56 protein-coding genes and 1 tRNA gene (2 of these 57 only partly in view) are annotated in these 54,972 nt (G+C 68.5%); 30 read left to right on the plus strand and 27 right to left on the minus strand.

Features of this window, described 5'->3' with window-relative positions; translation table 11 throughout:
• Window positions 1-927 carry the final stretch of a glutamate synthase large subunit gene (gene gltB / locus GVN21_RS00470; protein WP_166572732.1) on the plus strand. It extends 3,612 nt beyond the left edge of the window, so the window shows 927 of its 4,539 coding nt (coding positions 3,613-4,539); its start codon lies beyond the left edge, outside the window; its stop codon occupies window positions 925-927.
• A gap of 151 nt (window positions 928-1,078) precedes the next feature.
• Window positions 1,079-2,239 (plus strand): aspartyl/asparaginyl beta-hydroxylase domain-containing protein, encoded by a 1,161-nt coding sequence (locus GVN21_RS00475; RefSeq protein ID WP_166572733.1) that lies wholly within the window; start codon window positions 1,079-1,081, stop codon window positions 2,237-2,239.
• On the opposite strand, the gene GVN21_RS00480 is transcribed toward GVN21_RS00475, so the two are convergent.
• Window positions 2,236-3,384 (minus strand): citrate synthase, encoded by a 1,149-nt coding sequence (locus GVN21_RS00480; RefSeq protein ID WP_166572734.1) that lies wholly within the window; start codon window positions 3,382-3,384, stop codon window positions 2,236-2,238. The two genes, GVN21_RS00475 and GVN21_RS00480, sit on opposite strands and share 4 nt — an antisense overlap.
• Before the next feature lie 96 nt (window positions 3,385-3,480).
• Between GVN21_RS00480 and GVN21_RS00485 the strand changes: the two genes are divergently transcribed.
• The 4 genes from GVN21_RS00485 (at window position 3,481) to queG (ending at window position 7,560) form a co-directional block, all read left to right on the plus strand.
• Window positions 3,481-4,566, plus strand: coding sequence for a citrate synthase/methylcitrate synthase (locus GVN21_RS00485; protein WP_166572735.1), 1,086 nt, complete (start codon window positions 3,481-3,483; stop codon window positions 4,564-4,566).
• 62 nt (window positions 4,567-4,628) lie between these two features.
• Window positions 4,629-5,315: a glutathione S-transferase family protein gene (locus tag GVN21_RS00490; protein ID WP_166572736.1), complete on the plus strand. Its 687-nt coding sequence runs from the start codon at window positions 4,629-4,631 to the stop codon at window positions 5,313-5,315.
• A gap of 33 nt (window positions 5,316-5,348) precedes the next feature.
• Entirely contained in the window at window positions 5,349-6,398 is a 1,050-nt protein-coding gene (locus GVN21_RS00495) for a hypothetical protein (RefSeq protein WP_166572737.1), read from the plus strand.
• Window positions 6,399-6,456: 58 nt separating this feature from the next.
• A complete protein-coding gene (queG, locus tag GVN21_RS00500; RefSeq protein WP_346764197.1) occupies window positions 6,457-7,560 on the plus strand; it encodes a tRNA epoxyqueuosine(34) reductase QueG in 1,104 nt (367 codons plus the stop codon).
• Here the strand turns inward: queG and GVN21_RS00505 are convergent.
• Window positions 7,557-8,519, minus strand: a complete 963-nt coding sequence (locus GVN21_RS00505; RefSeq protein WP_166572738.1) for a complex I NDUFA9 subunit family protein — start codon at window positions 8,517-8,519, stop codon at window positions 7,557-7,559. The two genes, queG and GVN21_RS00505, sit on opposite strands and share 4 nt — an antisense overlap.
• A 139-nt stretch (window positions 8,520-8,658) precedes the next feature.
• Here GVN21_RS00505 and GVN21_RS00510 point away from each other — a divergent pair.
• From GVN21_RS00510 to lptB, 5 genes are all read left to right on the plus strand, one after another.
• A tRNA-Leu gene (locus GVN21_RS00510) sits at window positions 8,659-8,745 on the plus strand.
• Window positions 8,746-8,810: 65 nt separating this feature from the next.
• Window positions 8,811-9,428, plus strand: a complete 618-nt coding sequence (locus tag GVN21_RS00515; RefSeq protein ID WP_166572739.1) for a ribonuclease D — start codon at window positions 8,811-8,813, stop codon at window positions 9,426-9,428.
• Entirely contained in the window at window positions 9,425-10,027 is a 603-nt protein-coding gene (gene lptC / locus GVN21_RS00520; RefSeq protein WP_166572740.1) for an LPS export ABC transporter periplasmic protein LptC, read from the plus strand. Before GVN21_RS00515 ends, lptC begins: the two co-directional genes overlap by 4 nt.
• 12 nt (window positions 10,028-10,039) lie before the next feature.
• The gene (locus GVN21_RS00525) at window positions 10,040-10,558 is read left to right on the plus strand and encodes an LptA/OstA family protein (RefSeq protein ID WP_166572741.1); all 519 of its coding nucleotides are present in this window, start codon (window positions 10,040-10,042) and stop codon (window positions 10,556-10,558) included.
• Between the two features lie 2 nt (window positions 10,559-10,560).
• Window positions 10,561-11,391, plus strand: coding sequence for an LPS export ABC transporter ATP-binding protein (lptB, locus tag GVN21_RS00530; RefSeq protein ID WP_166572742.1), 831 nt, complete (start codon window positions 10,561-10,563; stop codon window positions 11,389-11,391).
• A 62-nt stretch (window positions 11,392-11,453) separates the two neighbouring features.
• Here the strand turns inward: lptB and GVN21_RS00535 are convergent, their stop codons facing one another.
• From GVN21_RS00535 to phnC, 4 genes are all read right to left on the minus strand, one after another.
• Window positions 11,454-12,488 carry a substrate-binding domain-containing protein gene (locus GVN21_RS00535; RefSeq protein ID WP_166572743.1) on the minus strand — a complete coding sequence of 345 codons (1,035 nt, stop codon included), beginning with the start codon at window positions 12,486-12,488 and terminating at the stop codon, window positions 11,454-11,456.
• Between the two features lie 73 nt (window positions 12,489-12,561).
• Window positions 12,562-13,386 carry a phosphonate ABC transporter, permease protein PhnE gene (gene phnE / locus GVN21_RS00540; protein WP_166572744.1) on the minus strand — a complete coding sequence of 275 codons (825 nt, stop codon included), beginning with the start codon at window positions 13,384-13,386 and terminating at the stop codon, window positions 12,562-12,564.
• Window positions 13,387-13,403: 17 nt separating this feature from the next.
• A complete protein-coding gene (gene phnD, locus GVN21_RS00545) occupies window positions 13,404-14,399 on the minus strand; it encodes a phosphate/phosphite/phosphonate ABC transporter substrate-binding protein (RefSeq protein WP_166572745.1) in 996 nt (331 codons plus the stop codon).
• Window positions 14,396-15,190 (minus strand): phosphonate ABC transporter ATP-binding protein, encoded by a 795-nt coding sequence (gene phnC / locus GVN21_RS00550; RefSeq protein ID WP_166572746.1) that lies wholly within the window; start codon window positions 15,188-15,190, stop codon window positions 14,396-14,398. The genes phnD and phnC overlap by 4 nt, the downstream gene beginning before the upstream one ends.
• 256 nt (window positions 15,191-15,446) lie before the next feature.
• On the opposite strand from phnC, the gene GVN21_RS00555 reads away from it, so the two are divergent.
• From GVN21_RS00555 to GVN21_RS00575, 5 genes are all read left to right on the plus strand, one after another.
• Window positions 15,447-16,697 carry a type III PLP-dependent enzyme gene (locus GVN21_RS00555; RefSeq protein WP_166572747.1) on the plus strand — a complete coding sequence of 417 codons (1,251 nt, stop codon included), beginning with the start codon at window positions 15,447-15,449 and terminating at the stop codon, window positions 16,695-16,697.
• A gap of 103 nt (window positions 16,698-16,800) precedes the next feature.
• Window positions 16,801-17,853: a deoxyhypusine synthase gene (locus GVN21_RS00560; RefSeq protein ID WP_166572748.1), complete on the plus strand. Its 1,053-nt coding sequence runs from the start codon at window positions 16,801-16,803 to the stop codon at window positions 17,851-17,853.
• 115 nt (window positions 17,854-17,968) lie between these two features.
• Window positions 17,969-18,496, plus strand: coding sequence for a hypothetical protein (locus GVN21_RS00565; RefSeq protein WP_166572749.1), 528 nt, complete (start codon window positions 17,969-17,971; stop codon window positions 18,494-18,496).
• 37 nt (window positions 18,497-18,533) lie between these two features.
• Window positions 18,534-19,016, plus strand: coding sequence for a Fur family transcriptional regulator (locus GVN21_RS00570; protein WP_166572750.1), 483 nt, complete (start codon window positions 18,534-18,536; stop codon window positions 19,014-19,016).
• Window positions 19,017-19,961 (plus strand): thioesterase family protein, encoded by a 945-nt coding sequence (locus GVN21_RS00575; protein ID WP_166572751.1) that lies wholly within the window; start codon window positions 19,017-19,019, stop codon window positions 19,959-19,961.
• On the opposite strand, the gene GVN21_RS00580 is transcribed toward GVN21_RS00575, so the two are convergent.
• Complete coding sequence (locus tag GVN21_RS00580; protein WP_240902687.1) at window positions 19,950-20,882, minus strand: alpha/beta hydrolase; 933 nt, start codon at window positions 20,880-20,882, stop codon at window positions 19,950-19,952. The genes GVN21_RS00575 and GVN21_RS00580 overlap by 12 nt on opposite strands.
• A gap of 81 nt (window positions 20,883-20,963) precedes the next feature.
• Between GVN21_RS00580 and GVN21_RS00585 the strand changes: the two genes are divergently transcribed.
• The gene (locus GVN21_RS00585; protein WP_166572752.1) at window positions 20,964-21,839 is read left to right on the plus strand and encodes a crotonase/enoyl-CoA hydratase family protein; all 876 of its coding nucleotides are present in this window, start codon (window positions 20,964-20,966) and stop codon (window positions 21,837-21,839) included.
• A 3-nt stretch (window positions 21,840-21,842) separates the two neighbouring features.
• Here the strand turns inward: GVN21_RS00585 and GVN21_RS00590 are convergent, their stop codons facing one another.
• From GVN21_RS00590 to GVN21_RS00605, 4 genes are all read right to left on the minus strand, one after another.
• Window positions 21,843-23,051: a pentapeptide repeat-containing protein gene (locus GVN21_RS00590; RefSeq protein ID WP_166572753.1), complete on the minus strand. Its 1,209-nt coding sequence runs from the start codon at window positions 23,049-23,051 to the stop codon at window positions 21,843-21,845.
• A 53-nt stretch (window positions 23,052-23,104) separates the two neighbouring features.
• Entirely contained in the window at window positions 23,105-24,067 is a 963-nt protein-coding gene (locus GVN21_RS00595) for a magnesium transporter CorA family protein (RefSeq protein ID WP_166572754.1), read from the minus strand.
• A gap of 266 nt (window positions 24,068-24,333) precedes the next feature.
• Complete coding sequence (locus GVN21_RS00600) at window positions 24,334-25,014, minus strand: CHAP domain-containing protein (protein WP_166572755.1); 681 nt, start codon at window positions 25,012-25,014, stop codon at window positions 24,334-24,336.
• Between the two features lie 70 nt (window positions 25,015-25,084).
• Complete coding sequence (locus GVN21_RS00605; RefSeq protein ID WP_166572756.1) at window positions 25,085-26,182, minus strand: acyltransferase; 1,098 nt, start codon at window positions 26,180-26,182, stop codon at window positions 25,085-25,087.
• Between the two features lie 105 nt (window positions 26,183-26,287).
• Between GVN21_RS00605 and GVN21_RS00610 the strand changes: the two genes are divergently transcribed.
• Complete coding sequence (locus GVN21_RS00610) at window positions 26,288-27,061, plus strand: TerC family protein (protein ID WP_346764194.1); 774 nt, start codon at window positions 26,288-26,290, stop codon at window positions 27,059-27,061.
• 4 nt (window positions 27,062-27,065) lie between these two features.
• On the opposite strand, the gene GVN21_RS00615 is transcribed toward GVN21_RS00610, so the two are convergent.
• Together GVN21_RS00615 and GVN21_RS00620 are read right to left on the minus strand one after the other, a co-directional pair.
• Window positions 27,066-28,433 carry a serine hydrolase domain-containing protein gene (locus GVN21_RS00615; RefSeq protein WP_166572758.1) on the minus strand — a complete coding sequence of 456 codons (1,368 nt, stop codon included), beginning with the start codon at window positions 28,431-28,433 and terminating at the stop codon, window positions 27,066-27,068.
• Window positions 28,434-28,533: 100 nt separating this feature from the next.
• Window positions 28,534-30,696 carry a primosomal protein N' gene (locus tag GVN21_RS00620; protein ID WP_166572759.1) on the minus strand — a complete coding sequence of 721 codons (2,163 nt, stop codon included), beginning with the start codon at window positions 30,694-30,696 and terminating at the stop codon, window positions 28,534-28,536.
• 57 nt (window positions 30,697-30,753) lie between these two features.
• Here GVN21_RS00620 and fsa point away from each other — a divergent pair, with 57 nt between their 5' ends.
• Genes fsa through GVN21_RS00635 form a run of 3 tightly spaced genes read left to right on the plus strand, consistent with a single transcriptional unit; the run spans window position 30,754 to window position 33,022 of the window.
• On the plus strand, window positions 30,754-31,407 hold the full coding sequence (fsa, locus tag GVN21_RS00625) for a fructose-6-phosphate aldolase (protein ID WP_166572760.1): 654 nt from the start codon (window positions 30,754-30,756) through the stop codon (window positions 31,405-31,407).
• Between the two features lie 14 nt (window positions 31,408-31,421).
• Window positions 31,422-32,105, plus strand: coding sequence for a DUF484 family protein (locus GVN21_RS00630; protein WP_166572761.1), 684 nt, complete (start codon window positions 31,422-31,424; stop codon window positions 32,103-32,105).
• Window positions 32,102-33,022 (plus strand): tyrosine recombinase XerC, encoded by a 921-nt coding sequence (locus GVN21_RS00635; RefSeq protein ID WP_346764195.1) that lies wholly within the window; start codon window positions 32,102-32,104, stop codon window positions 33,020-33,022. Before GVN21_RS00630 ends, GVN21_RS00635 begins: the two co-directional genes overlap by 4 nt.
• Window positions 33,023-33,111: 89 nt before the next feature.
• On the opposite strand, the gene GVN21_RS00640 is transcribed toward GVN21_RS00635, so the two are convergent.
• Window positions 33,112-33,585, minus strand: coding sequence for a GFA family protein (locus GVN21_RS00640; protein WP_166572762.1), 474 nt, complete (start codon window positions 33,583-33,585; stop codon window positions 33,112-33,114).
• Window positions 33,586-33,660: 75 nt separating this feature from the next.
• Here GVN21_RS00640 and GVN21_RS00645 point away from each other — a divergent pair, with 75 nt between their 5' ends.
• Entirely contained in the window at window positions 33,661-35,280 is a 1,620-nt protein-coding gene (locus GVN21_RS00645; RefSeq protein ID WP_166572763.1) for a cisplatin damage response ATP-dependent DNA ligase, read from the plus strand.
• Window positions 35,281-35,519: 239 nt separating this feature from the next.
• Entirely contained in the window at window positions 35,520-36,176 is a 657-nt protein-coding gene (locus tag GVN21_RS00650) for a glutathione S-transferase family protein (RefSeq protein ID WP_166572764.1), read from the plus strand.
• 61 nt (window positions 36,177-36,237) lie between these two features.
• On the opposite strand, the gene GVN21_RS00655 is transcribed toward GVN21_RS00650, so the two are convergent.
• The 3 genes from GVN21_RS00655 to GVN21_RS00665 are packed head-to-tail and all read right to left on the minus strand — an operon-like array spanning window position 36,238 to window position 37,880.
• Window positions 36,238-37,017: a sulfite exporter TauE/SafE family protein gene (locus GVN21_RS00655; RefSeq protein ID WP_166572765.1), complete on the minus strand. Its 780-nt coding sequence runs from the start codon at window positions 37,015-37,017 to the stop codon at window positions 36,238-36,240.
• A 4-nt stretch (window positions 37,018-37,021) separates the two neighbouring features.
• A complete protein-coding gene (locus GVN21_RS00660; protein ID WP_166572766.1) occupies window positions 37,022-37,552 on the minus strand; it encodes a rhodanese family protein in 531 nt (176 codons plus the stop codon).
• A complete protein-coding gene (locus GVN21_RS00665) occupies window positions 37,518-37,880 on the minus strand; it encodes a metalloregulator ArsR/SmtB family transcription factor (RefSeq protein ID WP_166572767.1) in 363 nt (120 codons plus the stop codon). The genes GVN21_RS00660 and GVN21_RS00665 overlap by 35 nt, the downstream gene beginning before the upstream one ends.
• Window positions 37,881-37,958: 78 nt before the next feature.
• Here GVN21_RS00665 and GVN21_RS00670 point away from each other — a divergent pair, with 78 nt between their 5' ends.
• Window positions 37,959-38,822: an MBL fold metallo-hydrolase gene (locus GVN21_RS00670; protein WP_166572768.1), complete on the plus strand. Its 864-nt coding sequence runs from the start codon at window positions 37,959-37,961 to the stop codon at window positions 38,820-38,822.
• A gap of 82 nt (window positions 38,823-38,904) precedes the next feature.
• On the plus strand, window positions 38,905-39,288 hold the full coding sequence (locus GVN21_RS00675; RefSeq protein ID WP_166572769.1) for a DUF302 domain-containing protein: 384 nt from the start codon (window positions 38,905-38,907) through the stop codon (window positions 39,286-39,288).
• A gap of 3 nt (window positions 39,289-39,291) precedes the next feature.
• On the opposite strand, the gene GVN21_RS00680 is transcribed toward GVN21_RS00675, so the two are convergent.
• Window positions 39,292-40,452 (minus strand): DegT/DnrJ/EryC1/StrS aminotransferase family protein, encoded by a 1,161-nt coding sequence (locus tag GVN21_RS00680; RefSeq protein WP_166572770.1) that lies wholly within the window; start codon window positions 40,450-40,452, stop codon window positions 39,292-39,294.
• 135 nt (window positions 40,453-40,587) lie between these two features.
• Here GVN21_RS00680 and GVN21_RS00685 point away from each other — a divergent pair, with 135 nt between their 5' ends.
• Together GVN21_RS00685 and GVN21_RS00690 are read left to right on the plus strand one after the other, a co-directional pair.
• Window positions 40,588-41,559 (plus strand): mechanosensitive ion channel domain-containing protein, encoded by a 972-nt coding sequence (locus GVN21_RS00685; protein WP_205689858.1) that lies wholly within the window; start codon window positions 40,588-40,590, stop codon window positions 41,557-41,559.
• Between the two features lie 23 nt (window positions 41,560-41,582).
• On the plus strand, window positions 41,583-42,527 hold the full coding sequence (locus GVN21_RS00690; protein WP_166572771.1) for a mechanosensitive ion channel family protein: 945 nt from the start codon (window positions 41,583-41,585) through the stop codon (window positions 42,525-42,527).
• Here GVN21_RS00690 and GVN21_RS00695 read toward each other — a convergent pair.
• From GVN21_RS00695 to GVN21_RS00725, 7 genes are all read right to left on the minus strand, one after another.
• Window positions 42,442-43,620 (minus strand): PLP-dependent aspartate aminotransferase family protein, encoded by a 1,179-nt coding sequence (locus GVN21_RS00695; RefSeq protein WP_166572772.1) that lies wholly within the window; start codon window positions 43,618-43,620, stop codon window positions 42,442-42,444. The two genes, GVN21_RS00690 and GVN21_RS00695, sit on opposite strands and share 86 nt — an antisense overlap.
• 127 nt (window positions 43,621-43,747) lie before the next feature.
• Window positions 43,748-45,130, minus strand: a complete 1,383-nt coding sequence (locus GVN21_RS00700) for a cystathionine beta-synthase (protein WP_166572773.1) — start codon at window positions 45,128-45,130, stop codon at window positions 43,748-43,750.
• A 91-nt stretch (window positions 45,131-45,221) separates the two neighbouring features.
• Window positions 45,222-45,746, minus strand: coding sequence for an HAD family hydrolase (locus GVN21_RS00705; RefSeq protein ID WP_166572774.1), 525 nt, complete (start codon window positions 45,744-45,746; stop codon window positions 45,222-45,224).
• Between the two features lie 41 nt (window positions 45,747-45,787).
• Complete coding sequence (locus GVN21_RS00710; RefSeq protein WP_166572775.1) at window positions 45,788-46,297, minus strand: DUF1993 domain-containing protein; 510 nt, start codon at window positions 46,295-46,297, stop codon at window positions 45,788-45,790.
• A 62-nt stretch (window positions 46,298-46,359) separates the two neighbouring features.
• Window positions 46,360-47,511: an acyl-CoA dehydrogenase family protein gene (locus tag GVN21_RS00715; RefSeq protein WP_166572776.1), complete on the minus strand. Its 1,152-nt coding sequence runs from the start codon at window positions 47,509-47,511 to the stop codon at window positions 46,360-46,362.
• Window positions 47,511-47,684 (minus strand): rubredoxin, encoded by a 174-nt coding sequence (locus GVN21_RS00720; protein ID WP_166572777.1) that lies wholly within the window; start codon window positions 47,682-47,684, stop codon window positions 47,511-47,513. Before GVN21_RS00720 ends, GVN21_RS00715 begins: the two co-directional genes overlap by 1 nt.
• 1 nt (window position 47,685) lies before the next feature.
• The gene (locus GVN21_RS00725; protein ID WP_166572778.1) at window positions 47,686-48,963 is read right to left on the minus strand and encodes a cytochrome P450; all 1,278 of its coding nucleotides are present in this window, start codon (window positions 48,961-48,963) and stop codon (window positions 47,686-47,688) included.
• A gap of 152 nt (window positions 48,964-49,115) precedes the next feature.
• On the opposite strand from GVN21_RS00725, the gene GVN21_RS00730 reads away from it, so the two are divergent.
• From GVN21_RS00730 to cysN, 3 genes are all read left to right on the plus strand, one after another.
• A complete protein-coding gene (locus tag GVN21_RS00730; RefSeq protein WP_166572779.1) occupies window positions 49,116-50,237 on the plus strand; it encodes an AGE family epimerase/isomerase in 1,122 nt (373 codons plus the stop codon).
• A 67-nt stretch (window positions 50,238-50,304) separates the two neighbouring features.
• On the plus strand, window positions 50,305-51,216 hold the full coding sequence (gene cysD / locus GVN21_RS00735; RefSeq protein WP_166572780.1) for a sulfate adenylyltransferase subunit CysD: 912 nt from the start codon (window positions 50,305-50,307) through the stop codon (window positions 51,214-51,216).
• Between the two features lies 1 nt (window position 51,217).
• Window positions 51,218-53,107: a sulfate adenylyltransferase subunit CysN gene (cysN, locus tag GVN21_RS00740; protein ID WP_166572781.1), complete on the plus strand. Its 1,890-nt coding sequence runs from the start codon at window positions 51,218-51,220 to the stop codon at window positions 53,105-53,107.
• Window positions 53,108-53,201: 94 nt separating this feature from the next.
• On the opposite strand, the gene GVN21_RS00745 is transcribed toward cysN, so the two are convergent.
• Both GVN21_RS00745 and GVN21_RS00750 read right to left on the minus strand, forming a co-directional pair.
• Window positions 53,202-54,212: an NAD-dependent epimerase gene (locus GVN21_RS00745; RefSeq protein ID WP_166572782.1), complete on the minus strand. Its 1,011-nt coding sequence runs from the start codon at window positions 54,210-54,212 to the stop codon at window positions 53,202-53,204.
• 70 nt (window positions 54,213-54,282) lie between these two features.
• Window positions 54,283-54,972: the 3' portion of a nucleotide sugar dehydrogenase gene (locus tag GVN21_RS00750; protein ID WP_166572783.1), read on the minus strand. 588 nt of this gene lie beyond the right edge of the window; only the last 690 of its 1,278 coding nucleotides appear in the window; the start codon falls outside the window, past its right edge — the gene reads right to left on this strand; the stop codon is at window positions 54,283-54,285.

Below are 54,972 nucleotides of genomic sequence, written 5' to 3' on the forward strand. Positions count from 1 at the left end.
AGCCGGGGCGGCGAGCACCTCGACGACCTCGACCTCAACCCGCTGCTGGTTCGCGCCGATCCGGGCTCCAACCCGCCCTATTCGACCGTGGTGGGCCGCAACGCGGTGCCCGACACCCTCGACGCCCAGATCGTCCGCGACGCCGCCCCCCTGCTGCAGCGGGGCGAGAAGATGCAGCTGACCTACACGGTGCGAAACACCGCCCGCGCCATCGGCGCCCGCATCTCCAGCCACATCGTCCGCAAGTTCGGGATGAGCGCCCTGCCCGCCGGACACCTGACCCTGGAGCTGAAGGGCTCGGCCGGTCAGAGCCTGGGCGCCTTCGCGGTGCGGGGCCTGCGCATCCTGTTGACCGGCGAGGCCAACGACTATGTCGGCAAGGGACTGTCGGGAGCGACCATCGTCATCCGACCCTCCCGCCACCTGGTGGCGCCGGAGACCAACGTCATTCTCGGCAACACGGTCCTCTATGGGGCAACCAGCGGCAAGCTGTTCGCCGCCGGCCAGGCGGGCGAGCGGTTCGCGGTGCGCAACAGCGGCGCGACGGCGGTGGTCGAGGGCGTCGGCGCCAACGGCTGCGAGTACATGACCGGCGGCACGGCGGTGATCCTGGGACCGGTGGGCGACAACTTCGCGGCCGGGATGACCGGCGGCATGGCCTTCGTCCTGGATCTGGCCGACCGCTTCAAGAACTGCGTCAACCCCGACAGCGTGGTGGTCCAGCGGCTGGCCTCGGCCCACTGGGAGGAGGTGCTGCTGCGGCTGGTCCGGGAGCACGCCCATGAAACGGGGTCTGCCTTCGCCGAAGGTCTGCTGCGCGACTGGGACCGGGTTCGTAACCACGTCTGGCAGGTCTGTCCCAAGGAGATGCTCGGCCGGATCGACCATCCGTTGGTGGCGGAGGAGACCGTTCACGAACGTGCCTAGAAAACGGGCCTTTCGCTGAGCATGTTCAGCTGAACGAACCGCGTTCCGCGACATGCTGTCGCAGCATTACCGTTTTGTCATCTTGCCGGTCGCCCAGGCCCCATCCCCCCGCTAACCCTTACGGCAACGCGAGGGCTGCGCGGGGAGTGGAATGGCGTCGGATACGTCGGTGTTGGTCGGTGAGGCTATGGCGGCATTGCAGCGGCGGGATGGCCGCGCGGCGATGGCCATGCTGGAGCAGGCCCGCGCCCAGGCGCCGGAAGACCTCAACATCCTGATGAACATCGCCCTGGCCCAACGGGTCGCGGGCGATATGCCGGGCGCCATCGCCACCCTGGACCGGGTGCTGATGGCCGATCCCTACCACTTCATGGCCATGCTCTCGAAAGGCGCCCTGGTCGAGCAGGTGGCCGGCCCACGCCAGGCCGCGCCCGTCTACGAGATCGTGCTGAAGATCGCCCCGCCGACCGACCGGCTGCCCCCCGGTGTCGCCGGACCGCTGGCCCGCGCCCGGCAGGTGGTGAGCGAAAACGCCGACAGGCTGGCCGAGCACATCCAGGCCCAGATCGCGGCGGTGAAGGACCGCCACGGGAATTGCAGCCTCGAGCGGTTCGACGAGTCCCTGGAGATTCTCGCCGGCCGTCGGAAGGCCTATGTGTCCGACCCCGTCGATTTTCACTATCCGCGCCTGCCGGCCATCCCCTTCTTCGACCGCGAACACTTCCCCTGGCTGCCGGAACTGGAAGCGGCCACCGACATGATCCGCGGCGAACTGGAAGCCGCCCTGGCCGCCGCCGACGCCGACTTCGCGCCCTATATCGACTATCCGGCCGGCGCCCCGGTCAATCAGTGGGCGGAACTCAACAAATCTCGCCGCTGGCGCTCGCTCTGGCTCTGGAAGGATGGTCGCAAGCAGGAGGCCGCCTGCGCCCAGTGCCCGGGAACGGCGGACCTGCTCTCCCGCCTGCCCCTGGCCGACCAGCCGGAGTTCGCCCCCACCGCCCTGTTCTCGGCCCTGGAGGCCCACACCCATATCCCGCCGCACACCGGCTCGACCAACGCCCGCCTGCTCGTCCACCTGCCGCTGATCCTGCCCGGCCCGGCCCGCTTCCGGGTCGGCAACGACATCCGCGACTGGAAAATGGGCCAGGCCTGGGCCTTCGACGACACCATCGAACACGAGGCCTGGAACGACGCCGACAGCCTGCGGGTGATCCTGATCTTCGACGTCTGGAACCCGCTGCTCAGCGAGGCCGAACGCGAGCTGATCGGCGAGATGATGCTGGCAAAGAAGAGCTTCTACGCGGGCTAACCGCCGACCGCCGGGCCCACATATCTCGCCCTTGGCCGGATCAGCCGGCCGCCCGAGCCCTCCTCCACCGCATGGGCGATCCAGCCGGCCGAGCGGGCGACCGCGAACAGCAGGAACGGGGCGTCGTCGGGCAGGCCCAGGGCCTCCGCCATGGCCACGAGCGCAAAGTCGATGTTGGCCCGCTCGCCGGTGCCGCTCTCGACCGCCTCCAACAGGGCGGCAAGGTCCTCGGTCGGCGGACAGGCGGCCAGCAGGGCATCGGCGCGGGGGTCGCCCTCGGGATAGAGGGGATGGCCAAAGCCCGGCGTGGGCGCGGCGCGGGCCAGGCGGCCCTCCACGGTGGCCCGGGGGCCGATGCGCCGGGACTCCTCGACCAGGTTCAGCACTCGCGCCGCCATCCCGCCATGCAGCGGCCCCGACAGGGCGCAGAGGCCGGCCAAGGCCGCCGCCGCGAGGCCAGCGCCGGTCGAGGCGGCCACCCTGGCCGCGAAGGTCGAGGCGTTCAGCTCATGGTCGGCCAGCAGCACCAGGGCCCGACGGATGACGTCGGCGGCGTCCGGTCGGCCCCAGGCGACCGCCAATCGATCATGGATCGGCCCGGTTCCCGGCGCGCCGCAGACCGCGTCGGCGACCACGTCCAGCAGCGCCGAGCCCTCCATGGCCAGGGCCAGGGGCGCCCGGCCCCGCGCCGGCGGCTCCTCGGCGGCCCGCGCTGCCAGGGCGGCGAACAGCCGGGCTCGGCCGTCGGCCAGGGTCGGAGGATCGGGTCGCGCCATCGCCTTCAGCACCGCCCCATGGCCGCCGCGCAGCAGTCGGGCCACCGCCTCGAGCGTCTCTGTCTCCGACAGGCGGGAGGCGTCGCGGCCCCGGTACCAGAGCCGGCCGTCCGAGATGGTGGTGATCGCGCTGGCCAGCACCGGCTCGCCCCAGGCGATCGCGCTCTGGGCCACGGCCGAGGCCTTGCGGCCCCGCGCCCGCCGGTCGGTCAGGGCGCCGATGTCGGCGGCGCGATAAAGGCTGCGACGAGGGTCGTCCGGGTCCGGCCGGGCATCGACCCGTCCCCGGCTGACATAGGCGTAGAGGGTCTGGGGTCGCACCCCCAGGCGCTGCAGGGCCGCTTCCCGGCTGATCCAGTCCTGAGACATTGCCAAGACCCATGTTGATTATATTGATCAAGATTGACGACGATCAATATCAGCCCGAATTCTCCCGCCATACAAGTGAGAAATGGGGAATTGAACATGTCCGAAGGTCTCGACGACGTTGTCGCCGCCCGCACCGTCCTCTCTGAAGTCGATGGCCATGCCGGCCGCCTGGTGATCCGGGGCTGGACGCTGGACCAACTTGTCGGGCGAACGCGCTTCGAGGAGATCGCCCGTCTGCTGTTCGACGGCTTCTTCGACGACCTGCCGCAAGACCTGACATCGGCGCTAGGGGCCGCCCGCGCCAAGGTTTTCGAGGAGGTCCAGGCGGTCGACGACGGCCTGCTGGCCCTCGGTCCGGTCGAGGCCATGCGCGCCCTGACCGCCCGCCTGCCGGACGGTGACGACCTGGACACCGCATTGGCCCTGCTGGCCGCGCCGGCGGTGTTCACCCCGGCCATCGTGCGGCTGCAGGCCGGCGAGGCGCCCATCGCCCCAGACGCCGCCCTGGGCCACGCCGCCGACATCCTGCGCATGCTGCATGGCCGCCCGGCGGCCGCAGGCCAGGCCGAGGCGCTGGACGCCTATCTGGTCACCGTCTGCGACCACGGCCTCAACGCCTCCACCTTCGCCGCCAGGGTGGTGGCCTCGACCCGCGCAGGGCTGACCAGCGCGGTCCTGGCCGGCATCTCGGCCCTCAAGGGCCCGCTGCACGGCGGCGCGCCCGGCCCCGTGATCGAGATGCTCGATGCGATCGGCCGGCCGGAGAACGCCCGGCCCTGGATCGAGGCCGATCTGGACCGGGGCGAGCGGCTGATGGGCTTTGGCCACCGCATCTACCGGGTGCGTGACCCCCGCGCCGACGCCCTGAAAGGGGCCGTCCGCCGCCTGGCCGGACAGTCCGACCGCCTGCCCGGGCGGCTGGCCTTCGCCGAGGCGGTGGAGGCCGCCGCCCTGGCGATCCTCAAGGAGCATCGGCCGGGCCGCCCGCTCGACGTGAACGTGGAATTCTTCACCGCCCTGCTGCTGGAAGCGCTGGCCTTCCCCCCGGCGGCCTTCACCGGCGTGTTCGCCATGGGCCGCACGGCTGGCTGGCTGGCCCACGCCCGCGAGCAACTTGCCGGCGGGCGGTTGATCCGGCCGCAGTCGGTCTATGTGGGACCCACCCCGCTGAAGGCTGCGTAGTAAACGCCGTCTTAATCCGACCCAGTGCATGAGCGGGACGATTCGCCAGAGTTGTCCCGGCCATGAGCGTCGACCGCACCCTTCACCACTTCCCCCTCGACCCGGCCTCGCGCCAGGTGCGACTGGCCCTGGGCGAGAAACGGCTGGCCTTCACCGACCAGGTCGTCCGCTACTGGGAGGAGCCGGACAACCTGTTGGCCCTCAACCCCGCCGGGGTTCTCCCCGTGCTGGTCGAGACCGGGCCGAACGGCCGGCTGGTCATATGCGAGACCCGCGCCATCCTCGAGCACCTCGAGGAGGCCTATCCCGAGCCGCCCCTGCTCGGACGCGACGCCGCCGACCGGGCCGAGGCGCGACGCCTGCTGCAATGGTTCGACCGCAAGTTCGACTTCGAAGCCGCCGGCCCGCTGCTGCACGAAAAGATGGAAAAGCGGCTGTTGCGCCTGGGCGCGCCGGCGCTTGCGAACCTGCGGGCCGGCCGCGAGGGTCTGCGCCATCACCTGAAATACCTCGAAAGCCTGCTGCGGGCGCGGGACTGGCTGGCCGGACGGCGGCTGTCGCTCGCCGACTTCGCCGCCGCCGCCTACATCTCGGTGATCGACTATTTCGGCGATGTGCCCTGGAACGACTTCCCGGCCGCCAAGACCTGGTACATGAAGGTCAAGTCCAGGCCGTGCTTCCGGCCGCTGTTGGCCGACCGCTGGCCGGGCCTCGCCCCCGCCGGGCACTACGACGACCTGGACTTCTAGCGGCGTCCCCCGGGGCGCCTGGGGGAGTTCGATATGCGTATCCTGAACCTGATCCTGGCTGCGGCCGTCGCCTTGGGGCCGATGCTGCCGTCACCGGCAATGGCCCAGCCCCGCGCGGGCGGCAAGGTCGATACCGAGCGGGAAGTGATGACCCTGCTGTCGGACCTGGTCAAATGGGCCGAGCCGGTGACCCAGGTGCAGATCGACGCCCAGAACGTAGCCCTCTATCTGATCGACGGCGTCATCAAGGCTAGCGCCGAGGATACCACCGGCCCCGCCGGGCGGGCCTGGGCCGAAGCCTGGCTGAAGGAGGCCGACGGCAAGGTCGCCGAGGTGAAGGGGCGCGGCGCCGCCCTGGCGCCGCCACCCATGGAGCTGGCGCGCCGGTATCGGAGCCTGGGCCCCGAAGCCGCTCGGCAGCTGGCCGCCTTCGAGAAACTGCCGGGAATCGTTCGCGAATCCGCCGCAGACAACGAGCGCTTCCTCTCCAGCCTTCGCGTCGACCTCGTCCAGGCCGCCGGTGGTAGTGTGACGGCCAAACAGTCGCTCTATCGCAAGACATTGGCGGGCACCCGCCTGAGCCTGCGCAGCGAGAATGCGATGCTGAACCTGGCGATCACCGCCGCGACCCGTCCCGACCACCCTGAAATCCCATTGGCGCGGTCGATCCAGGCCAGCAACGACGCGCTCGGCTTGGCGTTGGGTGTCATGGAGGAGGCCTTCGACCCCAACGGGGGCTCGTCAGACACGGCCGCCACCGGCAAGGCGATGAAGGCGAAGGTGGCGGAGGCCCGGGCCCAGGCCAAGCGGGTCTGGCCGAACGCCCAGACGACCATCCGCCAGTTGACGGCGGACGTTCCGGCCGGGCCTCTAAGGAACATGATCGTGCGGGCCATGAACAGCTACGAGCAGACCGCCGCCATCGAACTGCAGATCGCCGACATCCTGGACACGGTCGCCGACAATATTCTGTCGCCAGGCGGACCGGATTTTCTGACCTGGAACCTCGACCCGCTCGAACCGCTGGTCAATCGTCGCGTGGAACTGCGGTTGATGCGGATGGACATGCTGAAGACCATCTGATCACCCGCCGGGAGATCCCTTGCCCCGCCCCGCCAAACGCCTGCTGACCCCGCCCCAGATCACCGAGGCGGTCGAGGCGCGCGCCCGCTCCCTCGGCTTCGACGCCGTTGGGTTCGCCTCGGCCGCCGATCCCTGGCCGGCCGGCGCGCGGCTGGAGCGGTTCGTGGCCGAGGGGCTGCACGGAACCATGGACTGGCTGGAAGAGACCCTGCCGCGCCGGGCCCACCCCACCGCCATGTGGCCCCAGGCGCGGACGGCCGTAATGCTGGGCGTCAACTACGGCCCCGAGCGCGATCCCATGGAGGGGCTGGCCCGGAGGGACCGGGGTTTGATCAGCGCCTATGCGCGGGGCGATGACTATCACGGCCTGATCAAGGGGCGGCTGAAGAACCTGGCCGGCTGGCTGAAGGCCAGGTTCGGCGGCGAAGTGAAGGTGTTCATCGACACCGCCCCCCTGATGGAAAAGCCCCTGGCCGAGCGGGCGGGCCTGGGTTGGCAGGGCAAGCACACCAACCTGGTCTCTCGCGATTTGGGCAGCTGGCTGTTCCTGGGCTCGGTGCTCAGCAGCCTCGATCTGCCCCTGGACGAGGCGGAGACGGACCGGTGCGGTCGTTGCCAGGCCTGTCTGGACGTCTGCCCGACGAACGCCTTCCCCGCCCCCTACCGGCTCGATGCCCGCCGATGCATCTCCTACCTGACCATCGAGCATGAGGGGCCGGTCGATCCGGCCCTGCGCCCGGCGCTGGGCAACCGGATCTACGGCTGCGACGACTGCCTGGCCGTCTGCCCCTGGAACAAGTTCGCGCAGGAGGCTCGGGAGATGGGGCTGCGGGCCCGGCCGGAGCTGGAGGCGCCGGCCCTGGCCGATCTGGCGCGGCTGGACGAGGCGGGCTTCCGCGCCCTGTTCCGCAAGAGCGCCGTCACCCGCATCGGCCGAGACCGGATGGTGCGCAACGTCCTCTACGCCATCGGCAACAGCGGCGACCCGGCGCTTGCGGGCGAGGCCGAACGGCTGCTGGGCGATCCCTCACCCGTGGTGCGCGGGGCTGCGGTCTGGGCGCTGGGTCGCCTGGCGCTGGAGCGAGCCCGGGCGCTGGCGGCAAGCGCGCGTGACGAGGATCCGGACGTGCAGGCCGAATGGGCCGCCCTGGCGGCGGGCTAGTACGCCCCTTCCGGCGTGGCGGCGTACTGGCCGCCCTTGCGGTAGCGGTAGAGGTAGGAGGGGACCACCGCCTCGATCGGCTTGGGCGTGATGCCGAAAGCTTCCACGCCCTCGGCCCCGGCCGAGACCACGGTGTCGGTCCGCAGCATCTCGACCTGGTCGCTGGTGATCGGCGGGGGAATGACCAGGCCGGCGATGTCGCCCGCCATGCCCATCAGCCCGGCGATCGGAAAGGGCACGGGCGCCAGGATCGGCTTTCGGCCGGTCTCGGCGCTGATGAAGCTCATGAGCTCCTTGAAGCTGTAGACGGTCGGCCCGCCCAGTTCGAAGGTGCGGCCGGCGAAGTCCTCGCTGGAGGCGGCCTGGGCGATGGCGGCCGCCAGGTCGGCGACATGGATCGGCTGGAACTTCGTCGTCCCGCCGCCGATCAGCGGCAGCACCGGGCTGAGCGAGGCCATCTGGGCGAACCGGTTGAAGAAGCCATCGTCGGCCCCGAACACGATGGCCGAGCGGACCACCGTGGCGGTGGGGAACACCTCGCGCACCGCCGCCTCGCCCTCGGCCTTGGTGGCGAAATACTTCGAGGTCGAGCCGGCGTCGGCGCCGATGGCCGAGATCTGCACGAAGCGGCTGACGCCCGCCGCCTTGGCGGCCTCGGCGATGTTGCGGGCGCCCATGCCGTGGACGCTGAGGAACCGCTGGCGGCCGGTCTCGCGCAGAAGGCCCACCAGGTTGACGCAGGCCTCGGCACCTTCGAGCGCCCGAGCTGTGGAAGCGCGATCGCGGATGTTGGCCTGAACCACCTCGATCTGGCCGACGTCGCCCAGCAGCCGCAGTCGGTAGCCACGCCCCGGCTGGCGCACCGCGACCCGGACCCGCAGCCCCTTCTTGGCCAGGGCACGGACGACCTGACGCCCCACGAAGCCGGTGCCGCCGAAAACCGTGACCAGACCCTGCATGGCGCTCGCTGTCCCAAAACCATAAGAATGGGGCGGGCTTAGAACACCCGGCGCACATTCGCAATCACGGCCATTGACCAACCCCAACAGACGCCGTAAGAGGCGCGCCTTCGCGGCGATCCCTTGCGGATCAAGGCGGGCCCAGGTGGCGGAATTGGTAGACGCGCTGGCTTCAGGTGCCAGTGGCTTAACGGCCGTGGAGGTTCGAGTCCTCTCCTGGGCACCACCCCCCTCTCTTTAGGTGGGGCAACGCTCTCCCTATGTTACAGAAGTCCGAGGAGAGTCGGTTCATTGGCTAATCATCTGCACGAAGGCGACCTGCCGCCCGGCCTGTTCGCGGGCGCGACCAGTGTCGCCATCGATTCCGAGACGCTCGGCCTGCGGTTCCGGCGCGATCCCCTCTGCCTGGTGCAGATCTCGGCCGGGGACGGCGACGCCCATATGGTGCGGCTGAATCGCCAGACCTATGACGCCCCCAACCTCAAGGCGCTGCTGACCGACCCGGCGGTGACCAAGATCTTCCACTTCGGCCGCTTCGACATCGCCATGTTCGAGCTGCATCTGGGCGTGGTCACCACCCCGGTCTGGTGCACCAAGATCGGCTCCAAGCTGGCCCGCACCTATACCGACCGCCATGGCCTCAAGGACGTGGTCAAGGAGTTGGTCGGGGTCGACCTCTCCAAGGCCCAGCAGTCCAGCGACTGGGGCGCCGCCACGCTCTCGCCCGAACAGCTGGCCTATGCCGCCTCCGACGTGCTGTACCTGCATGCCGCCAAGGCCAAGCTGGAGATGATGCTGGAGCGGGAGGGCCGCGCCGAGCTGGCCAAGGCCTGTTTCGAATTCCTGCCCCATCGCGCCAGCCTCGACCTGGCCGGCTGGGAGGAGATGGACATCTTCGCCCACACATGACCGACCTCGCCGCCCAGCCCGATCGCATGAACGCCTGGCGCCGGCGCTCAGGGCTGATCCGCGTGCTGCGCTGGCTGCTGCCGGCGCTGATGGGCGCGCTGGTCCTGGCCCTCGCGGGCTATTTCACCTTCAGCTCCATCCAGGCGGGCAAGGCCCAGCCCCGCGAGACCCAGACCGAAATCAAGCTGGTCGGCGCCCGCTTCATGGGCAGGATGGAAGACGGCCGCAGCTTCCTGATCGGGGCCGGCCAGGCGATGCGCAGCGACACCATCATGCAGGAGGTGGTGCTGGTCGATCCGGTGCTGACCCTCGGCGGCGAGACAGGCGCCCCGTCGCGGATGACCGCCAAGCGCGGAATCTACGACGAAAAGACCCGTATCCTTCGGCTCTCGGGAGACGTGCGGATCGACGACGGAGACGGCCAACGTGTGGCCACGAACGACGCTATAGTGGACACCCGGTCGGGAAAGATCAGCGGTCAGGAAGGCCTCGCCGGCGACGGCCCGCTTGGCCAGGTGTCGGCGAAGTCCTATGAGGTTGACCGCGACACCGGCAAGGTGACCATGAAGGGCCGGGTCCGGGCCCGCATCGAGAAGTAAGGCGAAGAGAGAATGCGCAAGGCGAGATACATGGCGGCGGCCGGCGCCCTGGTGGGCGTGATGGTTGTGGCTGGGGCCGCTCAAGCCCAGATCGCGCCGCGCTCCAAGGCGCCGCTCGACATCGCCGCCGACGAGTCGGAAATCCTGACCAATGAGTGCAAGTCGATCTGGCGCGGGGATGTGGAAGCGCTTCAGGCCCGCACACGGCTGCGCGCCCAGACCCTCAATGTCTTCGCGGCCAAGAAGGGCGGCGAGTGCGGCGAGACCGAGCGGCTGGTGGCTGAAGGTCAGGTCTATTACGTCGAAGGCGAGCGGAAGGTGCGGGCCGACAACGCCGTCTACACCTCTCGCGCCGAGACCATCACCCTGACCGGCGATGTGGTGGTGACCGAGGGCCAGAACGTCGCCCGCGCCGACCGGGTGGTGATCAACCTGCAGACCGGCCAGTCGCAGATGTTCAGCAATTCGAAGGGCCGCGGCGGCAAGAACCGGGTCCGCGCCGTCCTCTACCCGAGCGGCAAGCCGCAATAGGCATGGCGGCCAAGGACACATCGACCAAGGCCAAGCCGAAGGCCGCCGCGGCCTCCACCGCCGAAGCCGCGCCCCCGGTCGCAGCAAAGGCGGACGCCGGCGCCGGCCTGGTGGTCGAGAGCATCGGCAAGCGGTTCGGCGACCGCCAGGTGGTCAAGAACGTCTCCCTGCGTCTGGCGCGGGGCGAGGTGGCCGGGCTGCTGGGTCCCAACGGGGCCGGCAAGACGACCTGCTTCTACATGGTCACCGGCCTGATCCCGGTCGACCACGGCCGCATCCTGCTGGACGGGGCGGACATCACCGCCCTGCCGATGTACCAGCGCGCCCGCCTGGGCGTCGGCTACCTGCCGCAGGAGGCCTCGATCTTCCGCGGCCTGACGGTCGAGCAGAACGTCATGGCGGTGGTCGAGATGCGGGTCCACGATCAGGCCAAGGCAGCCAAGGTGACCACCGACCTCCTCGAAGAGCTGCGCATCGAACATCTGCGCGCCGCCCCCGCCATCAGCCTGTCGGGCGGGGAGCGCCGCCGGGTGGAAATCGCCCGCGCCCTGGCCAGCGAGCCGGCCTTCATGCTGCTGGACGAGCCCTTCGCCGGCATCGATCCCCTGGCCATTGCCGACATCCGCGATGTGATCGGCTATCTGAAGGGTCGCGGCATCGGCATTCTGATCACCGACCACAACGTCCGCGAGACCCTCGACATCATCGACCGCGCCTCGATCATCCACGCCGGCGAGGTGCTGTTCGAGGGCGCCCCGCAGGAGATCATCGACGATCCCGAGGTGCGGCGCGTGTACCTGGGCGAGCGGTTCGGCCAGCCGGTGAACGTTTAGGACGAGCGGCCCTTTTCCTTGGTCGCGCCTGGTCCGATGACCGGTTTCGAAATCGGCACGCGCTATTTCGCCGGCCGGCCCATCGTCTTCCCGGCCTTGACCTCCGCCTTGATCTTCTCGTGCAGGGCCGGCGGCAGCGGGATCATGCCACGCTCCTGCAGGTAGCCGCCGCGCCCCGACGCCGCATCCGAGGTCAACTCCCTAACGAAGGCCCGCAGGCCCGGTGTCAGGTCCAGGCGCGAGGCCTTTACATAGATGTAGAGCGAGCGGGACAGCGGGTATTTGCCCGAGGCGATGGTCTCGAAGGTCGGCACGACGCCGTCGATGCTGGCGACCTTCACCTTGTCGCGGTTCTCTTCGTAGAAGAAGTAGCCGAACACCCCCACCGATCCCGGCGTGCGGGTCAGGGTCTGGACGATGGCGTTGTCGTTCTCCCCGGCGTCGATCCAGCGGTCGTTGCGCAGGGGGTCGACCTTGGCCTTGAAGGCCTTCTCGTCCTCGCCCTTCAGCGCCTTCAGGGGCGCGAACCGCTGGGCGCCGGCCTCGATGCCCAGTTCCAGGAAGGCGTCGCGGGTGCCGCTGGTCGGCGGCGGGCCGTAGACCAGGATCTTGCCGGGCGGCAGGCCGGCTCCGACCTGGCTCCACAGGCCATAGGGATTGTCCTGGAACCGCCCCTGGCGAAGCACCTGGTCCGACAGGGCGAGGTACAGGTGCTCCAGCTTGATGTTGAGGTCGGCGGCCCGCTTGTCCATGGCCACGACGATGCCGTCATAGCCGATGCGGATCTCGATGATGTCCTTGACGCCATTCTTGGCGCAGGCGTCGAACTCCGAGGCCTTCATCGGCCGGCTGGCGTTGGCGATGTCGGGATAGGCGTCGCCCGCCCCGCCGCAGAACAGCTTGATGCCCCCGCCGGTCCCCAGGCTCTCGACCTTGGGCGTCCGGCCCCCTGTCTTGCGAGCGAAGGTCTCGGCCACCCGGGTGGTGTAGGGGAAGACCGTCGAGGAGCCGGCCGCCCAGACATAGTCTCGCGCCGCGAAGGCCGGACCGGCGGCCAGGGCGAAGCTGAGGGTGGCGCAGGCCAGAAGGCGTTTCATCGGCGGCTCCGTGATCCTGCCGGTGTCCCTACGACGGCATTGCGACAGTTGGGCGACACCCAACTGTCCGTGGTCAGAGCAGCCGGGTGCGGATGGCCTGGCTGAGCAGGTCGATCATCGAAACGGCAATCACGATGATCAGCACGATGGCGCCGGTGTTGCCGTACTCGAAGCTGTTGGTCGAATCGATCAGCACCTGGCCGATGCCGCCCGCCCCGATCAGGCCCAGCACGGTGGCCGCGCGGCTGTTGGATTCGAAGCGGTAGAGGGCATAGCTGGTCCACAGCGGCGCGACCTGCGGGATGACCCCCCAGATGACCTCCTGCAGCCGGCCGGCGCCGGTGGCGCGCACGCCCTCGACCGGGCCCTTGTCGATGGCCTCCACGGCCTCGGCGAACAGCTTGGCCAGCACCCCGCCGGTGTTGAACATCATGGCCATGACCCCGGCGAAGGGGCCGGGGCCGACCGCGGTGATGAACATCACCGCCAGCACCAGGTCGGGGACCGAGCGGACAAGGTCGAGCACCCGGCGGACCGGCTGCTGGATCCAGGCCGGGGTGATGTTGCGGGCACCCAGCAGGCCGAGGGGCACGGCCAGGATGATGGCCAGGAAGGTGCCCCACAGCGCCATCTGGATCGTTTCCCACATCTTGCCGATGTAGACGGTCCACTTGGCCTTCTCGAACGCCTCGGAGTTAGGGTTGAACGCCGAGAAGAAGTCCCGCGCGAAGGACTGCATGTTGCTCGACCCGCTGAACAGGTCGGGGAACTTGTTGATCTCGGCCGGCGCGAAGCTGACCACCAGAAGGACGGCGACCGACCCCCAGATGATCAGGTCGAAGGCGCGGGCCGACATCGGCCGGGTCGGCGGGGCGGGAATGGCCTCGGTAGCGGACATCGGTGGTTCCTATCGCCCTACTGGCCGGCTTTGGCCTTGGCGGCCGCCGCTTCGGCGCGGATGCCATCGAGGTTCTTCTGGGCGGCGGCCACGGCGGCCGGATTGTTGGTCTCCTTGGCCTCGCCCAGCTGCCCGGCGGCTTCCATCTCCCGGACGAACAGCAGGTGGGATTCGTCGGCCGGCTTGAAACCGCCGATGCTCAGGGCCGCCATGTACTCGCGGGCCTTCTTGGCCTCGGGGCTGTCGCCCTGACCGTAGGTCAGGAAGAACTGGCGCAGCTTTTCCTTGAGCGCCGGATCCAGATCCTTGCGCCAGATGATCGGATCCTCCGGCAGGGTCGGGGACTCCCAGATCACCCGGATCTTCTCCGCCTGGCCTTCGCCGCGCTTGGCGTTCAGGGCGATGGCGGTGGAGTTGTTGGTGGCGGCGTCCAGCTTGCCGTTGGCCACGGCGAACAGGTTGGCCTGGTGGTTGGCGCTGATCACCGTCTTGAAGCAGGTGTCGGGGCGCTTGCCGGCCGGCTGGAAGACCAGGGTGACGGGGGCCAGGGTGCCGGAGGTCGACTTGGCGTCGCCCATGCCGAAGTTCAACGTCTTGTCGCACTTCAAGAGGTCGTCGATCGTCTTGATCGGGCTGTTCGCCGGCACGATGATCACCGACTTGTAGCCGTCGGTATCGCTGTCGTCGAAGGTGCGGGCGAAGACCTCGCCGTTGGCGCGGCGCACCGCTTCCAGGCCCGACTGGTTGGAGAACCAGCCAAGATCGATCTTCTTGAAGCGCATGGATTCGACCAGGGCGCTGTAGCTGGAAGAGAAGTAGGGCTTCACCTTCAGGCCGGTCTGTTTCTCCATGTCGGCCAGGATGGGGGTCCAGTAGTCCTCCATGTTCTGCGCGGACTCGGTCGACAGGATCGAGAAGATCACCTCGTTCTTCGGCTTCTCCCCGCCGCCGCCGCAGGCGGACAGGACAGGCAGGCTGAGGGCGCTGGCCAGCAGGGCGCGACGGTCCATCATTGCGGGGCTCCTTCCCAGAATACGTCCTCGAATTCCGGGCCGTAGATTTCGATCAGCTTGGGTTTCTGCAGGCCGGCGGGCGGGCCGTCGTAGACGATCTTGCCGGCTTTCAGCGCGACCACCCGGTCGCAGTAGCGCATCGCGTAGTCGACCTGGTGCAGGGTGACGATGACCGTCAGGCCGTCCTTGTCGTTCAGCTCGCGCAGGATCTCCATGACCTTGCGGGCCGAGACGGGGTCTAGCGAGGCGACCGGCTCGTCAGCCAGGATGATCTTGGCCCGCTGGACCAGGGCGCGGGCGATGGCGCCGCGCTGCTGCTGTCCGCCGGAGAGGGTGTTGGCCCGCTGGCCGGCGTAGTCGGAGATGCCGACGCGGTGCAGAGCCTGCATGGCCGCCTGCTTGGTCTCGTCCGGCCAAAGGCCGAAGACGCCGCGCAGGAAGGAAATCCGCCCGAGCGAGCCCAGGGCGACATTGGTGAACAGGCTCAGCCGGCCGACCAGGTTGAACTGCTGGGCGATGAAGCCGATGCGGATGCGGGCGTCCCGCACCTTGTCGCCGACCTTGCCCCTGGCCTGGGTGGTGGTTCCGAAGGCGGTGATCGTCCCGTCGGGGCCGTCGATGGTCTGCAGCCCGTCGATGGAGCGCAGCAGGGTGGACTTGCCCGAGCCGGACGGCCCGATCAGGGCGACCATCTCGCCCTTGTTCACGTCCAGCGACACCCCGTCGAGGGCGCGTCGCTTGCCGAAGGTCTTGGAGACTCCCCGGACCTGGAGAACGGCGTCTTGCGTCATGAATCTCTCTGGGCCTGGCGGCCCCGGGGTTAATTGCCTCAGAGGGTTACGCTATCTGGCGGCCCTCCTGCAACCTTGCCCGGCCCTCGCGGGGGCGGCTGTGGATAAACGCGTCAGTTCGTGCATCGGCCAGGGTGCAAAAAGGTCTTTACAGGGGGGTCCGTTTCCATCATATCGCGCGGCTCCGGCGGACCCCGTTGTCCTCATCGCTGCTAACGCCGGCCTGGGTTTAACTGCTAACAGGGGTTTACGTGAATTGCACACGTACCATACGCCCCTGGACCTGGTCCGCGAGCGGTCACCGGAACATCCTGTCGCACTCGTGCGACGCGATGCGGTAGCTGCGGCAGCGCGCTGGTTCCAGACGAAGTTCAAGGGTGACGTCCTCTACGCCGTGAAGGCTAATCCTTCGCCGTGGGTGATAGAGACTCTTTTCAAGAACGGTGTGACCCGGTTCGACGTCGCGTCGATCGCGGAGATCGCGCTCGTGGCCGAGCATGCGCCCGGCGCCCAGATGGCCTTCATGCATCCCGTGAAGAGCCGCCGGGCGATCACCCAGGCCTATTTCGACTACGGCGTCCGCACCTTCGTGCTCGATACGCACGAGGAGCTGGCCAAGATTCTCGACGCCACCGGCCAGGCTCGCGACCTCAACCTGATCGTCCGCATGGCGGTCGATGCGGAAGGGGCCAATTTCAGCCTGTCGGGCAAGTTCGGCGTCTCGCCGTTCGAAGCCCCCGGCCTCCTGCTGGCCACCCGCCAGGCGACGACCGAACTGATGGGCGTCAGCTTCCACGTCGGCAGCCAGTGCATGCGCCCGACCGCCTACCAGGCCGCCATGGCCCAGGTCAGCCGCTCGCTGATCCGCGCCGGCGTGTTCGCCGATGTGGTGGACGTGGGCGGTGGCTTCCCGTCGATCTATCCCGGCATGATCCCGCCGGACATGGACGACTATTTCGCGGCCATCGAGCGCGGCTTCAACGAGATGCCGGTCTCGGAGACTACCGAGCTGTGGTGCGAACCCGGGCGGGCCCTGGTCGCCGAGTCGACCTCGCTGCTGACCCGTGTGGAACTCCGCAAGGGCGAGGCGCTGTACCTCAACGACGGCAGCTACGGCTCGCTGTTCGATGCGGCGCATGTGAAGTGGCCGTTCCCGGTGAAGCTCTACCGGGGCGAGGGCGAGAACGCCCATGAAGTCGAAGGCGAGCTGAAGCCCTACCGCTTCTATGGCCCGACCTGCGATTCCATGGACCACATGCCCGGCCCCTTCTATCTGCCGGCCGATATCCAGGAAGGCGACTTCATCGAGATCGGCATGCTGGGGGCCTATGGCGTCGCCATGACCACCCGCTTCAACGGTTTTGGCGAGACCGAGATGGTCGAGGTGTCGGACGCTCCGATGGCCTCGATGTTCGGCCTGGCCCGTCGTTCGATCCCGGCGCCCAAGCCGGCGAGCAATGTCGTTCGGCTGTCACGGCCCAAGGGCAGGAAACGTCGGCGCAAGTAAGCCGTTCTAACTGGTAACGCGTTGACCGCAGGCCCGTCGCTCCGTCCGGGCCTGCGGATGCTTTTGTGACGGGCGCTCTAACTCCAAGGGAAACCTGAAAGCGATGAACGCTCCCGTCCCCCCGACCAACATGAAAGCCCAGCTGCTGGGCAATACTGTCGAGCATATCGACATCACCAGCTTCGACGCCCGCCCGATCGTCGACGCCATGCGCAAGATGAGCTTCTCGAGCCGCGACACGGCCCGTGCGGCCGACATCTTCTCGATGGCCATCGAGGACAAGGACTGCTCGCCCTGGCTGATCCTGGCCGGCTCCACCTCGGCGGGCGGCTGCATGCACGTCTACCGCGACATGGTGAAGTTCGGGATGATCGACGCGGTGGTCGCCACCGGCGCCTCGATCGTCGACATGGATTTCTTCGAGGCCCTGGGCTTCAAGCACTACCAGGCCGCCGGTCCGGTGGACGACAACGTGCTGCGCGAGAACTACATCGACCGCATCTACGACACCTACATCGACGAGGAAGAACTCCAGGCCTGCGACCACACCATCCTGGAGATCGCCAACCGCCTGGAGCCGCGCGGCTACTCCAGCCGCGAGTTCATCTGGGAGATGGGCAAGTGGCTGAGCGAGGGCAACGCCAAGAAGCCCGGCAGCCTGATCCAGACCGCCTATGAAGAGGGCGTGCCGATCTTCTGCCCGGCCTTCGTCGACAGCTCGGCCGGGTTCGGCCTGGTCAAGCACCAGAAGGAGCGCGCCAAGGAGGGCAAGCCCTACATGATGCTCGACGCCATCGCCGACTTCCGCGAACTGACCGACATCAAGATCGCCGCCGGCACCACCGGCCTGTTCATGGTCGGCGGCGGGGTGCCCAAGAACTTTGCCCAGGACACCGTGGTCTGCGCCGAAATCCTCGGCGTCGAGGCCGACATGCACAAGTACGCGGTGCAGATCACCGTGGCCGACGTGCGGGATGGCGCCTGCTCGTCCTCGACACTCAAGGAGGCGGCCAGCTGGGGCAAGGTGGACACGACCTTCGAACAGATGGTGTTCGCGGAGGCCACCACCGTGGTGCCGCTGATCGGCTCCGACGCCTACCACCGGGGCGCCTGGAAGAACCGCGAGAAGCGCCGCTGGCAAAAGCTGTTCGCTTAAAGGCGAGCCGGGGCCACAGTTTCGACCGCCGCAAGGGGTACCCCCTTTGCGGCGGTTGATTTATGGGCTCCGGGCTGTTCAGTGTCGTGTGAATATCGTCGGGAGCGTCCCTTCATTGTCCAAGATCCGCTTCTTGCTGGCCGCCACCCTGGCGACCCTGTTGCTGTCCGCATGCGGCAAGGCTGAAGACACCGAATCGCCCACCGATGAACCGCCTGTGGCGGAGGCGCCCGAAGCGCCGAAGGCCCCGGCGGATCCCGCCGCCCCGCTCGGCCCAGGCCAGACCATGACCGCCGACGGCGCCACCGTCTCGGTCGGCGCGGCCGCCTCGAAGGTGGTCACCCCAGCCTACGCACCCATCTATCCCGGCGCCGCGGTCGCCACCTCGGTGGTCGGCGAGAGCGGCGTCGGCCCGGGCGGCTTCGTCACCTATAGGACCGACGCCCCGCCCAAGCAGGTTATCGCCTTCTATCGCGAGCGGATGAAGGCCACGGGCAAGGCCGTGACCATGGACCAGGACATGGGCGGCGACGTCCACATGCTGACAGCCGGCGACACCGGCGAGGGCAAGGCCGGCATGCAGGTCATCGCCAGCCCCTCCGGCAAAGGCTCCGAGGTGCAGCTGACCTGGTCGGACGAGTGAGCTTGCCCCGAGGGCCGGCCGTGGTTACCTGAGGGCCATGTCCTCCTGCGGCCATGACCATCACAGCCACGGCCTGACCGGCCAGACCCTTGCGGCCGAGCTCGGCGCCGCCGACGCCCGCTGCGCCGAGGCCGGCCAGAAGCTGACCGCCCCGCGCCGGCGGGTGCTGGAACAGCTGCTGGAAGCCGGCCAGCCGGTAAAGGCCTACGATCTGATCGCCACCTTCGCGGCTGACGCCCCGGCCAAGCCGCCGACCGTCTATCGCGCCCTCGACTTCCTTTCGAAACAGGGTTTCGCCCACCGGATCGAGAGCCTCAACGCCTATGTCGCCTGTCGCCATGCGGCCGGCGAGGGCCCCGCCAACCACGCCGCCGCCTTCCTGATCTGCGACTGCTGCGGGGCCACCCGCGAAATCGACCCGGCGGTCCTGGACAGCATCGAGACCGCCGCCAAGGCGCCCGGCTTCACCATTCAATCGGTGACCATCGAGGCCCACGGTCTCTGCGCCGACTGCGCCTAGATGGAGCGCCTGCCGGAAACCTGGCCCGAAATCTGGAGGGGCGGCGTCAACACCTGGGAATGCGACGAGATGGGGCACATGAATGTGCGCTTCTACGTCGCCAAGGCGGTCGAGGGCCTCAGCTCGCTGGCGGCCCTCATCGGCCTGCCAGAGGCCTTCTGCGCAGACGCCACCTCCACCCTGCTGGTCCGTGAGCAGCACATCCGCTTCCACCGCGAGGCCCATGCCGGCGCCGCCCTGCACATGGTCGGCGGGGTCGTCGAGCTTGGCGAGAGCCAGGCGCGGCTGGTCCAGCTGCTCGTCCATTCGAACAGTGGCGAAATCTGCGCCACCTTTCAGACCCTGGTCGTCCACGCCACCGCCCGCGAGGGCCTGGCCTTCCCCTGGTCGTCCCGCACCCGCCGGATGGCCGAGGCGCTGGTCGTCGAGATTCCCGAGAAGGCCCGCGCCCGCAGCCTCGATCTCTCCCCGGTAACAAGTATCGCGAGCCCCGCCCTGGCCGACGAGCTGGATCTGATGCGAATCGGCCTCGGCGCCCTCTCGCCCCAGGAATGCGACACTTTCGGCCGGATGCGGCCCGAGCTGTTCATCGGCCGGGTCTCTGACGGCATCGGCCGGCTGGTCCTGCCCCTGCGCGCCGTGGTCGCCGAAAACGCCCCCGGCAAACCGGCCCGCACCGGCGGCGCGGTGCTGGAGTATCGCCTGGTCCAGTTCGACTGGCCCCGCGCCGGCGAGCGGTTCGAGCTGCGCTCCGGCCTGATCGGCGCCGACACCCGCACCATGCGCCTGGCCCACTGGATGCTGGAGCCGGGGACCGGCAAGGTCTGGGGGACCAGCGAGGCCGTGGCCGTCACCTTCGACCTCGACGCCCGCAAGGTGGTGCCAATCGAGGGTCCCGCCCATGCGGCGCTGATGGCCCAGGCGAAGGCGGGATTAGCCCTTTAAGGCCTGCAACAGGGCTTCGCGCACCAGATCCCGAACCTCCATGGGCAGGAAATGGCTCGTGCCCGGAACGGTCTCGACGGTGATGCGACCGGTGGACGCCAGCTCATCCATCCGGTCGTCCACCGAACAGGTCGAACCGAACTCGGCCTTCAGGATGCGGATCGGACAGGTCGAGTCGAAGAAGCCGGGCCAGGGCCGGTGTTCGCGGGCCGAGAAGTTGGCCGATTCCCAGGCGGGGGCGCAGGCCAGCCGGAAGCCGCCGTCACCATCCGGGACCAGGCCGTCGGTCAGGTAGTCGGCCAGCATCTCGGCGGGCCAGGTCTTGAAGGCGCCGCGCCCCAGGTAGGCGTCATAGGCCGCTTCCCTGCTGTCGAACTGGTTGCGGCGGCGCAGGGCGCCGATGGCCAGCGGCGAGGAGGCGGCGGTTTCGCCCAGGGTCCTGGCCACATCCTCGCGCATCACCACCGGATCCAGCAGCACCAGCCGGCCCAGCAGGTCCGGCCGTAGGCCCGCCGCGACCAGGCCCGAGGTGCCGCCCATCGAATGGCCGGCCACCACCTTCGGCGCCGTATCCAGCGTTTCCAGCAGGCCGACCATGTCGAGGCCGAAGTTGGCCCAGGACCCGCGACCGTCCCCCGGATCGGCCGCAAGCTCGCTTTGACCATGGCCCCGCATGTCGATGGCCAGGATGCGATAGCCGGCGTCCGCCACCGGGCTGAGCAGGGTGCGGTAGGTCAGGGCGTTGAAGCCGTTGGCGTGACAGAAGACCAGGTCCACCGCCCGATCCTCCGGCCCCATCTCGATGGCCGCCATGATCCCATCGCCGGCCGGGCTGTTGATCGGGATGCGGCGGCGCCGGAAAGCCGGGCTCTCGGAGGGAAACAGGGTCGGCGCGAGGTCGTTGCTCATCGCTACGGTCATGGATCAAGGCCCCAAGGTCACGCAAGGGCTTGGTTATCGCCGCGTCACGGCGCCATGTTGGTCCCAAACGGGAGAACGCCAATGAACGCTCATACCCCCATCGACGTGACCACCACCGACTGGTCTTGCTTCGCCGTCAGCATCGAGAACAAGGTCGCCCACATCCAGCTCAAGCGGCCGGATGAGCTGAACACCATGACCCGCGCCTTCTGGAACGAGTTGCTCGTCATCGTGAAGGACATCAGCGACAACGCCCGCGCCCGCGCCATCGTGCTGTCGTCCACCGGCAAGCACTTCTGCGCCGGCATGGACCTGGCGGTGTTTGGCGGCGGCGGATCGACCACCGGCGCCCGGCCCGACGACCGCGAAAACGCCGGCGAGAGCTTCCGCTACCACGTCCACCACCTGCAGGACGTCATCTCCTGCCTGGACGAGGCCCGGATGCCGGTGATCGTCGCTATCCAGGGCGGCTGTGTCGGCGGGGCGGTAGACCTGACCTCGTCCGCGGACATTCGATACTGCACCGCCGACGCCTTCTTCGTGATCCAGGAGATCAACATCGGCATGACCGCCGACGTCGGCACCTTCCCGCGCCTGTGCAAGCTGATCCCCGAGGGCTGGGTGCGCGAGCTGGCCTATACCGGCCGCCGCCTGCCCGCCGCCAAGGCCGAGCAGATCGGCCTGGTCAACGGCGTGTTCGACACCCATGAAGAGGTGGTCGCCCACGCCCTGGCCACCGCCCGCGAGATCGCCACCAAGGTTCCCCTGGCGGTGGCCGGCAGCAAGGTGATGATCAACTACGCCCGCGACCACACGATCAAGGACGCGCTAGACTACATCGCGGTGTGGCAGACCGGCATGTTCAGCGGCGCTCACATGGCCGAGGCCTTCAAGGCCAAGGCGGAGAAGCGAGATGGGGATTTCCCGGACCTGCTGCCGCTGCGCAAGGGGATGTAGGACCTAAAGCTCCATCTCCGCCCCCAGGAGGTCGGCCCCGTCGAGTTTGGCGCCCGACAGGTCGGCCTCGAGCAGGCGGACGTGGTTGGCCTTGGCGCCCCGCAGATCGGCCTGGCGCAGCACCGCTCGGGTCAGGTTGGCGCGCAGCTGGCGGCCCTCGGCGATCAGCAATGGCCCGAGGTTGGCGCCGCGGAGGTCGGCGCGGTCCAGCCGCGCATCGACCAGCTTGACCCCGCGAAGGTCGGCGCCGCGCAGGTTGGCGCCCCGCAGGTCGGCGCCGGTGAGGTCGCTGCCCTGTAGCTCCACCCCCTCCAGATCCATGCCGAACAGCACCGCGCCGGGGGCATGGATGCCGGTCATCATCCGCCCGCGCAGCTGGCGCAGGCAGCGGAAGTCGGCCCGGCTGATCCGGGCCGGTTTGCCGCCCGCCCCGCCAGACGTACAGAACCGTTCGTGGTCCGCCAGGATCTCGTGAAGCGGCAGGTCGTCGATATAGACCACCGGCGGCGGGGCCCGCAGCGCGTCGGTCAGGTCCGCCTTGTCGAGATTGGCCGACGAGGTGTCGACATGGGTCAATACCGCCCGCTTGAGCGAGGCGCCCGACAGGTCGGCGTTGAAAACCTCCGCCCCGGAAAGGTCGGCCCCGTCCAGCACCGCCCTGACCATCCGCGCCCCGCCGAGCTGTGCGCCCGACAGCACCGCGTCGGTCAGGTCGGCCCGGCGGGTCTCGTCCGGCGCCTGGACCCCTTCGAGGTTTGCGCCGGCCACCACCGCATAGTCGAGCTCGCCCGGCCGCCGCTCATGGGTCAGGATGCGGAAACCCTGGGCCTGGTCCTGCACGGCGATGCGGCCTTCGCGCAGATCGGCCCCCATCAGGTTGGCGTGGGAGAGGTTGGCCCCGCGCAGGCAGACGCCCCGCAGGTCGGCCTTGGTGAGGTTAGCCGCGCGCAGGTCGGTGTCGCGCAGGTCGGCCCCGAACAGCACCGCACGGGAGAGATCGCCGCCCATCAGGCAGGCGCCGTTCAGCCGCGCGCCGGTCAGCTCGGCCTCGGAGAGATCAACCCCCTCCAGCATGACGTTGCTGAGGTCCGCATGGGCCAGATTGGCCCGCCGGCCGCCCGGCCGTCCGCTGAGGAATCGCGCATGGGCCTCGAGCGTCTGCTTGAGGCTGGCGTGTTCGAGCGCGCGCAGGAGGCTGGGTTGGCTGGACATCGGTATGCGATGATCCGTCGCAGCCCCTTAAGGAAGGGTATTGGCCAACGCTGTTACAACCAGCCCTTGCGTTTGAACCAGAGCATCGGCAGGACGACCGCCACCACCATCAGCCCCAGCGCCAGCGGCTCGCCCCAGGGCAGGTCGAACTCGGCCATGTGTTTGAAGTTCATGCCGAAATAGCTGGCGACCAAGGTCGGCGGCAGGAAGATCACCGCAGCGATCGAGAAAAATTTGATGATCCCGTTCTGCTCGATGTTGATCATGCCCAAGGTGGCGTCGAGGAGGAAGGTGATGTCGCCGGACAGATGGCCGGCGTGATCGGTCAGCGAGGCGACGTCCTGCTGCAGGGAACCGATCCGGGCGGCGTGATCGACGCCCTCGGCGATGTGGGGCGAGACGGCTCCGTAGACCAGCAGGCGCGACAGGCTGATCAGGCTGTTGCGCACCTTGGCGGTGATCCCGCGCCAGCGGCCGAGCTTGCCCAGGATGATTTCGAACCGCGCCGTCTTGCGGGGCCGGTCGAAGATGTGGCGCGACAGCGCCTCCACCTGGTCGGAAGCAGCCTCGAGAATGTCGGCGATCCGATCAACGATGGCGTCGAGCAGGCCCAAGAACACCGACTCGCCATCCCCGCAATCGCTGCCTCGCTCGGCCAGGTTTCCTTCAAACAGCACGAAGGCGCGGGGGTGGGCGTAGCGGATGGTGACCAGCCGGTCCTTGATCAGCACGAAGGTGACCGGTTCCAGCTTCGGCGCCTCGGCCGCCGCCCCGGTGATCACCTCGACGGTCAGAAAGGTGGCCGCGCCCTCGCGGTAGAGGCGGGATGAGGCCTCGATCTCCCCCATGTCCTCGCGGGTGGGCAGCTGCATCTTCAGCTGCGTCTCGATGAGGATTTCCTCGTCCCGCGTCGGTTCGACCAGGTCGATCCAGACCACGTCCTCGGGCATGATCCAGCCGTCGCCGACCGCGACCTCCTCGACGGTGCGTTGATTTCGCCGAAGCAGCCTGATCATCGAACCCTCGCCCGCGATGGATCAGGGATGGCGCGACCTGTGCGCATCGTCAATCCGGACTGTCGATGAGTTCGCCTCGGGGCGTCCTTCTCCCCTTGCGGGAGAAGGTGTCGCCGTAGGCGACGGATGAGGGGTCGCACCGGCCTGAACACAGCCCGGCCTCACCGTCTCATCACAGCTTGAAGAGTCTTCGACCCCTCATCCGGCGCTTCGCGCCACCTTCTCCCGCAAGGGGGAGAAGGAAACCCAGAGGCGAAACCTTCGGACTACTTGCGGTCGCGGTCGCCGCCGGTGGCCTTCTGGATCAGGTCGGCGATGTTGTCGCTGGTGCCGGCCGCCTTGCCGAGGATGTCGAACGGCGAGCCGCCCGGCTGAACGGCGCTCAGCACATGGCCGGCGGCTGAGTTGGCCACCAGGGTGGCGGTGTCCTGGGCGACGGCGAACTTGCCGCTGGCCTGGGCCATCTTCTTGGCCTGGGCGTCGGGATAGATGAAGCCATGCACCGGATAGACGGTGGTGCCAAGGTCGCGGATCGGGTCGTACCAGACCTTGACCTTGGTCCAGCTGCCGTCCGGCGAAACGTCGACCACGGTGACGTCGGTCTCCACCTTGCCGCGGCGACCGCCAAAGCTGGACCAGTTGGCGTGGGTGATCTGGATGACCCGGTCGGTCAGCACGCGCGACACGACGGCCACGTGACCCAGGCGCATACGCGAGGTCGGCTGGAAGCAGAGCACCGCGCCCATCTGGGGCACGCCGCCGGTCTGGTACTTCTTGACGGCCTGACCCCACCAGGTGTGGGCGTCGCCGAAGATCTGGATGCCCGACAGCAGGCGGGCGAACGGCACACATTGCCAGTAGGTATCAGCAGCCGAGACAGCCGGGACAAGGCTGATCATCAGTGCGGCGGTCAGGGACCCGAGAAGGGTCCGCGTCCGTTGACGCATGCTGGAGGTCTCCCCCGACGAAACAGTTTGAAACGCTTAGTCATCTCACAGGCGAATGAAAAGACTCTTTTCACGCTCCAGCCGCGACAGATCGCCTTTGCGCCCAGGAATCGTGCATCAATTTCATGCGAGCACGGGCGGGGCGCTCGATCAGGTGATAGCTGGCGGCCGCCAATGGAACCACCGAGGCAATGAACAGCAACCAGATGTACCAGGGCAGCTGATTGTCTGTTGTATTCAGCAGCTTTGTTGCTGCATTCACGAAGAGAAGCTTCCAGGGCACGCAGATCATATAGATCGAATAGCTGATCTCGCCCAGATAAACGAAACCTGACCCGCTGGCGAAGCGCGAACCGTGCTCCGCAACCCCTGCCAGGCAAAGGATCAGCCCCCCGAAGGCGGCGACCGACAGGACGTCCGGAGCCCCGCCGATGGCGGCGACCAGGGCGCCGGCGCCCATCAAACAGGCGCCCGTCGCCGCATGGCGCAGGCTGCGCACCGCCCCGGCCCGCCACAATCCGTGCATCGCGCAGCCCAGCGCGAAGCAGGGAACGATTCGCAGAGCGCCCCAGTGGATGGTCGCCTGGGTCAGGGAATATCCGGCCAGCGCCTCGAACACCGGATAGAGGACGGCCATGAATCCCAGCGCCAGGCCGGCGCCCATCCACGGCCGGTCCCGCAGTCGCCAGGACGCCCAGGCGAAGGCCGGGAACGACAGATAGGCGAACCATTCGGCCGAGATCGACCAGCTGGGATGGTTGAACGCCGCCTCCGGCGCCAGGCCCCAGGCTTGGACCATCAGCAGGTTGGCGGGCAGCGAGGCCCAGTCGAGCACCCCGTCACCGACATTGAAGCCCGCTGCAGTCGCGGCCAGGCCGAGCGCGATCACCCCCAGCAGGGTGGCCAGGTGCAGCGGATAGACCCGCGCCAGCCGGTTCCAGAGGAACGCCCCGTACTTGAACCGCCCCTCGCCGAAGCTCTCCAGATAGACGTGACAAAGGATGAAGCCCGACAGGACGAAGAACAGCTCCACCCCCAGATAGCCCTTGCCGATGACCGCCAGGGGCGCGGCCCCTTGCAGGTTGGGCCAGTAGTGGAACAGCACCACCCACATCGCCGCGAAGAAGCGAAGGGCGGTCAGGGGACGGATATGGGCGGCTTCGTTCATCGACAGATCCCGATTGGCCGCGACTTTGTTGGGAAGGGGTGCTTCCGTTTGTCGCGGGGGCCCCTAGATATGCCCGACGAAGGTTTAGGGAGGCTTGAGACCGACGTGGATGGAATTCTGGCGCTGTTTACCCAACCGGAGGTCTGGGCGGCCCTTGTCACCCTGATCGTGATGGAAGTCGTCCTGGGGATCGACAACCTCATCTTCATCTCGATTCTGTCGAACAAGCTGCCGGAGGCCCATCGCCAGCGGGTCCGACGGATCGGCATCGGTCTGGCGCTCATCATGCGGCTGGCGCTGCTGTCGACCATCGCCTGGATTGTCAGCCTGACCCAGCCGGCATTCTCGCTGTTCGGAAACTCCTTTTCCTGGAAGGACCTGATCCTGATCGGCGGCGGCCTGTTCCTGGTCTGGAAGGCCACCAAGGAAATCCACCACAGCGTCGATCCGGCGCCCACCTCGGACCTGCTCGACAAGACCGACGTGGTGGTCACCTCCGTCGGTTCGGCGGTGTTTCAGATCGTGCTGCTGGACATCGTCTTCTCGATCGACTCCATCCTGACCGCCGTGGGCATGACCGAGCACCTGCCGATCATGGTCATCGCCGTTCTGGTGTCCGTCACCGTGATGCTGCTGGCCGCCGACCCGCTGGCCAATTTCATCAATAAGAACCCGACGGTGGTCATGCTGGCCCTGGGCTTCCTGCTGATGATCGGCATGGTGCTGATCGCCGACGGCTTCGGGATGCATGTGCCCAAGGGCTACATCTACGCCGCCATGGCCTTCTCGGCCGGGGTCGAGGCGCTGAACATCTGGTCGCGGAACCGCAAGGCCAAGGCGGAGGCGGCCGCGCCGCCACCGCAGGACACCCTGCACTGACGGCTCAGGGCAGCCGGGGCATCGGCCTCGGCGGCCCGTCCCCGCCGGGATAGTAGTCCAGGCGGGTCACCGCGCCGGAGGGTCCGCGCACCGGCAGGAAGTAGCTGAGCTCGTCCGGCTTGAAGTGCAGCCGGCCCGACGCCGTGACCGTAAGCGGATAAGGCGGCCGCTCGCCCCTCTGCACGAACAGCGCCCCGTCCTGGACCAGCAGGGTGCGGACCCCCGCCCCGTCCTGGTAACGGCCGGCCAGGGATGCCAGGGCCTGGGCCGACACCGGGGCTGCGACCGGCTCTTCATAGGGCTGGCCCAGGGCGATGGCAGCCAGCCGCCGGCCCTGATTACGGGCGTCGGCGCTGTAGTCGTTGAACAGGGCCACCACCGTCAGGTCCCGCGCCGGCAGATAGCCGACCACGGCGGTAAAGCCATTGATCTGGCCGGTGTGGCCGATCATCGGCTCGCCCCGCACCGACCAGAGATAGACCCCCAGGCCATAGCGGTTCTCGGGGCTTTCACCCGGCAGCGGCGGGCCGGCCGAAAACATCTCCCGCACCGACTCCGGCTTTAGCAGCCGGCCGGTGGCCACGGCCCGAATCCACAGGCGCAGATCGTCGGCGGTGGACAGAAAGCCGCCGGCCGCCGCCGGCCCGGTCAGGTTGATGTACTCGCCGTTGCGCACCACGCCGGTCACCGGGTCTCGGATGTAGCCGGCTGCCCGGCCCGGAACCAGCGGCGCGTCGGCGCCGAACAGGGTGTGGGTCAACCCGAGCGGGGTGATGACCTGGGCCTTGACCGCCTCGTGCCAGGGCTGGCCGGTGACCGCCTCGATCACCGCCCCCAACAGGATGTAGCCGGCGTTGGAATAGGCAAAGCGGGTCCCGGGCGGGAAGTTAGCCGGCCGCTCCGCGATCTGGGCCACCTGGGTGGCGGTGTCCTGCTCCTGGCGAAGGAGACCGGGGACAGGTTTTACCGCCCGGTCCGACACCCCGGCGCTGTGATGCAGCAGCTGGCGCAGGGTGATCGCCTCGCCGCCTGGAAAGGCCGGCAGGTATTTCGCCAACGGATCGTCCAGCGACAGCTTCCCGTCGTCCCGCAGCTTCAGCACCGTCGCGGCGGTCAGCATCTTGGTCACCGAGGCGACGCTCATCACCTTGTCGGGCGTCATCGGGACGCCAAGCTCGATCTGGGCCTGGCCCCGCGCGCCCTGCCAGACGACCTGGTCGCCACGCGCGATCAGCATCACCGCGCCCGTGCCCTCCGGTGTTGTCGATCGCTCGAGGAGGGCCTGGGCCTGGGTGGGAATATCGGCGGGTGCGGCGCGGGCGGCCATCGGCAGCCAGGCGAGAAGAACCAGGAACCTCGTGATCGATCGCATGCCGCCTCACCCCATTTGCCTTGCTGACAAGCTGCCTCAATCGATCCGGCCGAAGTATGGCAAGGCGCCGCCGATCCGCGGTTTTCGACGGCGGCGAGCCTCAGAGGAAGCTGTAGGGATCGATGTCGATGGAGGCCCGGATCTGTCCCGGCGGCCGCACCCGCGCCCGCCAGGCCGCCATGTAGGCCGACAGGTCGACACTGCGGTCGGCGCGGACCAGGAACCGCTTGCGGCGGCGACCCCGGATAAGACCCAGCGGCGCGTCGGCGGGGCCGAAGATCTCGACGCCTTCGGTATTGGGGGCGACGCTGGCCATCTGCCTGGCGAAGGCGTCCAAGGCCGCGGCGTCGGGACCCGACAGGATGACCGCCGCCAGCCGGCCGAACGGCGGCAGGCGCTCCAGCCGGCGCAGCTCCATCTCCGCGTCAACGAAGCCGTCGCGGTCGCTTTGGCTAAGCGCCTGCATCACCGGATGCTCGGGCGCATAGGTCTGCAGCAGGGCCCGGCCCGGACGCTCCGCCCGCCCGGCGCGGCCGGAGGCCTGGGCCAGCAGTTGGAATGTGCGTTCCCCGGCCCTCAGGTCGCCGCCGCGCAGGCCGAGGTCGGCGTCGACCACCCCGACCAGGGTCAGGTTCGGGAAGTTGTGGCCCTTCGCCGCCGCCTGGGTGGCCACCAGGATGTCGATCTCGCCCCTCTCCATGGCCTCGACCAGGTCGCGGGCCGATTGGCTGCTGAACATGGTGTCGGAGGAGAAGATGGCGGTGCGCGCCTCCGGGAACAGGCGCTTGGCCTCCTCTTCCACCCGCTCGACACCAGGACCGATGGACACCAGGCTGTCCTTGGCGCCGCAATGGGGGCAGGCGGCGGGCTTGGGCATGGAGAAGCCGGTCAGGTGGCAGACCAGCCGGCCGGTATAGCGATGCTCGACCAGCCAGCTGTCGGTGTCCGGGGCGGTCAGCCGCTCGCCGCAGGCCCGGCAGAGGACGACGGGCGCATAGCCCCGGCGGTTGAGGAACAGGAGGGTCTGTTCGCCACGCTCGAACGTCTCGGCCATAGCCTGGACCAGCGGCGGGCTGAGCCAGTGGTCGCGCTCCGGTGGAGTCTCGCGCAGGTCGATCAGCGAGACCTCGGGCAGCACGGCGGCGCCATGCCGGGCCGCCAGCCGCAGCCAGTTGTAGCGGCCCTGCTCGGCGTTCCACAGGGTTTCCAGGCTGGGCGTGGCCGAGGCCAGCACCACGACGCAACCCTCCAGGTGAGCCCGCGCCACGGCCAGATCCCGGCCCTGGTAGATGAACCCCTCTTCCTGCTTGTAGCTGCCGTCATGCTCCTCATCGACCACGATGAGGGCCAGCTTGCGGAACGGCAGGAACAGGGCCGAGCGGGCGCCGACCACGATCCGGGCGCGGCCCTCGGCGACGTCTTCCCACAGGGTGCGGCGGCGCGGCGGCGGCACGGCCGAGTGCCACTCGCCGGGGGGCGAGCCGAACCGCTCGGCGACGCGGGCGATCACCGCCTGGGTCAGGGCGATCTCGGGCAGCAGGATCAGCACCTGGGCGTCGGGATCGGCCGCCAGGGCGTGGGCGGCGGCCTCCAGATAGACCTCGGTCTTGCCCGACCCGGTGACCCCGTCGAGCAGGGTGGCCGAGAAGCCGCCGGCGTCGAAGCTGGCGTTAAGGGCCTTGGCCGCCGCCGCCTGGCCGGGGTTGAGGGCGCCCTGGCGGGGGGAAAGATCGAGCACCGGCGGGGTGCGGTCGGGCAGGCGCTCCTCGATGGCCAGACAGCCCTCGTCGACCAGGCCCTTCACGACGCCGGTCCCGACTCCCGCCGCCTCGGCCAGGCGCGGCGCGGGCAGCGCCTCGAGCGCGGCGGCGGCCAGCACCTTTTCCCGCGCCGGAGTCATGCGCTTGGGCTCGGCGCCGGTGGGGACCAGCACGCGCTCAGGTTTAGGCTTGGGGGCCCGCAGGCCCCGCAGCGCCATGGCGAGCGGCCAGCCCGGCTGGTCGGCGGCATAGCGGGCCGCCCATTCGACAAAGGCCACCGTAGAGGCCGGCAAGGGTGGATCGTCGATCCGGTGGGCGATGGGCTTCAGCGGCCGGTTGCCCCCCGTCCCGTCGCGGATCGCGGTGACAACGCCGCGCAGCAGGCGGGGGCCGAGCGGGGCGGCGACCTGATCGCCGACAGCCAGGCCCATCCCCTCCGGCTCGGCGTAGTCGAACGCCTCGGGCAGGGGCATGGGCAGGAGGACGGAGGCGATTCGGCTCATGACCCGATAGCCGCCTTGGTATACAACCGCCGACCCACCGATACGGACGCCTGACCGATGCAGCTCTTCCTCGACACCACCGACACCGCCGTCCTGGCGGACCTGGCCAAGACCGGTCTCGTGGACGGGGTCACCACCAATCCCACGCTGATCGCCAAGTCGGGTCGTCCCATGGCGGAGGTCATCGCCGAGATTTGCGGTCTCGTCGAGGGGCCGGTGAGCGCCGAAGCCGTGGCGACCGACGCCGAGACGATGATCAAGGAAGGCCGCAAGCTGGCCGACATCGCCGGCAATGTGGTGGTCAAGCTGCCGCTGACCCGCGACGGCCTGATCGCCACTGCCGCCTTCGCAGCCGACGGGATCGCCACCAACGTCACCCTCTGCTTCTCCGTGGCCCAGGCGCTGCTGGCCGCCAAGGCCGGGGCCACATACGTCTCGCCCTTCGTGGGGCGGCTGGATGACCATGGGGCCGACGGCTGCGCCCTGATCGCCGACATCCGCACCGTCTATGACAACTACGGCTACGACACCGAAATCCTCGCAGCGTCTGTCCGCACCGCCGAGCACGTCAAGCGCTGCGCCGAGTTCGGGGCTGACTGCGCCACCCTGCCGCCGAACGTCTTCGAGGCCATGTTCAAGCACCCCTTAACCGACAAGGGGTTAGAAGCCTTCCTCGCGGACTGGGCCAAGACGGGCCAGTCCATCCTCTAGAAGAGAGACAGGGCATGTCGGACGGGGCGCGGATCACCAAACTGGATACGGCGCCCGACCTGGCGGCCTTGCGCGAGCTGATCCGGAAAAACGGCGCCCTGCTGCGCGACGACCCCGAGTTGCTGGCCGATCTGGGCCTGCGGCTCGACGCCGCCAACCTGGTCGATTTCGGCCCGGCCGCCCTGGCGCGCGTGGAAGCTACGGCCAAGCGCGAATCCAAGGCCCGGCGGATGCTGGAGGCCACGGCCCGCGCCAACTTCTCGGCCCAGGCCCAGACCCATGCGGCGGTCATCGATCTGCTGGAAGCCCGCAACCACGCCGACCTCGCCCGCCGGGTCGATGAGGTGGCCACCCTGCGCTTCGGCCTGGCCGGCGCCGCCGTGGCGCTGGAGGGGCCCGAGCGGGTGCCGGCCGGCTGGTACGCCTTGGTCGAAGGCCAGGTGGACCTGATCCTCGGCCCCCGGAAGCTGGCGAAGATGGGCTTCCACGCCCCCGCCGCCCCGCTGTTCGGCGACAAGGCCGACCAGGTGAAATCCATGGCCATGGTCCGCATGGCCATCTGGGAGCCGGCCCGTCAGGGCGTGCTGGCCTTCGGCTCGCCGGACCCGAACGGCTTCACCAAGGACATGGGCCACGAGCTGGTCGCCTTCCTCGCCCGGGTATTCGAGCGCACCGCCGAGCGCTGGCCGGTGCTGTGACGCAGGCCACCGCAGCGCTCGAAGCCTGGCTGACCTATCTGGCCGCCGAGCGCCGCGCCTCGCCCAAGACGCTGGAAGCCTACCGCGCCGGCGCCGCCCACTATCTCGGCTTCCTCGCCCGCCATCGCGGCGGGGCGCAGACTGCCGCCGACCTGGCCACCGTTACCGCGGCAGAGGTCCGCGCCTGGCTCTCCGACCGGCGGGGCAGCGGCGAGAATGAGCTGTGCGCCCGCTCCCTGTCCCAGGCCCTGTCGGCGGTGCGCAGTTTCCATGCCTTCCTCGACCAGCGCCTCGGCATCGTCACCCCGGGCCTGGCCCTGGTGCGGGGACCCAAGGTCCGCCCCGGCGCGCCCCGGCCGGTGACCGAGGACCAGGCCCGCGGCCTGCTGATCGAGGCCGGCGCCGATCCGGACCGCGACGACTGGGAGGGCCTGCGCGACCGGGCTGTGCTGACTCTGCTCTACGGCTGCGGCCTGCGCATCTCCGAGGGCCTCAGCCTGAGCCGCTCCGACGCGCCCCTGGGCGAAGCGATCCGCATCACCGGCAAGGGCGGCAAGACCCGCATCGTCCCGGTCCTGCCGGCGGTGCGCGAGGCGGTCGACGCCTACCTCGCCGCCCTGCCCTGGCCCACGACCGGCGCCGACCCCCTGTTCATCGCCAAACGCGGCGGCGCCCTCTCCCCCCGCCACGTCCAGGCCGCCATGCAGCTCCTCCGTGGCCGCCTCGGTCTCCCCGACCGCGCCACCCCCCACGCCCTGCGCCACAGCTTCGCCACCCACCTGCTGGGCGCCGGCGCCGACCTGCGCTCGATCCAGGAACTGCTCGGCCACGCCAGCCTGTCGACGACGCAGCGCTATACGGCGGTCGATGCGGCCGGCCTGCTGGCGGCCTATTCGGCGGCGCATCCGCACGGCTGAGGCCCTGGTGACTGTCTCGCGGAGCGTGACTGTCACCGTCCGGCGCTGAACGGTGACAATCATCCGGCTGCGCCGGAAGACAGTCACCTTCAATCCTCCAGCGGATCGAGCCGCTTTTTCCGCGGTCGCTCGCGCATCACGCCGGGGTAGCCCTTCATCGGCCCAAGCGGTTCGCCCCAGTAGGTCCAGTCGGCGCGGTCGGTGAGGTTCATGTGGTAGCGGGGCTCGCGGCCGGTGCGTTCGGCGAACAGGCTGCGCGGGATGTTGATGAAACGCGGGGAGCGCGCTTTCTCGTAGGTGACCGGCGTGCCGCAGCGGCGGCAAAAGCTGCGGGTGGTGCGGTTCTTTGAATCTTCGTAGCGGGTGAGCTCCTCCTCGCCCTGGAGCCAGCGGAAGCGGCTGTTCCAAGTTCCGACATAGGTGGCGTAGGCGCAGCCCTGGGCGCAGCGGCTGGCTTCGCCGTGGTCGTGCCAGGCCCAGACGGCGGGGACGTCGATCTCGAAGCGCACGGCGCAGCAGACGCATTGGCCGTGGCTTTGGACAGCGGATTTGACCTTGCTCATACGGTCAGCCTCGCCCGGAGCCATTCCGCTGTCGAGGACTCGTGAACCTCCGCGCCCGCGCTACATTCCTCCTCCATGCGCGCATTCGCCCGTCTGCTCGACCGCCTCAGCCTGACCGCTTCGCGCAATGCGAAGCTGGTGCTGGTGCGCGACTTTCTGGATGGGCAGCCGGACCCCGACAGGGGCTGGGCGCTGGCGGCGTTGACCGGGGAGCTGACGTTTTCGGCGGCCAAGCCGGCGGCGATCCGCAAGGCGGTCGAGGCGCGGATGGATCCGGTGCTTTTCCGCTGGTCCTACGACTATGTAGGGGACCTTGCCGAGACCGTGGCGCTGGTCTGGCCGGCGGAGCGTGGGGCGAACCGGGAGCCGGAGCTGTCGGAGGTGGTCGAGGCGCTGCGCACCGCCAAGCGCGGCGAGGTGCAGCCGATGATCGAGCGGTGGCTGGACGCGCTGGAGCCGGATGGGCGGTGGGCGCTCTTGAAGCTTCTGACCGGGGCCTTGCGGGTCGGGTTCTCCAGCCGGCTGGCCAAGCAGGCCTGCGCCGACATGGCGGCCAAGAAAGGCCAGGCGATCGCGGTCTCGGCGATCGAGGAGGTGTGGCATGCGATGTCGCCTCCTTACGAGGACCTGTTCGCCTGGCTGGAGGGGCGGTCGGAGCCGCCGGGCGCGGATCATCCGGGGCGGTTCCGGTCGGTGATGCTGGCCCATCCGATCGACGAGGCGACGGATTTTCCGAAGCTGGACCCGGCCGACTACGCCGCCGAGTGGAAGTGGGACGGCATCCGTATCCAGGCGGTCAGCGAGCGGGGGGAGCGGCGGCTCTACACCCGCACCGGGGACGACATCAGCCATACGTTTCCGGACGTGCTGGAGGCGATGAGCTTCGAGGGCGCCGTCGATGGGGAGCTGCTGGTCATTCGGGACGGGGCGCTGGCTAGTTTCGCCGACCTGCAGCAGCGGCTGAACCGCAAGGCGGTCGACGCCAAGACCATGGCCGCCTATCCGGCGGCGATCCGGGCCTATGACCTGTTGCTGGACGGGGAGAGCGACCTGCGGGACCTGGCCTTCGCAGAGCGGCGCAAGCGGCTGGAGGCGTTCGTGACGAAGGCCGCCTCGCCGCGCATCGACCTGTCGCCGATGCAGCCGTTCGAGAGCTGGGAGGAACTGGCGGCCCTGCGGGCGGATCCGCCCGAGGGGGACGCGGCCCTGTCTGAAGGGCTGATGCTTAAGCGGTGGGACAGCCTTTACGAGGCCGGGCGGCCGAAGGGGCCCTGGTTCAAGTGGAAGCGCGACCCGCACCTGATCGACGCGGTGCTGATGTATGCCCAGCGGGGGCATGGGAAGCGGTCGAGCTTCTATTCCGACTTCACCTTCGGGGTCTGGCGCGAGGACGCGGCGGGCGAGCGGCACCTGACGCCGGTGGGCAAGGCCTATTTCGGGTTTACCGATGAGGAGCTGAAGCAGCTCGACAAGTTCGTGAGGGACAACACGGTCGACCGGTTCGGGCCGGTGCGGTCGGTAAAGGCCAGCCTGGATTTCGGCTTGGTGCTGGAGGTGGCGTTCGAGGGGCTGCAGCGGTCGAGCCGGCACAAGAGCGGGGTGGCGATGCGGTTTCCCCGGATCAGCCGGATTCGGTGGGACAAGCCGGCGCGGGAGGCGGACGAGCTGGAGACGTTGGAGCGGATGCTGGATTGAGGGCGACGCCCTTTCGCGTTTCCAAACTCCCGTCATCCCGGACGACCCGAAGGGGCGATCCGGGACCCAGGGGTTGCAGCGCACCAGCCGCAAAGCTGCGTCGGTAAGCGAGATCACGCACCCCCTGGGTCCCGGCTCTCCGCGCTTCGCGCTCCGGCCGGGATGACGGCAAAGGGGATGAGGGGCGGGTTCTGGAACGGACGGCGCGGGTCTAAGGTTGGCGCAAACCGGAGACCCGCATGCTCGCCCTCTATGGCCACCATTTCTCGTCCTACACCCAGAAGGCCAAGATCGCCCTCTACGAGAACGACACCTCGTTCGAGTTCCGGGAGATCGGGCCCGATACTCCGGAACACGTCGGCGCCTGGCTGGAGAAATGGCCGATCGGGAAATTTCCGATGTTGGTCGACGGGGACCGGAGCCTGGTCGAGACAAGCATCATCATTGAATACCTTCAGATCAAGCACCCCGGCCCCGTGCGGTTGATCCCGGACGATCCGATGAAGGCCTTGGACGTGCGGTTCATGGACCGGTTCTTCGACCTGCATGTGATGGACGCCCAGCAGGTAGCGGTGGCCAGCAAGCTGGGCCGCATCCCGATGACGCCGGAGGACGGGCTGGCCCTGGCCCATACCCGGCTGCGCAAGGCCTATGACTGGCTGGAGGGGGCGCTGGCGGGGAAGACCTGGGCCTGTGGCGAGGCCTACAGCCTGGCCGATGCGGCGGCGTCCATGTCTCTGTTCTATGCCGACTGGGTGCTGGAGATCACGCCGGACTGGCCGGTGCTGAAGGCCTATCGCCAGCGGCTGCTGGCGCGGCCGTCGTTCGCGCGCTGTGTGGAGGAGGCGCGGTACTTCCGGGCATTCTTCCCGCTGGGGGCGCCGGACCGGGATTAGAGCAGTCTAGCGGTTGGGGACACGTTGGAGTCCAACGTGTCCCCGGGCAGCGCCTCGGTCGTTATGCCGACAGCGAACGCCAGGCGACGTAGGCGGCGACCAGCAGGATCATGCCGGCGAACAGGCGACGGGCCAGGGACGCGCGGCCGGCCAGGCGTCGGGCCAGGGGGACCCCGGCCAGGGTCCCCGCCGCCCCGCCCAGGACCAGCAGGGCGAAGAGGGGCCAGTCGACCCAGCCGGAGGCGGCGTAGTTGAGGCTGGTGGCGGCGCCGAACAGGCTGACCGAGACCAGGGATGAGGCGGCGGCGTTGGCCAGGGTCATGCCGGTGGCGGCCATCAGCCCCGGCGCGATCAGGAAGCCGCCGCCGATGCCGAAGAAGCCGGCGGCCAGGCCCGTCACCGCCCCGACCGGGGCCAGCCGGGCGGTCAGGCCGGGGGTGAGGTGGACGGCGGGGTCGCCCTCGTCCTTCTTGGGCAGCATCATCGAGATGGCGACCGCGGCCATGGCCACGGCGAACCAGATCATCAGCGCCCCGCCATCCATCGCCTTGGCCAGGCTCGAGCCGACCAGGGAGCCGGCGAGGCCGGCGCCGCCGAACACCAGGGCGCAGGGCCATTTGACGCGGCCGGCCCGCGCCTGGGCCACCAGGCCGCCGAGCGCATTGACCGCCACCGCCGCCGCCGAGGTGCCGATGGCCAGGTGAGCATCCCTGACCCCCACCGCATAGAGCAGCAGGGGCGTGGCGAGCACCGACCCGCCGCCGCCGAACACCGACAGCAGCAGGCCGACCAGGGCCCCGCTGGCCAGGGCGGCCAGCATCATGGCGACGGTAAGGGTCATGGCGTCAGGCCGCCGTGCGATTCCAGGGCGCGAGGGCGAGGACCCGGGCCATGCCGCAGAAGCCGCTGACGCCGGCGAACAGCAGGCCCGCGCCGATGGCGCCGGACAGCAGATGCCAGAGGGGATCGACCAGGAAGCCCAGCACCGCGCCGGTCAGCGCCAGCCCACCGGCGCCGATCTGGACCTGGCGCATCATCTCCAGCGGCGCCTTGCGGTTTTCGGCCACCGGCAAGCCGGCGGCGCGCCAGGCGTCCAGCCCGCCGTCCAGCACGAAAGCCTCGCCCTCGACGCGGGCGGCCAGCCGGTCGCAGTTGGCGCCGGTGCGCATGCCCGTGCGGCAGGTGAAGACCACGTCGCGGCCAGCCTCGATGCCCAGATGGGCGTTTTCGAAGTCGGACAGCGGGCGGCTGAGGGCGCCCTTCACATGGGCGCGGGCGAATTCGTCGGGCTCGCGGATGTCGATCAGGCGGGCCCGGCCGGTGGCCAGGCGTTGGGCAAGCTCAGCGGGTGTCAGGGGAACCAGGCGGGCGGTCATGGGGCATCCTCATATCCGGGGGACAGAAGATCTCCGCGAGCGTCGCCACCACCTTCAGCGCGGCGGCGTCTTCGATCCGGTACCAGATGCTCTGGCCTTCGCGGCGGGTCGCCACGATGGCCTCCTCCCGCAGCACGGCGAGGTGCTGGGAAAGAGCCGACTGCGACAGGCCGACGAGGGCTTGCAGCTCCCCCACCGATCGTTCGCCGTCCGCAAGTTGGCACAGGATCATCAGGCGCCGCTCGTTGCCCAGGGCGCGCAGAAGCTTTGCAGCCTCCGTCGCACTGGCCTCGAAGCGGGTGATGTCGAAGTTCGCGAGATCGAACATGGTCCCCATATATGAGCTATTGCTAATTTAGCAAGTCCTAATATATAACCGCCATCACAGACCCACGGAGTGTCTCCAATGGCTAAGCCTTCCATCCAGGCCTTCTTCGACCCGGCCACCCATACCGTTACCTACCTGATCCATGACCCCGCCACCGGCAAGGCCGCGGTCATCGACCCGGTCCTGGATTTCGACCCCAAGGCCGCCCGCCTGTCCACCGGTTCGGTTGACGCGGTGCTGGCGGCGGTGGAGGCCCAGGGGCTGGACCTGCTCTATGTGCTGGAGACCCACGCCCATGCCGACCACCTGTCGGCGGCCGACCACATCCGCCGGCTGACCGGGGCGAAGGTGGTCATCGGCGCCGAGATCCGCCAGGTGCAGAAGGGGTTCGGGGCGCTGTTCGAGGCGGACGACGTTTCGCCGGACGGCGCGGCCTTCGACCACCTGATCGAGGAAGGCCAGACCCTGCCGCTGGGGACCCTGACCATCGGGGTGATGCATACGCCCGGCCATACGCCGGCCTGTGTCACCTATCGGATCGCCGATGCCGCCTTCGTCGGCGACACTCTGTTCATGCCGGACTACGGCACCGCCCGGGCCGACTTTCCCGGCGGGGACGCGGCCACACTCTACCGCTCGATCCAGCGGATCCTGGCCCTTCCGCCCGAAACCCGTCTCTTCGTCGGCCACGACTACCTGCCCGAGGGTCGCGAGACCTTCGCCTGGGAAACCACGGTGGCGCAGGAACGGGCGGCCAACCGGCATGTGCATGACGGGGTCACGGAGGCGCAGTTCGTGACCATGCGCGAGGCGAGGGACGCCACCCTCGACGCGCCGGTGCTGATTCTGCCGTCATTGCAGGTGAACATCCGCGCCGGCGCCCTTCCCCCCGCCTCGGAGCGGGGCCGGGTGTTTCTGAGGTTGCCGGTCAACGCAACCTAAGCCCTGGCCCTCCGCGACCGGCGGAGGGTCCGCCAACGCTCGGCTCCGCAGCCACGGTTGCGCCCGGGCCAAAGGAGACGCCATGACCTATTTCAACGCCCGCACCTTCCCCGACACGTTCGAGACGGTGATCGAGCGCACCCGCGCGGCCCTGCAGAAGCACGGCTTCGGGGTGCTGACCGACATCGATGTCCAGGCGACCCTGAAGAGTAAGATCGGCCAGGAGTTCCGGCCCTACCGCATCCTCGGCGCCTGCAATCCGAGCATGGCGTTCGAGGCGCTCAAGCTTGAGCCCCACGTCGGCGTCATGCTGCCGTGCAATGTCATCGTTCAGCAGACGGACGCCGGCGTCGAGGTGGCGGCGATCGATCCGGCGGCGTCGATGATGTCCATCGACAATCCGGTGCTGCAACAGCATGCGGCGGCCGTCGGCGAGGCCCTATCCAAGGCCCTGGCCGACATCTGATCGTCAGCCGTTGAAGCCCTTCACCGCCTCTATGATCTGCTGCTGCACGGCCTCGTCCATGTAGGGGTGCATCGGCAGGGCCAGGACCTTTTCCGCCGCCGCTTCCGTCATCGGCAGGCCACCGGGGCCTTGCGGGAAGTGGGCGTAGGGGGCTTGGACGTGCATGGGCACCGGGTAGTAGACGGCGGTGGGTACCCCTTGCGTCTTCAGGTGGGCGGCGAGGGCGTCGCGGTTCGGATGCTCGACCACATACTGGGCCCAGACCGAGACGCCGCCGTCGATGACCGCCGGGGTGCGGGTCGGGGTTCCGGCGAGGCCTTCGGCGTAGCGGTTCGCCACGACCTGACGCATCTCGATCTCTTCGGGGAAGATGGCCAGCTTCTCGATCAGGATGGCGGCCTGGATGCTGTCCAGCCGGCTGTTCATGCCGATGCGGGTGTTTAGGTACTTGGTTTCGTGCTCGAAGGTGCGGCCGACCAGGTCGGGGGCCACCGCCTTGCCGTGGACGCGGTAGCTGTCCATCAGGTCCCAGAGGTCCTGGTCCTTGGCGATCACCGCCCCTCCGTCGCCGTAGCAGCCGAGCGGCTTGGCCGGGAAGAAGCTGGTGGTGGCCACGTCCGCCCAGTGGATGGGGTGATGGCCATTGAGGGTGCAGCCGAAGCCCTGGGCGCTGTCGCTGATCAGTTTGAGGCCGTATTTGTCGCAGACCGCCTTGATCGCCGGATAGTCGGCCGGCTGGCCGAACAGGTCCACGGCGATGACCACCGCCGGGCGCAGGCGGCCCTCGTCCTGAATGGCCCGGATGCTGATCTCCAGATGGGCTGGGTCGAGGCAGTAGGTATCGGGGAGCACATCGACGAACACCGGGGTGGCCCCCGTCCAGGGCACGACTTCCGGCGTGGCGGCGAACGTGAAGCTGGGGCAGAAGACCGCGTCGCCCTCCCCGATCCCCCAGGCCATCAGCGGCAGAGCGATGGCGTCGGTGCCGTTGGCGCAGCTGAGCGCCAGGGGGGCCTGGCCGAATTCAGCCAGCTGTTTTTCGAATTCGCGCACTTCCGGGCCCATGACATAGGCGCCGTGGTCGAGGACGCGGGCGATGCCGGCGTCGATCTTGTCGCGGATGCGCCGCTGCTGGGCGGCCAGGTCGATGAAGGCGATGCTCATGGGCGGGCCTCTACGCCGGGGATGGGGCAGGAGCGAGACAAAGGCTGTAACCGGATGTTTCCCGACAGCGTTCCGGAACGCCAGCCCCAAAGCAGTCGTTAGCCAAGCGGGGAGCGCCACAACCAACGGAACCGCATGACTGCCATCAATCCGGGGGCGATCCCCCGCGTCGCTTCCAACGTTCGGGCCGAAGAGCTGGCGACCGCGTCGCTGCTGGACAAGGCGGCGGACGTCGGGATGAGCCTGATCGTCGCGGTGGTCATCCTGGTGGTCACCTTCTGGCTCGCCAAATGGGCTTCGAAGCTGGCGCATGACGCCATGGCCCGGATCCAGGCGCGCAATCAGGGCGATGTGGCGCTGCAGGCCTTCGTCAGCTCCATCGTCCGCTATGTGATCATCATAATCGGGCTGATCGCCGTGCTGCAGCAGCTGGGCATCAAGACCACCTCCATCCTGGCGGTGCTAGGCGCGGCATCGCTGGCCGTGGGCCTGGCCATGCAGGGGGCGCTGAGCAATGTGGCGGCCGGGGTGATGCTGTTGATCCTGCGGCCTTACCGCGCCGGGGAGCTGGTCGAGGTCAATGGCCAGAAGGGGAAGGTGAAGGCGCTGGACCTGTTCACCACCGAATTGACCACCCTGGACGGGCTGAAGGTGATCATGCCCAACGGCAAGGTGTTCGGCGAACCGATCGTCAACTACTCCGCTCCGCACACCCGGCGGTCGGAGATCAAGATCGGCATCGACTATGAGGACGATATCGGCGAGGCCCTGGAGCTGATGCTGGCCGTTGCCGACGCCGATCCCCGCGTGTTGAAGGATCCTGCCCCGTGGGCCCGGTGCAGCGCCTATGGGGATTCCGCCGTGGAGCTGACCTTGCGGACCTGGGCGAGCCAGGCCGACTATTGGGACCACCACCACGACCTGCTGAAGGCGATCAAGGAGGCCTTCGACGACGCGGGCATCAGCATCCCCTATCCGCACCAGGTGGAAGTGCCGAAAAAGCCGAGACCGGCGCGGAAGATCAGCCGCCAGGCGGCCGCGACCGATGATCCGGGCGGGCCGGACGAGCGCGCCACGGCGGAGCAGTCGCAGCCTTCCGAGGAGTAGGCGGGTCGGGCTAGAACGGGTCCATGACAACCTTCGACCTCAGCAATGTTCCGCGTGTCCTGCCCAAGCTCAAGGTGGAGGAGGCGGTGGCGGCCGATCTGGTCAGCCGGGGCACGCAGCTGGCCCTGGACCTGGCCGTGGCGGCGATCATCATCCTGGTCACCCTGTGGGCCTCGCGCTGGGCCTCCACCCTGGCGCGGTCCATCGTCGGGCGGATGAGCCGGCATGAGACGCCGGACGCCACCCTGCAGACCTTCTTCGCCTCCCTGGTCCGCTACATCGTGGTCATCGTGGGCGCCGTGGCGGTGCTGCAGCAGCTGGGCGTGAAGACGACCTCCATCCTGGCGGTGCTGGGCGCCGCCTCGCTGGCGGTGGGCCTGGCGCTGCAGGGGGCGCTGACCAATGTGGCGGCGGGGGTGATGATCCTGGCGTTCCGGCCCTATCGGGTGGGGGACTTCATCGAGACCTCGAACCGCAAGGGCACGGTGCGGGCGCTGGACCTGTTCACCACCGAGCTGACCACGCCGGATAACCTGAAGGTCGTGCTGCCCAACAGCAAGGTGTTCGGCGATGTGATCGTCAACCACAGCTATCACGAGCGGCGGCGGGTGGACGCGGTGTTCAAGGTGCCGATCACCGCCGACCTGGCCCCGATCATGGCCGGGCTGAAGGCGCGGGCGGAGGCCGATCCCCGGGCGATGAAGGACGCGCCGGTGGTGGTCGAGGTGACCAGCGTGATGCATGACGGGGTCGAGCTGGCGGCGCGGGTCTGGGTGATGCCGTCCGACCATGCCGGGCTGCTGGCCGACCTGCTGCTGGCCGCGCGGCTGCTAGAGGGGGGACAGCCCCTGCCACCCCCGCCGCCGCCCAAGGTGAAGAAGCCTATCCCTGCAAAGCCTGCGAAAGGTCGTCGATCAGGTCTTGGCGGTCTTCGATCCCGACTGAAAGCCGGACCAGACCGTCCGTGATACCCACGGCCGCCCGCTGCTCGGGTGGGATGGAGGCGTGGGTCATGATGGCCGGGTGCTCGATCAGGCTTTCCACCCCGCCCAGCGACTCGGCCAGGGTGAACAGCCGGGTCCGTTCGAGCAGCTTGCGGGCGGGGCTAAGGCCACCCTTGATGTCGACCGAGATGATGCCGCCGAAGCCGCCCTTCATCTGGCGGACGGCCAGCTCGTGCTGCGGGTGGGATTTCAGGCCCGGATAGATGACCCGCTCGACGGCCGGGTGGGATTCCAGCCACTGGGCGATGGCCAGGCCGCTCTCGCAGGTGCGCTCCATGCGCAGGGCCAGGGTCTTGAGGCCGCGCAAAGCGAGGAAGCTGTCGAACGGGCCGCTGATGGCGCCGACCGCGTTCTGCAGGAACTTCATCTCGGCGGCGAGCTCGGCGTTGTCGCCGACGATGGCCACCCCGCCGACCATGTCCGAATGGCCGTTGAGGTATTTGGTCGTCGAATGGGTGACCATGTCGAAGCCCAGCTCCAGCGGCCGCTGGATGTAGGGGCTGGCGAAGGTGTTGTCGGCCACGGTGATCAGGCCGTGCTTCTTGGCGAGGTTGGCGACGGCCTCCAGGTCGACCAGCCGCAGCGTCGGGTTGGTGGGGGTCTCGACCCACAGCATCTTGGTCTCGGGCAGGATGGCGGCCTCGATGGCGGCCAGATCGCTCATGTCGACGAAGCTGAACGACAGGCCGGCCGAGCGCTTCTTGACCCGCTCGAACAGGCGGTAGCTGCCGCCGTAGAGGTCGTCGGTGGCGATCACATGGGCGCCGGTGTCCAGCGTCTCCATCACCGTGGCGGCGCAGGCCAGGCCGGAGGCGAAGGCGAAGGCCGCCGTTCCGCTTTCGAGGTCGGCGATGCAGCGTTCGAAGGCGAAGCGGGTCGGGTTCTGGCTGCGGGCGTATTCGAAGCCCTTGTGCACGCCGGGGCTTTCCTGGGCGTAGGTGCTGGTGGCGTAGATCGGCGGCATCACCGCGCCCGTGGTCGGGTCCGGGCTCTGGCCGGCGTGGATGGTGCGGGTGGCGAAGGCCAGGCGGTTCTTGCCGTCGGTGGGAGTGCTCATCGCGGGGTCTCGCTTACCCCCGACCGTCATGGTCGGGCTTGTCCCGACCACCCATACACGCGGGCTTGGCCGGAAAGGTCTCAGGGTATGGGTCCTCGCAACAAGTGCGAGGATGACGGAGCTGGGGTCAGGCGGTGCGCCTGAGATGGTTGATCAGGTCCACCCGGGTGATCAGGCCGAGCAGTTCGTCGCCGTCCATGACCACCGCCACCTCGTCGCGTTCGAACACCGGGGTCAGGTCCGAAAGCGGCTGATGGCTTTCCAGGGTCTTGACGTTGCGGGTCATCGCCGAGCCGACCTTGGTGGCGAAGCCCTCGCCCTCGCCGGCCCTGGCCACGGCGCTCAGCACGTCGCTCTCGTCGAGAATGCCGACCAGTTTGCCGTGATCGACGACGGGCAGCTGGCTGATGTCGGCGCTGCGCATTCGGTTGTAGGCGGTCAGCAGGGTGTCGTCGGGGCCGATGGTAATTACCCCGCCGTCGGCATAGCGCTTGGCGATCAGGTCGGAGAGGTCGCCGCGCGGGGTGCGATCCTCGAAGCCGTGGGCGCTGACCCACAGGTCGTTGAACATCTTGGTCAGGTATTTGGCGCCGGTGTCGCAGACGATGCTGACCACCCGCTGGGGCTCGGTCTGCTCGCGGCAGTACTTCAGGGCGGCGGCCAGCAGGGTGCCGGAGGAGGAGCCGGCGAGGATGCCCTCCTTCTGTAGCAGGTCGCGGGCGGTTTCGACGCTTTCGCGGTCGCTGATGGCGTAGGCCTTGGAGACAAGGTCCATCTGGGCGTTGATCGGGATGAAGTCCTCGCCGATGCCCTCGACGATCCAGCTGCCGGCCTCGCCGTAGGTTCCGGTGTTGACGTAGTCGTAGAGGATGGAGCCGACCGGGTCGGCCAGGATCATCTTCGTTTTCGGGCTGTGCTTCTGGAAGTAGCGGCCAAGGCCGGTGAGCGTGCCGCCGGAGCCGACCCCGACCACCACCGCGTCGAGGTCCCCGCCCATCTGTTCGAGGATTTCCGGGCCAGTAGTGGTCTCGTGGGCCAGCGGGTTGGCTGGGTTCTCGAACTGGTTGACGTACAGCGAGCCGGGGAGGCCCTGGGCGATGGTCTGGGCCATGTCCTGGTAATATTCGGGGTGGCCCTTGCCGACGTCAGAGCGGGTGATCCGCACATCGACGCCCATGGCCCGCAGGTGGAGGATTTTCTCCCGCGCCATCTTGTCCGGCACGATGAGGATCAGCTTGTAGCCCTTCAGGGTGGCGACCTGCGCCAGGCCCAGGCCCGTGTTGCCGGCCGTGGCCTCGATGATCACACCGCCGGGCTTGAGCGTCCCGTCCTTCTCGGCCGCCTCGATCATTGAGCGGGCGATGCGGTCCTTGATCGAGCCGCCGGGGTTCTGGTTTTCCAGCTTGAGGAACAGACGGCAGAGGCCGGTGTCGATCTTGGTCACCTCGACCATCGGGGTGGCGCCGATCAGGTCGAGCGCGGAGCCGGTCGCGGCGGGCAGGTCGGTCATGTTTGTTTCCTGGAGCGCCGCGCGTTCCGCTGCGGCATGAATTGTCCCCTGACTAACGCGTCGGCGGGCATGAAGGAAGCAAACAGACGCGTTACAGCGGAAGACCCGTGCGCGCCGCGCAGGCGACGAGGAAGGCGTCGAGGTCGCCGCCCGCGAACAGATAGCCGTCGACCCCTGCCCCGTTGGCCGCCTGAACATCGGCCGGCTTGTCGCCGATCATCAGGGCGTTCTTGGGATCGATCCCGAAGTCCCTGAGCGCCCGCAACACCATGCCGGGGTTGGGCTTGCGGTCGGGGTGGTCGGCCTGGCGGTAGCGGTCCTCGGCGGCGTCCTCATGGAAGGGGCAGAAGTAGATTTCGTCGATCCGGGCGCCCTCGGCGGCCAGCTGGCGGCGCATCTCGGCATGGAAGCCGTGCATCTGCTCTTCGCTGTAGTAGCCCCGCCCGATCCCCGACTGGTTGGTGGCGATCAGCACCAGGCCACCGGCGTCGTTGACCCGCTTGATGGCCGCGCGGGCGCCCGGGATCCAGACCAGCTTTTCCGGCTCAAAGGCATAGCCGTAGTCCTCGTTGAGGACACCGTCGCGGTCGAAGATCACGGCGAAGGGGGTGGGCATGGCGGGCTCTACTAGCGCGCCATGCCCGCCGTCTCCAGTCCCTAAGCCGCCTGACGCCCGCCGGCCAGGAAGTCCATCTTGCCGAGCGGCGCGCCTTCCTTGCGCAGCAGGCCGTAGGCGGTGACCGCGTGGAAGTAGAAGTTCGGCAGGGAGAAGTTGAACAGGAAGTCGCGGCCGGTGAAGCTCATCGTCCGGCCCGGGAATTTCAGCTCGATGGTGGCGTCCTCGCGGCCGTCGACCTGCTCCGGGGTGATGGTCTCGACGAAGGCGATGGTCTTTTCCAGGCGCTCGCGCAGCTGGGCGAAGGTGGTTTCCTCGTCGGGCATCGATGGCGGCTCGATACCGGCCAGGCGGGCGGCGCCGCCCTTGGCCGCATCGCTGACCATCTGGATCTGGCGGGTCAGGGGATGCATGTCGGGGGCGAGGCGGGCTTCCAGCCAGCCGGCGATGTTGTCCCCGGCGTGGCCGTGGGCCTTGTCGAGGTTGGCGACCAGGTTGCGCAGGCCGTTGAGGTAGACCGGGATCGAGACGTCGTAGAGTGAAAGGGACAAGGCGTTTCTCCTGAAGGCCGCGTGGTCCAGCAGATGGGCGCAATCACGCCGTTCGCCAAGAGCTAGAACAGCAGCTGTCGGGCGATCAAATTGCGCTGGGTCTCGCTGGTGCCCGAATAGATGCTGGCGGCCCGCAGGCAGAGGTGACGCGCCATCGCTCGCGCGCCCTGATCGAGTTCCTCGCCGTTCAGGCCGATGGCGGCCAGGGCCGCCCCGGCCTGGGGCCCGGCCGCCTCCATGGCCAGCTCGCAGACCCGCTGGTGCAGTTCGCTGCCGATCAGCTTGAGCATCGAGGGGGTGGTCGCCGCCCCGACCTCGGCCCGGCCGCTGGGAAGGGCCGCCAGCTCCAGCTGGGCGAAGGCCTCAAGCTCGATCTGAAGCCCAGACAGCCGCCGGCGAAGCGACGGCTCGATCGCCTCTCCGCCGGCGGCCACCGCTTCGGCCGCCCGCCGCAGGCTGCGGGCGACCAGGGCGGATGGGGTGTTGTTGGAGCGGGCCAGGGACATCAGCCGTTTGGCCACCGTCCAGCCGTCGTTCTCGGGCCCGACTCGGTTGGCCTCGGGGACGAAGACATCGTCGAAGAAGACCTCGTTGAACTCCCGCTCCCCTGTCAGGTCGAGAATGGGCCGCACGGTCAGGCCGGGGCTGTCCATGTCGAGCAGCAGGAAGGTCAGCCCCTGCTGGCGGCGCTCGAAGTCGCCGGTGCGGACGATGGCGAACATGCGGTTGGAATGGTGAGCCCCGGTGGTCCAGATCTTCGAGCCGATTACCCGATAGCCGCCAGGGACCGGGACAGCGCGGGTCGAGATGGCGGCGAGGTCTGATCCCGCGCCGGGCTCGGAGAACCCCTGGGCCCAGAGGTCGTCGCCCCGCAGGATGGGCCCGATGTACCGCTCCCGCTGGTCCGGGGTTCCCATCTCGATCAGTAGCGGGCCAAGGCTGCGGATACCGCCGGCGAACAGCACCGGGGCGTCGTTGGCCACGCATTCGCGGTCGAACAGGAACCGCTGGCGGGCCGTCCAGCCGGCGCCGCCCCAATCCACCGGCCAGGCCGGCGCCGCCCAGCCCTGGTCGAACAGCCGCCGATGCCAGAGGCGGCAGGCGGCGATGTCGGAATGGACGCCCAGCGTCTTGCGGCCCGCGTCCCGAAGGTCGGGGGTCAGGGCCTCATCCAGAAAGGCGCGCACCTGGGTGAGGAAAGCCGCCTCGTCCATCACAGCTCCACCATGTCGAAGTCGGCCTTGGGCGTGCCGCACAGGGGACAGATCCAGTCGTCCGGGATCTCGGCCCAGCGGGTTCCCGGCGCCAGGCCCTCAGCCGGGTCCCCCGCCTCCTCCTCGTAGAGGTAGCCACAGGTGCGGCACTGCCAGGTCTTGTAGGGCGCCATGTCAGTGCAGGGTGAAGCGGATCGGCACGGCCTTGGGCCCGCAGACGAAGGCGGCGGCCATACGTCTGGGCTCGCCGTCCAGTTCGATGGTCGCCACCCGCTGGAGCAGCTCTTCCCAGAGGATGCGCATCTCCATCCGCGCCAGATGCTGGCCGAGGCAGACATGGGCGCCGTAGCCGAAGGCGACATGGCGGTTGGGGCTGCGGTCGGGACGGAACTCGAAGGGGGCGTCGAACACCGCCTCGTCGCGGTTGCCGGACGGATAGGACAGCATCAGCCAGTCGCCCTTGGCGATATTCCGGCCCGCGAGCTCGGTATCCTCGGTGGCGGTGCGCATGAAATGCTTCACCGGAGTGACCCAGCGGATCGACTCCTCGATCAGCCCGCCGACCAGCGAGGGGTCGGCCTGAAGCCGCTTCCACAGCTCCGGCCGCTCGGCCAGGGCCCAGAGCGCGCCGGCGGTGGTCGAGGAGGTGGTGTCGTGCCCGGCCGTTGCCGCAATGATGTAGTAGCCCATCGCCTCCAGGTGGCCGAGCGGCTGGCCTTCGATCGATCCGTTGGCGATCAGGCTGGCCAGGTCCTCGCGCGGGTTGGCCCGGCGATCCTCGGTCATGGCGTTGAAGTAGGTCATGAAGTCGATGACCACCGACTGGATAGTGTCCACCCCTTCCTTTTCGTCGGCGACCCGGGCGCCGCTGCGGTTGAGGTCCGGGTCGGCGCTTCCGAACAGTTCCTGGGTCAGCTTGAGCATCCGGCCCTCGTCGGACTCAGGCACGCCGATCAGCTCCATGATCACATGCAGCGGGTAGAGAAAGGCGACGTCCCTGGCGAAGTCGCAGCGGCCGCCCATGTCGCACATCCGATCGACGAAGCCGCGGGCGATCTCGCGGATCCGGGCCTCGAGCCGGCGCAGGCTCTGGGGCGCGAAGGCCCCCTGGGTGAGCATGCGGTATGCCCGGTGATCGGGGTTGTCCATCTGCACCAGGGAGCGGACCAGGTGGGGCGAGCCGCCCATCATCGCCCGAACCTGCCGGTCGCCCTCGATGGTTGTCAGGACGGTGGAGCGGTCGCCGTTGTGGAACAGCTCGTTCTGACGCTCGACCGCCTGGATGTCAGCGTGGCGGGTGACCACCCAGAACGGGTCGAATCCCTCCGGCTGGGCCTGGGCCAGGGGCGCCTCGACGCGCAGCCAGCGGAAGGCCTCGTCGACCCGGTCGCCGTCGGCGTAGGCGAAGGGGTCGATGATGGTCTGGGCGATGGACTGGGGAATGAGGGCCATGGCGTTTCCGTTTTTCTTTATCGACGCCTCCCTTGCGGGCAGGCCCGCGTGACGCCGTGCTTTCGAGCATGCCCCCCGAGGCCGGCCCGCCGATTGATCCAAATCAAGGGGCCGACGGTTGAGCCGGTCGGCCCCGCGCCGTAAGACGAAGCGTGCCCGCGCCCGCCGACATCCTTGGCTATCGAGACGCCCTCAAGGCCTGGCTGTTCGAGGCGGCCCTGCCTCTTTGGTGGGAGCGGGGGACCGACCACCTCGCCGGCGGTTTCTTCGAGAAGCTGGACCCGGAAGGATCGCCGGTCGCCGCGCCGCGCCGGACGCGGGTGATCGCTCGGCAGGTCTATGTCTTCGCCCAGGCCGGCCGGATGGGCTGGACCGGGCCGTGGGGGGACGCGCTGCGCCACGGGCTGATCGCCCTGGACCGGCATCTGAGGCCCGATGGCCTGTTCCGCTTCTCCGACGCGGATGAGAGCCCGCAGCCCTATGAACAGGCCTTCGGCCTGCTGGCCCTGGCCGCCGCGCGCCAGGCGCTGGGACCCGGGCACGGACTGGAGTCGATGGCCCAGCGGACCCGCGCCGCCCTGGCGGCCAGGCTGGGCCGGCCCGACGGTGGGGTTCATGACGATGAGACCGGCGGCGGCCCCCTGAGGGCCAATCCGCTGATGCATCTGTTCGAGGCGGCCCTGGCCTGGCGCGAGGCGGGGGAGGACGGCGGCTGGGCCGACCTTTCCAACCGCATCGCCCGGCTGGCCCGCGAGCGGCTGATCCAGCCGGGGAGCGGCGGGCTGCCCGAACTCTTCGACCTCGACTGGACGCCGACGCAAGAGGCGGAGCTCGAGCCCGGCCATCAGTTCGAGTGGGGGTTTTTGTTGCTGCGTCATGCCGCCCTGACCCAGAACCTCGGCTCAGCCGAGGCGGGCCGGGGCTTGATCCTGCTGGCCGAGCGGGCGGGGGTCGCGCCCGACGGGTTGGTCATCGCGGCGCTGGGCCAGGACCTGACGCCCCACGACCGCACCGCCCGCCTCTGGCCCCAGACCGAGCGGACCCGCGCCGGCGCCGCGCTGGCGGCCCGTGAGGCGGACCTGGGCTGGGCCATCGCCGGCCATGGGGCGGCGGGGCTGCTGCGCTATCTCGACACGCCGCTGCCCGGCCTGTGGCGGGAGCATCGCGAGCCGACCGGCGGCTGGCGCCCCGAGCCCTCGCCGGCCTCCAGCCTCTATCATCTGGTCGGCGCCATCCAGGCGTTGGATGAAGCTTGCCTGCAAGCGCCATCATGAACCGTGTCTTGCGCCCGTACGCCGGCCTGCGTAAGCCGACCCGCGCTCTTCCTCTGTGGACCTCTGTATGACCCTGTCCCCCGAACGGCTCACCCATCTCCAGCGGCTGGAGGCGGAGAGCATCCACATCATGCGGGAGGTGGTGTCCGAGGCCGAGCGGCCGGTGATGCTGTATTCCATCGGCAAGGACAGCGCGGTGATGCTGCACCTGGCCGCCAAGGCCTTCTACCCCAGCAAGCCGCCCTTCCCCCTGCTGCACGTCGACACGACCTGGAAGTTCCAGGCCATGTACGAGATGCGCGAGCGGATGGCCAAGGAGCTGGGCTTCGAGCTCCTGGTCCACAAGAACCCCGAGGCCGAGGCGGCCGGGATCAACCCCTTCGACCACGGCGGCGCCCATACCGACATGTGGAAGACCGAGGGGCTGAAGCAGGCGCTGGACAAGTACGGCTTCGACGCGGCCTTCGGCGGCGCGCGCCGCGACGAGGAAAAGAGCCGGGCCAAGGAGCGGGTGTTCAGCTTCCGCGCCGCCGGCCACCGCTGGGACCCCAAGAGCCAGCGGCCGGAGCTGTGGAAGCTCTACAACGCGCGCAAGCAGCCGGGCGAGAGCATCCGGGTGTTCCCGATCTCCAACTGGACCGAGCTGGACATCTGGCAATACATCCACCTGGAGAACGTGCCGATCGTGCCCCTCTATTTCTCGGCCGTGCGGCCGGTGGTCGAGCGGGACGGGACCCTGATCATGGTCGACGACGACCGGTTCCGGTTCCACCCGGGTGAAACCCCGATGATGAAGTCGGTTCGGTTCCGCACCCTGGGCTGCTACCCCCTGACCGGGGCGGTGGAGAGCACGGCGGCGACCCTGCCCGAGATCATCCAGGAAATGCTGCTGACCACCACCTCCGAGCGCCAGGGCCGCATGATCGACCACGACCAGGCCGCCTCGATGGAGAAGAAGAAGCAGGAAGGGTATTTCTAGAATGGCCCACATTTCCTCGCTCATCGAGACCGACATCGACGCCTATCTCGAGGCGCACCACCACAAGAGCCTGCTGCGATTCATCACCTGCGGCAGCGTGGACGACGGCAAGTCGACCCTGATCGGGCGGCTGCTCTACGATTCCAAGATGGTCTTCGAGGACCAGCTGGCGGCGCTGGAGGCGGACTCCAAGAAGGTCGGCACGCAAGGCGGCGAGATCGACTTCGCCCTGCTGGTCGACGGGCTGGCGGCAGAGCGGGAACAGGGCATCACCATCGATGTGGCCTACCGCTTCTTCTCCACCGAGACCCGCAAGTTCATCGTGGCCGACACCCCTGGCCACGAGCAATACACCCGCAACATGGTCACCGGCGCCTCGACCGCCGACGCGGCCGTGATCCTGATCGATGCGCGGCGCGGGGTGCTGACCCAGACGCGGCGGCACAGCTATCTCGTCAGCCTGCTGGGCATCCGCAACATCGTTCTGGCCATCAACAAGATGGACCTGGTCGACTGGTCGAAGGAGACCTTCGACGCCATCGTCGAGGAGTACCAGACGTTCGCCGACCAGATCGGCCTGTCCGACTTCACCGCCATCCCGATGAGCGCCTTGAAGGGCGAGAACATCACCGCCTCCAGCGACGCCGCGCCCTGGTACGACGGGCCGCCGTTGATGGCCTGGCTGGAGCAGGTTCCGGTCGGCGACAGTATCGCCGCCCAGTCGTTCCGTATGTCCGTGCAGTGGGTGAACCGCCCCAATCTCGATTTCCGGGGCTTCTCCGGCCAGATCGCTGCCGGCACGGTCAAGCCGGGCGACCGCATCCGGGTGCTGCCGTCGGGCCGCGAGAGCAGGGTGGCGCGGATCGTCACCCTGCACGGCGACCTGGATCAGGCCGTGGCAGGCCAGTCGGTCACCCTGACCATGACCGACGAGATCGACATCTCGCGGGGCGACGTGATCGCCGCCGCCGACGATCCGGTGGCGGTGGCCGACCAGTTCGAAGCCACCCTGGTGTGGATGGACGACGAGGCGATGCTGCCGGGCCGGCCCTACCTGATCAAGATCGGGACCCAGACGGTCCAGGCGACGATCACCGAGCCCAAGTACCGGGTGAACGTGAACACCCTGGAACACACGGCGGCCAAGAAGCTGGATCTCAACGAGATCGGGGTCTGCAATCTGTCTGTCGGTAAGCCCATCCCGTTCGCCCCCTATGCGGAAAACCGCGATTTGGGCGGGTTCATCCTGATCGACCGGTTGAGCAACCGCACGGTCGGGGCCGGGATGCTGCACTTCGCCCTGCGCCGGGCCGAGAACATCCACTGGCAGGCCACCGACGTCGACAAGGCCGCCCGCGCCTCGCTGAAGGGCCAGACCGGCAAGGTGGTGTGGTTCACCGGCCTGTCGGGCGCCGGCAAGTCGACCATCGCCAACCTGGTGGAGAAGCGGCTGCATGCGCTGGGCCGTCACACCTACCTGCTGGACGGCGACAATGTGCGCCACGGCCTGAACCGCGACCTCGGCTTCACCGAAGAGGACCGCGTCGAGAACATCCGGCGGGTCGCCGAGGTGGCCAAGCTGATGGTGGACGCCGGCTTGATCGTGCTGACCGCCTTCATCAGCCCCTTCCGGGCCGAACGGCGGATGGCCCGCGAGCTGATGGCCGAGGGCGAGTTCGTCGAGGTGTTCGTCTCCACCCCCATCGAGGAGGCGGAGCGGCGCGACGTGAAGGGGCTCTACGCCAAGGCCCGCGCCGGCCAGCTGAAGAACTTCACCGGCGTGGACTCGCCGTACGAGGCGCCCGAGTTGGCGGAGATCGTAGTCGATACGACCTCGCTGTCGGCGGTCGAGGCGGCTGAACGGGTGGTGGCGGTGTTGCTGGGGGAATAGGACACGGCCTTTCCCCACCCACCACTCGTCACCCCAAGACTTGTTTGGGGTGACGAAGCTTTGAGTTTGGTGTTCGGCGCGAGACCCTCCGGCCTCAGAGCACCCCGTTATACCCGCGGTACCAGTCCACGAAGTTGCGCACGCCTTCCTCGACTGTGACCTTCGGCTGGTAGCCGACCACGCGCGCCAGGTCGGTGACGTCGGCCTCGGTATCCGGCACGTCACCGGGCTGTAGCGGCAGCATCTCCATCACCGCCTTGCGGCCCAGGCAGTCTTCCAGCACCTCGATGTAGCGCAGCAGCTCGACCTGCTGTTCGGCGCCGATGTTGAACAGGCGGTAGGGGGCGTTGCTGGTCGCCGGGTCCGGCGCATTGCTGTTCCAGGCCGGGTCCGGGGCCGCCGGCTGGTCGAGCACCCGGATGACGCCTTCGACGATGTCATCGATGTAGGTGAAGCTGCGCTTGTGCTTGCCGTGGTTGAAGACCTGGATAGGCTCACCAGCGAGGATCTTCTTGGTGAACAGGAACAGCGCCATGTCGGGCCGGCCCCAGGGGCCATAGACGGTGAAAAACCGCAGGCCCGTGCAGGGAAAGCCGTAGAGGTGAGCATAGGCGTGGGCCATCTGCTCGTTGGCCTTCTTGGTCGCCGCGTAGAGGGTCAGGGGGTGTTCGGCGCTTTCGTGCACCGTGAACGGCATGTTGGTGTTGGCGCCGTAGACGCTGCTGGTCGAGGCGAAGACCAGGTGCTCGACGCCGTTATGGCGGCAACCCTCTAGGATGTGCAGGAAGCCGGTGACGTTGGACTGCACATAGACGTGGGGATTGGTGGCGGCGTAGCGGACCCCGGCCTGGGCAGCCAGGTTGATCACCCGCTGGGGCCGGTGTTCGGCGAAGGCGCGCTCGACGGCGTCGCGGTCGGCCAGGTCGATCTGCAGATGGGTGTAGCGGTCGTTGTCGAGGGTGCGGGCCAGGCGGGCGCGCTTCAGCTCCGGGTCATAGTAGTCGTTCATCACGTCGACGCCGACCACCTCGTCCCCGCGGGCGAGCAGCTTCAGCGAGACGGCGGAGCCGATGAAGCCGGCGCTGCCGGTGACCATGACCTTCATCGCGGGCGCTCTTCCCTCGTATTTCCCCGGGGCCTTGGCCTAGAGGCTGAACGCTCAGAGGACAAGGGTTTCAGAGCCGGCCGTCGGAACTGTCGCGCGGCAGGACCGACTTCAGGTCGTAGATGACCGCGTCCGGCCGTCCAAAGGCCCTCACACCCTCAGGACCGAGGGCGACGAACTGCTGGTGGGCGACGGCCAGCACCACGGCGGCGTAGTGGCCCTTGGCCGGTTCGGCGGTGAGGGTCAGGTCGTACTCGTGCCGGGCGTCGGCGGGATCGACCCAGGGATCGTGCACGTCCACCTTCAGGCCGAACTCCGACAGCTCGGTGACAAGGTCACTGACCTTGGTGTTGCGCAGGTCGGGGCAATTTTCCTTGAAGGCCAGGCCCAGGACCAGCACGGGCGCGCCCAGCGGATTGACGCCCCGGCTCAGCAGCAGCTTCAGCACCTGGTTGGCCACATAGGCGGCCATGCTGTCGTTGATCCGGCGGCCGGCCAGGATGACTTCCGGGTCGTGGCCGATCTCCTGGGCCTTGTGAGTCAGGTAGTAGGGGTCGACGCCGATGCAGTGGCCGCCGACCAGGCCCGGCCGGAAGGGCAGGAAGTTCCACTTGGTGCCCGCCGCCTGCAGCACCTCCAGCGTGTCGATGCCCATGCGGCCGAAGATCATGGCGATCTCGTTGATCAGGGCGATGTTCAGGTCGCGCTGAGTGTTTTCGATCACCTTGGCCGCCTCGGCCACCTTGATGGAGCTGGCCTT

Source organism: Caulobacter sp. SLTY, from assembly GCF_009905535.1.
Classification (GTDB): domain Bacteria; phylum Pseudomonadota; class Alphaproteobacteria; order Caulobacterales; family Caulobacteraceae; genus Caulobacter.

Coding starts and splice junctions, on each gene's coding strand:
- GVN21_RS00475 (WP_166572733.1), top strand. CDS start 1,079: ATGGCGTCGGATACGTCGGTGTTGGTCGGTGAGGCTATGGCGGCATTG.
- GVN21_RS00480 (WP_166572734.1), bottom strand. CDS start 3,384: ATGTCTCAGGACTGGATCAGCCGGGAAGCGGCCCTGCAGCGCCTGGGG.
- GVN21_RS00485 (WP_166572735.1), top strand. CDS start 3,481: ATGTCCGAAGGTCTCGACGACGTTGTCGCCGCCCGCACCGTCCTCTCT.
- GVN21_RS00490 (WP_166572736.1), top strand. CDS start 4,629: ATGAGCGTCGACCGCACCCTTCACCACTTCCCCCTCGACCCGGCCTCG.
- GVN21_RS00495 (WP_166572737.1), top strand. CDS start 5,349: ATGCGTATCCTGAACCTGATCCTGGCTGCGGCCGTCGCCTTGGGGCCG.
- GVN21_RS00505 (WP_166572738.1), bottom strand. CDS start 8,519: ATGCAGGGTCTGGTCACGGTTTTCGGCGGCACCGGCTTCGTGGGGCGT.
- lptC (WP_166572740.1), top strand. CDS start 9,425: ATGACCGACCTCGCCGCCCAGCCCGATCGCATGAACGCCTGGCGCCGG.
- GVN21_RS00525 (WP_166572741.1), top strand. CDS start 10,040: ATGCGCAAGGCGAGATACATGGCGGCGGCCGGCGCCCTGGTGGGCGTG.
- lptB (WP_166572742.1), top strand. CDS start 10,561: ATGGCGGCCAAGGACACATCGACCAAGGCCAAGCCGAAGGCCGCCGCG.
- GVN21_RS00535 (WP_166572743.1), bottom strand. CDS start 12,488: ATGAAACGCCTTCTGGCCTGCGCCACCCTCAGCTTCGCCCTGGCCGCC.
- phnE (WP_166572744.1), bottom strand. CDS start 13,386: ATGTCCGCTACCGAGGCCATTCCCGCCCCGCCGACCCGGCCGATGTCG.
- phnD (WP_166572745.1), bottom strand. CDS start 14,399: ATGATGGACCGTCGCGCCCTGCTGGCCAGCGCCCTCAGCCTGCCTGTC.
- phnC (WP_166572746.1), bottom strand. CDS start 15,190: ATGACGCAAGACGCCGTTCTCCAGGTCCGGGGAGTCTCCAAGACCTTC.
- GVN21_RS00560 (WP_166572748.1), top strand. CDS start 16,801: ATGAACGCTCCCGTCCCCCCGACCAACATGAAAGCCCAGCTGCTGGGC.
- GVN21_RS00570 (WP_166572750.1), top strand. CDS start 18,534: ATGTCCTCCTGCGGCCATGACCATCACAGCCACGGCCTGACCGGCCAG.
- GVN21_RS00575 (WP_166572751.1), top strand. CDS start 19,017: ATGGAGCGCCTGCCGGAAACCTGGCCCGAAATCTGGAGGGGCGGCGTC.
- GVN21_RS00580 (WP_240902687.1), bottom strand. CDS start 20,882: ATGACCGTAGCGATGAGCAACGACCTCGCGCCGACCCTGTTTCCCTCC.
- GVN21_RS00585 (WP_166572752.1), top strand. CDS start 20,964: ATGAACGCTCATACCCCCATCGACGTGACCACCACCGACTGGTCTTGC.
- GVN21_RS00590 (WP_166572753.1), bottom strand. CDS start 23,051: ATGTCCAGCCAACCCAGCCTCCTGCGCGCGCTCGAACACGCCAGCCTC.
- GVN21_RS00595 (WP_166572754.1), bottom strand. CDS start 24,067: ATGATCAGGCTGCTTCGGCGAAATCAACGCACCGTCGAGGAGGTCGCG.
- GVN21_RS00600 (WP_166572755.1), bottom strand. CDS start 25,014: ATGCGTCAACGGACGCGGACCCTTCTCGGGTCCCTGACCGCCGCACTG.
- GVN21_RS00605 (WP_166572756.1), bottom strand. CDS start 26,182: ATGAACGAAGCCGCCCATATCCGTCCCCTGACCGCCCTTCGCTTCTTC.
- GVN21_RS00615 (WP_166572758.1), bottom strand. CDS start 28,433: ATGCGATCGATCACGAGGTTCCTGGTTCTTCTCGCCTGGCTGCCGATG.
- GVN21_RS00620 (WP_166572759.1), bottom strand. CDS start 30,696: ATGAGCCGAATCGCCTCCGTCCTCCTGCCCATGCCCCTGCCCGAGGCG.
- fsa (WP_166572760.1), top strand. CDS start 30,754: ATGCAGCTCTTCCTCGACACCACCGACACCGCCGTCCTGGCGGACCTG.
- GVN21_RS00630 (WP_166572761.1), top strand. CDS start 31,422: ATGTCGGACGGGGCGCGGATCACCAAACTGGATACGGCGCCCGACCTG.
- GVN21_RS00640 (WP_166572762.1), bottom strand. CDS start 33,585: ATGAGCAAGGTCAAATCCGCTGTCCAAAGCCACGGCCAATGCGTCTGC.
- GVN21_RS00645 (WP_166572763.1), top strand. CDS start 33,661: ATGCGCGCATTCGCCCGTCTGCTCGACCGCCTCAGCCTGACCGCTTCG.
- GVN21_RS00650 (WP_166572764.1), top strand. CDS start 35,520: ATGCTCGCCCTCTATGGCCACCATTTCTCGTCCTACACCCAGAAGGCC.
- GVN21_RS00655 (WP_166572765.1), bottom strand. CDS start 37,017: ATGACCCTTACCGTCGCCATGATGCTGGCCGCCCTGGCCAGCGGGGCC.
- GVN21_RS00660 (WP_166572766.1), bottom strand. CDS start 37,552: ATGACCGCCCGCCTGGTTCCCCTGACACCCGCTGAGCTTGCCCAACGC.
- GVN21_RS00665 (WP_166572767.1), bottom strand. CDS start 37,880: ATGTTCGATCTCGCGAACTTCGACATCACCCGCTTCGAGGCCAGTGCG.
- GVN21_RS00670 (WP_166572768.1), top strand. CDS start 37,959: ATGGCTAAGCCTTCCATCCAGGCCTTCTTCGACCCGGCCACCCATACC.
- GVN21_RS00675 (WP_166572769.1), top strand. CDS start 38,905: ATGACCTATTTCAACGCCCGCACCTTCCCCGACACGTTCGAGACGGTG.
- GVN21_RS00680 (WP_166572770.1), bottom strand. CDS start 40,452: ATGAGCATCGCCTTCATCGACCTGGCCGCCCAGCAGCGGCGCATCCGC.
- GVN21_RS00685 (WP_205689858.1), top strand. CDS start 40,588: ATGACTGCCATCAATCCGGGGGCGATCCCCCGCGTCGCTTCCAACGTT.
- GVN21_RS00690 (WP_166572771.1), top strand. CDS start 41,583: ATGACAACCTTCGACCTCAGCAATGTTCCGCGTGTCCTGCCCAAGCTC.
- GVN21_RS00695 (WP_166572772.1), bottom strand. CDS start 43,620: ATGAGCACTCCCACCGACGGCAAGAACCGCCTGGCCTTCGCCACCCGC.
- GVN21_RS00700 (WP_166572773.1), bottom strand. CDS start 45,130: ATGACCGACCTGCCCGCCGCGACCGGCTCCGCGCTCGACCTGATCGGC.
- GVN21_RS00705 (WP_166572774.1), bottom strand. CDS start 45,746: ATGCCCACCCCCTTCGCCGTGATCTTCGACCGCGACGGTGTCCTCAAC.
- GVN21_RS00715 (WP_166572776.1), bottom strand. CDS start 47,511: ATGGACGAGGCGGCTTTCCTCACCCAGGTGCGCGCCTTTCTGGATGAG.
- GVN21_RS00720 (WP_166572777.1), bottom strand. CDS start 47,684: ATGGCGCCCTACAAGACCTGGCAGTGCCGCACCTGTGGCTACCTCTAC.
- GVN21_RS00725 (WP_166572778.1), bottom strand. CDS start 48,963: ATGGCCCTCATTCCCCAGTCCATCGCCCAGACCATCATCGACCCCTTC.
- cysD (WP_166572780.1), top strand. CDS start 50,305: ATGACCCTGTCCCCCGAACGGCTCACCCATCTCCAGCGGCTGGAGGCG.
- cysN (WP_166572781.1), top strand. CDS start 51,218: ATGGCCCACATTTCCTCGCTCATCGAGACCGACATCGACGCCTATCTC.
- GVN21_RS00745 (WP_166572782.1), bottom strand. CDS start 54,212: ATGAAGGTCATGGTCACCGGCAGCGCCGGCTTCATCGGCTCCGCCGTC.